This window comes from Kitasatospora sp. NPDC043950, assembly GCF_056435345.1.
Map to the genome: position 1 here is coordinate 125,972 of NZ_JBWKER010000005.1, position 57,671 is coordinate 183,642.

Annotated in this window: 26 protein-coding genes, 1 tRNA gene and 1 pseudogene (1 of these 28 cut by a window edge); 8 read left to right on the forward strand and 20 right to left on the reverse strand. The window is 75.7% G+C overall.

Features of this window, described 5'->3' with window-relative positions; genetic code table 11:
* Window positions 1-70: 70 nt before the first annotated feature.
* Together AC07BF_RS05305 and AC07BF_RS05310 are read right to left on the reverse strand one after the other, a co-directional pair.
* A pseudogene (locus AC07BF_RS05305) lies at window positions 71-1,819 on the reverse strand (hypothetical protein); the annotation flags it as partial.
* 3 nt (window positions 1,820-1,822) lie between these two features.
* A tRNA-Gln gene (locus AC07BF_RS05310) sits at window positions 1,823-1,894 on the reverse strand.
* 110 nt (window positions 1,895-2,004) lie between these two features.
* Here AC07BF_RS05310 and AC07BF_RS05315 point away from each other — a divergent pair.
* The 3 genes from AC07BF_RS05315 to AC07BF_RS05325 are packed head-to-tail and all read left to right on the forward strand — an operon-like array spanning window position 2,005 to window position 4,724.
* Window positions 2,005-2,364, forward strand: coding sequence for a hypothetical protein (locus tag AC07BF_RS05315; RefSeq protein WP_478332977.1), 360 nt, complete (start codon window positions 2,005-2,007; stop codon window positions 2,362-2,364).
* A 48-nt stretch (window positions 2,365-2,412) separates the two neighbouring features.
* Window positions 2,413-3,267 carry a glycerophosphodiester phosphodiesterase family protein gene (locus AC07BF_RS05320; RefSeq protein ID WP_478332978.1) on the forward strand — a complete coding sequence of 285 codons (855 nt, stop codon included), beginning with the start codon at window positions 2,413-2,415 and terminating at the stop codon, window positions 3,265-3,267.
* A complete protein-coding gene (locus AC07BF_RS05325; RefSeq protein WP_478332979.1) occupies window positions 3,264-4,724 on the forward strand; it encodes an MFS transporter in 1,461 nt (486 codons plus the stop codon). The genes AC07BF_RS05320 and AC07BF_RS05325 overlap by 4 nt, the downstream gene beginning before the upstream one ends.
* 41 nt (window positions 4,725-4,765) lie before the next feature.
* Here the strand turns inward: AC07BF_RS05325 and AC07BF_RS05330 are convergent, their stop codons facing one another.
* Window positions 4,766-5,407, reverse strand: coding sequence for a TetR/AcrR family transcriptional regulator (locus AC07BF_RS05330; protein ID WP_478332980.1), 642 nt, complete (start codon window positions 5,405-5,407; stop codon window positions 4,766-4,768).
* A gap of 82 nt (window positions 5,408-5,489) precedes the next feature.
* On the opposite strand from AC07BF_RS05330, the gene AC07BF_RS05335 reads away from it, so the two are divergent.
* Window positions 5,490-6,389, forward strand: a complete 900-nt coding sequence (locus AC07BF_RS05335; RefSeq protein WP_363584434.1) for an alpha/beta fold hydrolase — start codon at window positions 5,490-5,492, stop codon at window positions 6,387-6,389.
* Window positions 6,390-6,596: 207 nt separating this feature from the next.
* Here AC07BF_RS05335 and AC07BF_RS05340 read toward each other — a convergent pair whose 3' ends face one another.
* Window positions 6,597-8,555: an RICIN domain-containing protein gene (locus AC07BF_RS05340; protein ID WP_400843793.1), complete on the reverse strand. Its 1,959-nt coding sequence runs from the start codon at window positions 8,553-8,555 to the stop codon at window positions 6,597-6,599.
* Between the two features lie 351 nt (window positions 8,556-8,906).
* On the opposite strand from AC07BF_RS05340, the gene AC07BF_RS05345 reads away from it, so the two are divergent.
* The 3 genes from AC07BF_RS05345 (at window position 8,907) to AC07BF_RS05355 (ending at window position 11,136) form a co-directional block, all read left to right on the forward strand.
* Window positions 8,907-9,335, forward strand: coding sequence for a hypothetical protein (locus AC07BF_RS05345; protein WP_363627745.1), 429 nt, complete (start codon window positions 8,907-8,909; stop codon window positions 9,333-9,335).
* A 74-nt stretch (window positions 9,336-9,409) separates the two neighbouring features.
* Window positions 9,410-10,330, forward strand: coding sequence for a hypothetical protein (locus AC07BF_RS05350; RefSeq protein WP_478332981.1), 921 nt, complete (start codon window positions 9,410-9,412; stop codon window positions 10,328-10,330).
* Window positions 10,331-10,497: 167 nt separating this feature from the next.
* Window positions 10,498-11,136 (forward strand): flavin reductase family protein, encoded by a 639-nt coding sequence (locus AC07BF_RS05355; RefSeq protein WP_478332982.1) that lies wholly within the window; start codon window positions 10,498-10,500, stop codon window positions 11,134-11,136.
* A 508-nt stretch (window positions 11,137-11,644) separates the two neighbouring features.
* Here the strand turns inward: AC07BF_RS05355 and AC07BF_RS05360 are convergent.
* The 15 genes from AC07BF_RS05360 to asnB form a co-directional block, all read right to left on the reverse strand.
* The gene (locus AC07BF_RS05360) at window positions 11,645-12,376 is read right to left on the reverse strand and encodes an SMI1/KNR4 family protein (RefSeq protein WP_478332983.1); all 732 of its coding nucleotides are present in this window, start codon (window positions 12,374-12,376) and stop codon (window positions 11,645-11,647) included.
* 279 nt (window positions 12,377-12,655) lie between these two features.
* Window positions 12,656-13,042, reverse strand: a complete 387-nt coding sequence (locus AC07BF_RS05365) for a hypothetical protein (protein WP_331744782.1) — start codon at window positions 13,040-13,042, stop codon at window positions 12,656-12,658.
* A 5-nt stretch (window positions 13,043-13,047) separates the two neighbouring features.
* The gene (locus tag AC07BF_RS05370) at window positions 13,048-15,585 is read right to left on the reverse strand and encodes a penicillin acylase family protein (protein WP_371523122.1); all 2,538 of its coding nucleotides are present in this window, start codon (window positions 15,583-15,585) and stop codon (window positions 13,048-13,050) included.
* Between the two features lie 108 nt (window positions 15,586-15,693).
* The gene (locus tag AC07BF_RS05375; protein ID WP_363627750.1) at window positions 15,694-17,010 is read right to left on the reverse strand and encodes an ATP-grasp domain-containing protein; all 1,317 of its coding nucleotides are present in this window, start codon (window positions 17,008-17,010) and stop codon (window positions 15,694-15,696) included.
* 1 nt (window position 17,011) lies between these two features.
* Complete coding sequence (locus AC07BF_RS05380; protein ID WP_363627751.1) at window positions 17,012-18,214, reverse strand: argininosuccinate synthase-related protein; 1,203 nt, start codon at window positions 18,212-18,214, stop codon at window positions 17,012-17,014.
* Window positions 18,211-20,031, reverse strand: a complete 1,821-nt coding sequence (locus AC07BF_RS05385; protein ID WP_478332984.1) for a non-ribosomal peptide synthetase — start codon at window positions 20,029-20,031, stop codon at window positions 18,211-18,213. Before AC07BF_RS05385 ends, AC07BF_RS05380 begins: the two co-directional genes overlap by 4 nt.
* Window positions 20,032-20,105: 74 nt before the next feature.
* Window positions 20,106-23,294, reverse strand: coding sequence for a non-ribosomal peptide synthetase (locus AC07BF_RS05390; protein WP_478332985.1), 3,189 nt, complete (start codon window positions 23,292-23,294; stop codon window positions 20,106-20,108).
* Complete coding sequence (locus AC07BF_RS05395; RefSeq protein ID WP_478332986.1) at window positions 23,291-28,810, reverse strand: type I polyketide synthase; 5,520 nt, start codon at window positions 28,808-28,810, stop codon at window positions 23,291-23,293. The genes AC07BF_RS05390 and AC07BF_RS05395 overlap by 4 nt, the downstream gene beginning before the upstream one ends.
* Window positions 28,811-28,910: 100 nt before the next feature.
* Complete coding sequence (locus AC07BF_RS05400) at window positions 28,911-37,601, reverse strand: amino acid adenylation domain-containing protein (RefSeq protein WP_478332987.1); 8,691 nt, start codon at window positions 37,599-37,601, stop codon at window positions 28,911-28,913.
* Window positions 37,598-42,070 carry a type I polyketide synthase gene (locus AC07BF_RS05405; RefSeq protein ID WP_478332988.1) on the reverse strand — a complete coding sequence of 1,491 codons (4,473 nt, stop codon included), beginning with the start codon at window positions 42,068-42,070 and terminating at the stop codon, window positions 37,598-37,600. The genes AC07BF_RS05400 and AC07BF_RS05405 overlap by 4 nt, the downstream gene beginning before the upstream one ends.
* A gap of 104 nt (window positions 42,071-42,174) precedes the next feature.
* Window positions 42,175-42,912: an aspartyl/asparaginyl beta-hydroxylase domain-containing protein gene (locus tag AC07BF_RS05410; RefSeq protein ID WP_331744769.1), complete on the reverse strand. Its 738-nt coding sequence runs from the start codon at window positions 42,910-42,912 to the stop codon at window positions 42,175-42,177.
* A 1-nt stretch (window position 42,913) separates the two neighbouring features.
* Window positions 42,914-49,405: an amino acid adenylation domain-containing protein gene (locus AC07BF_RS05415; protein WP_478332989.1), complete on the reverse strand. Its 6,492-nt coding sequence runs from the start codon at window positions 49,403-49,405 to the stop codon at window positions 42,914-42,916.
* Complete coding sequence (locus tag AC07BF_RS05420) at window positions 49,402-51,189, reverse strand: non-ribosomal peptide synthetase (protein WP_363585487.1); 1,788 nt, start codon at window positions 51,187-51,189, stop codon at window positions 49,402-49,404. The genes AC07BF_RS05415 and AC07BF_RS05420 overlap by 4 nt, the downstream gene beginning before the upstream one ends.
* A complete protein-coding gene (locus AC07BF_RS05425; RefSeq protein WP_478332990.1) occupies window positions 51,186-51,929 on the reverse strand; it encodes an aspartate/glutamate racemase family protein in 744 nt (247 codons plus the stop codon). Before AC07BF_RS05425 ends, AC07BF_RS05420 begins: the two co-directional genes overlap by 4 nt.
* A complete protein-coding gene (gene asnB / locus AC07BF_RS05430; RefSeq protein ID WP_363627761.1) occupies window positions 51,926-53,809 on the reverse strand; it encodes an asparagine synthase (glutamine-hydrolyzing) in 1,884 nt (627 codons plus the stop codon). Before asnB ends, AC07BF_RS05425 begins: the two co-directional genes overlap by 4 nt.
* Window positions 53,810-54,120: 311 nt before the next feature.
* Between asnB and AC07BF_RS05435 the strand changes: the two genes are divergently transcribed.
* Window positions 54,121-54,954, forward strand: a complete 834-nt coding sequence (locus AC07BF_RS05435; protein ID WP_363585489.1) for a thioesterase II family protein — start codon at window positions 54,121-54,123, stop codon at window positions 54,952-54,954.
* A gap of 74 nt (window positions 54,955-55,028) precedes the next feature.
* Here AC07BF_RS05435 and AC07BF_RS05440 read toward each other — a convergent pair whose 3' ends face one another.
* Window positions 55,029-57,671, reverse strand: partial view of an amino acid adenylation domain-containing protein gene (locus AC07BF_RS05440; RefSeq protein WP_478332991.1) — the final stretch only. It continues 4,626 nt past the right edge of the window; 2,643 of the gene's 7,269 nt are visible here — the last part of the coding sequence; its start codon lies beyond the right edge, outside the window — the gene reads right to left on this strand; its stop codon occupies window positions 55,029-55,031.

Genomic DNA, 57,671 nt, shown 5'->3' on the forward strand with positions numbered 1-57,671 from the left:
CCGCCCGCGCCCACCTCACGGCCCCCGCCCACCCCTACCCCCCCCCCCCCCCCCCCCCCCCCCCCCTCCCCCCCCCCCCCCCCCCCCCCCCGAGGTACTTCGGGGTGAAGGTGCCCGTGAAGATGTCCGCCGCCAGTTCCTCCACGAACGGCGCGTCGAGCTCGGCCTGCCGGGCGAGCACGCCGAGTTCGCGCACCAGCGCGTTCGGCAGGAGCGTGCCGGGGAACGCCTGTACGGCCAGTTCGCCGAGCCGGCGCAGCGCGGTACGCGCGGGTGCGCGGCCGTCCTCGCCGACGCGGTGTGCGGCCACGGCCCGTACCCAGGGCAGTTCGTCGACCCGCACCTGCCCGGTGAGGTCGCTCAGGAGCAGCGAGCGACGGTTGCGGAACGCCCGGTAGTTCGCCGTCATCAGGGTGCGCAGCGCCTCGTCCGGGTAGGACTGGGCGCCGGCCACGGCGACGAGCTGCGGGACCAGTTCGGCCAGGACCTCGGCCGAGGGCACCATGCCGCGCTCCACGAGCGTGTCGATCGGGGCGCTGAGCGCGGCTTCCACCACCTGTCGGATCGCTGCGGGCACCGGGGTGCCTGCGGGGAGACGGGTGGTGTGGCCGGCGGGGGTCGCGCGCGCCTCGTGCGCCTCGTGCGCCTCGTGCGCCGAGACGTCGGCGACCAGCGGGGACACGTCGGCCACGCCCGTCTCCTGGGGCAGCCCGGAGAGGCGGCGCAGCACCAGCTGGGCGAGGTCGTGGTGCGAAGGCTGGGCCGCCTGCACGGCCTGGCGGGTGCGCAGTTCGGAGTGCCGGTCGGAGCCCGGCCGGCCGCGTCGGCGCACCATGGATGCCACCGCGTGCCGCAGCAGTCCGAGGCGGCGCGCGTCCAGCGGCCGGCCGGCGGCGGTCTCCGCCAGGGCGCCGCGCAGGATGCCGAGGTTCTCCTTCGGGTCGCGGTGCTTGGTGCAGCGGGTGTGGGCCGCGGCGAGTTCCTCGTAGCGGCGGAGCAGCACCGCGCCGCGCTCCGTCCAGGCGCTGTCGGGCGTACGCTCCAGGACCCGGCCGGCCTCGGCGGTCTCCAGCCAGTGGGCCAGCAGTTGGTCGCCGAAGGGCTGCCAGACGGTGAGCGCCTCGCGCTGCGCTTCCACGGCGGCGTTCGGCCGCCGGCCCGTGAGGGTCGTGACGGCGTCGCCGACCGTGCGCCGGTGCACCGCCTCGGCGTCCGGCGCGGGCAGCGCGGACGGCCGGGGGGTGAAGCGCAGCCGGTCGGCGAACGGCTCCAGGACGTCGACGAGTTCCAGCGCGCCGGCCGCGTCCCCGGCCCGTACGAGCCACGCCACCGTCAGCAGCGCCGCCTCCTCCGGCACGGCGGCCTCGTAGCCGCCGCTGTCGAGCAGGTCGTACAGCCGGGACAGGCCGGGCTCGGTGAGGCAGTACGCGAAGAGCGCCCCGCGCTCGGCCGCCACCCCGGCCAGGGCCGCAGCCTCGCGCTCGTACGGCTGGAGCGGGCCCTCGGCGCTCGCGGCGGACGTGGCGAAGCCACCCCGTACGACCTCGGGCGTCACCCAGGCGGGCAGTCCGGCCACCGGGGTGCGCGAGCCGATGGCCAGCCGGCCGTCGGCGATCCCGGCGAGCACGGCGCGCCAGCGGGCGACCCGGGCCTCGGCGCTGCGCCGGGTCTCGGCGTCGGCGTGGGAGTCGGTGCCGGAGTTGTCGTCGGCGTGGGCCGTCGAGGTCAGGAATGCGCGGGCCAGGGCCAGCTGGCGCTGCGGGTAGTGCGCGGATATCCCGGCCCCGGTGGGGTGCTGCTGGTCAGCGTCGTCGTCCATAGGCCGACGTGGCAGGTCCCGCCCCTGCGCCCTCCGGGTCCAGAGCCCGGCGCTCTGCTGCTGAGCTACACGTCGATGGGCGTGAGCCTATGCGTCAGGTCGGCGGCCGTGCAACGCACTTTCGCTGTCTCCGCCGGGCTCGCGGCGTAGCCTGGCCCTTCGGGTGTCCGATGGGGGGAGCCGTCGTGTCGATCGAGTTCGTTCGCCGCCTGGACGGTCTGGTGTACCACTTCCGCGCGGACGGCGTGTTCAACGGCAGGCCGTCGTACAGGCGGGTGGACCTGGACGTGTGGTGCCGGTGGCTGCCGGAGCGGGGCTGGTGCACCGTCGGCGCCGACGGGGTCGCCAACTCCGGGCCGCTGGCGGGGCGGACGGACGACCAGGAGCTGATCCCTCCGCTCGGCCCTTGGCGCAGCTGGAAGGCCGGCAGGTCGTACCTCTACGATCTGCGCCGCGTCGACGATCCGGGCGGTAGCGGTACTGCTGGTGCTGATGGCACTGATGGGACTACTGGCGTTACCGGCGGTACCGGCGTTACTGCTTGACAGGATGCGTAATACTGTAACGCGCATCCCAGCAGCTCGGAGCACCACATGCACCCCTTCCTCGACCACCCCGGGCCGCTCGCCTTCGCACACCGGGGCGGTGACCTCGGCCACCCCGAGAACTCGCTCGCCGCCTTCGCGGCCGCCGTCGCCCTCGGGTACCGCTACCTCGAAACGGACGTGCACGCCACCCGCGACGGCGTACTGGTGGCCTTTCACGACACCCGCCTCGACCGGGTCACCGACCGCACCGGTGCGGTGGCCGACCTGCCCTGGGACACCGTCAGGCAGGCCCGGATCGGCGGCACCGAACCCGTGCCGCTGCTGGAGGACCTGCTCGACGCGTTCCCCGGGGCCCGCTTCAACGTCGACGTCAAGGCGGCGGCCGCCGTCGGGCCGCTGGTCGAGACGATCCGTCGGACCGGCGCCTGGGACCGGGTCTGCGTCGGCGGCTTCTCCGACAGCCGCCTCGCCGCCGTCCGCGCCGCCGCGGGCCCCCGGCTGGCCACCTCGCTCGGCCCGCGCGAGGTGGCCCGGCTGCGGCTGCGTTCGCTGGCCGGGCCGCTGCTGCGGGGGCGTGGGGCGCGCTCCTGGGCGCAGTTCGGGTCGCGGTTCGGGTCGCGGTTCGCCGGGGCGCCGTTCGCCGGGGTGTGCGCGCAGGTGCCCGAGCGGCACCGGGGCGTCCGGGTCGTCGACCGGGCCTTCGTGCGCGCCGCCCACCGCCTCGGCCTCCAGGTTCACGTCTGGACTGTGGACGATCCCACACGGATCAGGGCTCTCCTCGGCCTCGGTGTGGATGGCATCATGGCCGATCGCATAGACGTCCTGCGGGACGTCCTCGGCGAGCGCGGCTGCTGGAGCGACGGCAGCACCGGCTCCAGCACGGTGATGGGATCCCCATGACGAGCACCACGGACAACCTGCCGGACCGTCTCCCGGACGATCTGCCGGACGGCCCGCCGGAGCGCGAGGCGGCCGCCGCCGATGACAGCGCCCTGCGCCGGATACGGTTCGGCTGGTACATCAACGACTGGGCCAACGCAGCCTTCTCGGCCACCGTCCTGACGGTGTTCCTCGGGCCGTACCTGACGACCGTCGCCAAGAACGCCGCCGACGCGGCCGGCGACGTGCACCCGCTCGGACTGTCGGTGCGCGCCGGGTCGTTCTTCCCGTACACGGTCTCCTTCTCCGTGCTGCTCTCGGTCGCGGCGATGCTGCTGACCGGCACGGTCGCGGACCGCACCGGGCGGCACAAGGAGCTGATGTGCGGCTTCGCCTACGTCGGCGCGGTCGCCACGATGGGGATGTTCCTCCTCGACGGCGACCGCTACCTCCTCGGCGGCGCACTGCTGGTGGTCGCCAACATCGCGTACGCGGTGTCGGTCGCCCTCTCCTACGCCTACCTTCCCGGCCTGGCCACCCCCGACGAGCGCGACGCGGTCTCCTCCAAGGGCTGGGCCTACGGCTACGCGGGCGGCGGACTGCTGCTGATCGCCAACCTGGCGCTGTTCCAGGGCCACGACGCGCTCGGCCTGTCCTCCGGCACCGCCGTGCGGATCTGCCTGGCCTCGGCCGGCCTGTGGTGGGCGCTGTTCACGCTCGTCCCGATGCTGCGGCTGCCCTCCCGGGCGGGCGCGGCCCCCGACCGCACCCCGGTCGTGTCCGGCCGTACCCCGGCTGCGCCGGACCGGCCCGCCGCCACGCCGGACCGGCCCGCCGCCGGCAGCCTGCGCGAACTCGCCCGCACCCTGCGCGGGATGCGTCAGTACCCGCTCACGCTGCTCTACCTGGGCGCCTTCCTCTGCTACAACGACGGCATCCAGACCGTCGTCTCCCAGGCCTCGCTCTACGGCAGCGAGGAACTCGGCATGGACCAGACCTCGTTGGTCGCGGCCGTGCTCCTGGTCCAGATCGTGGCGATCGGCGGCGCGCTGCTCCTCGGCCGGATCGCCCGCCGCTACGGCGCCAAGCGGACCGTCCTCGGATCCCTGGTCGGCTGGGTGGCCACCCTCGCCCTCGGGTACCTGATGCCCGCCCACCAGCCCGTCTGGTTCTTCGCCCTGGCCTGCATGATCGGACTGGTGCTCGGCGGCAGCCAGGCGCTCTCGCGCTCGCTGTTCTCCCACCTCATCCCGGCGGGCCGGGAAGCCGAGTACTTCAGCGTCTACAAGGTCAGTGACCGCGGCACCAGTTGGATGGGCCCGCTGGTCTTCGGCCTCGCCTACCAGATCACCGGCAGCTACCGCTCGGCGATCATCTCCCTGCTGGTCTTCTTCCTCATCGGCTTCGTCCTCCTGCTGAAGGTCCCCGTCCGCCGCGCCATCGAGGCCGTCGGCAATCCCGTTCCCGAACGGCTCTGACGTCCCCGGCCGGGGGCGCTCAATCGGTCGCCGTCGAGGGTTTACGGGCCGGGGAAGAGCCGGCCGAGGTGGTAGTGCAGGACCGCCACCGCGTCGTCCGCCGTCCGCTGGCCGAGGAGGACGCTCAGGCCCAGGCCGGCGGAGACCGCCAGGAGGACGACGGCCTCCTGGCGGGCGTCCGTGCGCGGATCGGTGTCCCCGGCCTGCCGGGCGGCGGTCAGCTGGCCGACCAGGAAGTCCTCCATCTCGTTGGGCGCCGCGAGGAACGACTGCCCGGCGAGCGCGGGGTCGGTGATGGAGAGCACCGCGTACTCGGTGTAGACGAGGTGGAAGGTCCGGCTCTCCTCGTCCGTCGGCACGGACTCCAGCAGCACCGCCTCGACGATGTCGCGCGGTGACGCCGAGGGCCCGGCCGCCCCGGCGCGGTCGCGGACCCGTTCCTCGACCCGTCCCTGGACCCGCTCTTGGATCCGCTCGCCCATCCGTGCGGCCAGGCGGGTGAGCGCCGCGAGCAGCAGCTGCTCCTTGGTGTCGAAGTAGTACTGCACGAGCCGCACCGAGACACCCGCCTCGATCGCGACGGACCGCATGGTGACGGTGTGCAGCCCGGTGTCCGCCGCCGTGCGCAGCAGGGCGTCGATGATGTGGGCCCGTCGCTCCTCGTGATCCACCAGCTTCGGCATCGGGTTCCCTCCAGACGTTTTTATGGTACAAACATACCATCAAGTGCTGCTGTTTCGTGCATTCCGAGCACCGGGAGGGACCATGACCAGGACCAGCGTCGGACACTTCGTCAGCGAGAAAGCCCGAACGAAGTTCCTTGAGGCCTACGACCGCGCGATGGAGCTGTGGCCGGCCCCCCGCCGGGAACTCGATGTCGAAACCAGCTACGGCACCGTCCACGTCCACCACTACGGACCCGAAACCGGCGAACCGATCGTGCTGCTGCACGGCCACGCCGGACACCCGTCCAACTGGTACCCGCAGATCGCCGCCCTGGGCGAACACCACCCGGTCTACGCGATCGACACGCTCGACGACCCCGGCCGCAGCGTCCAACGCGCCGTCGCGGCCGGCTCCGAGGAGAACGCGGCCTGGCTCGGCGAGGTCTTCGCCGGCCTCGGACTCGACCGCATCCACCTGGTCGGCCTCTCCTACGGCGGCTGGCTGACCCTCAACCAGGCCATCCACGCACCCGAACGCCTCGCCTCGATCGCGCCGATGGACCCCGGCGGCATCGAGAAGGTCCCCGCCCGGTTCTACGCCCACATGATCGGCGGCCTGTTCGGCATGCTCGCCCCGCGGCCGCTGCGCCCCGCGCTCGGGCGCCTGCTCGCCAACCCCGCACTCAGCTCGCCGCCCGAGATGATCGCCCCCCTGATGCTCGGCATGCGCAGCTACAAGCCGAACACCCGCCCCGCCGCCAGGCCGTTCACCGACGAGGAACTGAGTTCCATCCGCCTGCCCACCCTCGTCCTGCTGGGCAGGCGCAGCGCTCTGCTCCGCCCGCGTCACGTCCTCCAGCGGGTCACCGCGCTGATCCCGGGAGTCCGGGCCGAGATCGTGCAACGAGCCGGTCACGGCCTCAACCTGGAACGCCCCGAGCTGGTCAACGAACACCTGCTGCAGTTCATCACCTCCTCCCGGCAGGGGACCCGGAGCTGACGGGCGGCCTCCACCGCCGGGTTGGCGGCTGACGCCGAATCCGCAGAAGCCGCAGAATCCGCAGAAGGGCTGCCCTCGGAGGGGCGGCCCTTCTGCTTGCCGCACGGGCCTGAACAGGGTGCTCGCCGACCTGCCACCGTGGCCAGGGGGAGACGGGTCGCCCGGGCGGTCTGCCACCCGGCCGTGCGGGCCGGGGGGACCGCTCCGCTACCGGCGTGGGCCGTAGCTCCAGTAGTGGTCCGGGTAGTTTCCGCAGGGGTACTGCATCAGTGGGGCGCGCGGGGCGGTGCTGCCGTAGGAGACGGCGAGACACTGGTGGCTGTTGCCGTTGACGAAGCGGATGCCTTTCGGCCACTTCTCGATTCTCCAGGACTGCCCGGGGTCGTTCTTGCACGCGGACTGGATCACCCGGGCGTCGGCCTCGGTGCTGGAGTCCTGGACCGTGAGGCACAGGGCACTGTTGTAGCTGACGAGCCGGTAGTAGGTGTTGCCTTCGGCGTCCGTGAAGGTCTTCTGGCTCTCCCAGAAGTGGTCGGGGTAGTCCCCGCAGGGGAACTGCTGGGCTTCCTGGCCTTCCTCCCGGGTGCCGCCGGATGTGGCCACGCACTGCAGGCTGTTGCCGTTCTTGATGGAGACGGACCCCGTCGGCGGGACCATGGGGGTTCCGCCGAGCCGGTCGGGCGTCCAGGGTTCCGCCGTCGGCGGCGATATGGAGCTGGGCGACGGCGAGGACTTCATGGGCGCGCGGTTCCCGTCCGAAGGGGAGGGGACGACGGATTCCGGTGGGGTGCTGGACCCTGCGGTGGGGGTCGGCGTACCGGCCGGTGCCGGTACCAGCGGCGCGCTCCCCGGTCCGGCGGTCCGAGGATCGGCCGGTGAGGCGGGCGGCGGGACGGTCGGTGGGACGGCCGGTGAGGCGGTCGGTGAGATGGACGGCGAGGCGGTCGGCGGCGTGCTGGGTGCCGACGGCGAGGGGCTGTCCCCCGCCGGCGCCGAGGGGCCTGCGCCCGCGCCGGCCGCCCGGGTGAGCGCGTCGACGGGGGCGGGCGCCGTGCCGAGCCGTATGCCCACCAGCACCCCGGCCAACACCAGCGCCCCGGCCAGGAGCACCGCGGTCGCCCCCATGGCCGCACCGGTCCGGGCCGTGCGATGCCGCCGCGCATCGGCGGGCCCTCCTCGCAGCGGCCCTCCTCGCAGCGGCCCCACGAGCGGCGGCCCGATGACCGTGGGGCTGATGACCGTGGGGCTGATGACCGCGGGGCCGTTGGGCGGGGGGCCGAGCGCGAGCGGGCTGGTCGGCGGGTTGTCCGGGGCCCGGACCAGTTCGCCGCGGACAATCCCGGACCCGGCCGCGGTGGGCCGGACCATCCGGCTCACCTCCCGGCACTGGTCGGCCAGTGCTTCCCGCACCTCCACGAGGTCGGCCTCCAAGCGCCGCAGCACCGGCAGGTGCGCCTGGACCCCGCCGTCCACCACCAGCTCCGCACCCGGCTGCTGACCACCGTCTTCCTGGGCCCGCGCCCGCTCCTGGTCGACCAGGAGCCCGACGGTGTCCTCCTCCCAGCCCGCCGTCCGCTGCACCTGGCACGCGTCCTCCCTGATGCGCCGCACCTCGGCCAGGCAACGCGTCGCCTCCCGCAGCCGGGACCGCCGCGACTGCGCCGCGTACCCGCCGTCCGAGACCCGTCCACCGGGACCCGCCCCGTCCTCGGTGCCGGCGCTCAGCTCGCCCCGCAGTTCGGCCACGATCGCCACCAGCACGCGGATCAGGTCCTCGGCCTGGGCCACGCCCGCCTCGGCCTGGCGCTGCGCCTGCCGGGCCCGTTCCAGGGCCTGCCGCGCGGCCGACCGCCCTTCCGCGTGCGAGGGGGCTGTCCCGGCCGCCGCCCGGCCGGCCTGCTCGTGCAGGGCGCGGGCGCGGACGAGCAACACCGTTCGGGCCTGCGGGTCCACCGCGCAGTCGTGGACCAGCCGTTCGAGCAGGTGCCACGGAATGTCCTTCTCCGCGGAGCGGTACTCGCTCCAACTGGTCTTGCTGGCCGGGTACCGCTGAGCGAGCTCGCGGACCGTGGCCCCGCCCGTCACCTCCCGTACGAACCGGGCCAGGGCGTTCGCCTGTTCCGTCTCTCCCTTGAGCTGTCCTTGCGGTCGTCCAGCACTACCCACCGTGCCTCCTGTCCTGTCCGACCCTTTGTGCGGTCCTGTCCGGCGGCCGAAGCGGGATTGTCCGCCGCTCACCTGGGCCGTGTCGGTTTTTTGTTGATGGACAATCAAATTAGCCCGCACGGTGGAGTCTCCATCGGATCTTCGGACACTTCAAGGTCCCGTGACGCGGCCCCCCCACGGCGGCGTTCCGGACCGGGAACCCGAAGACGGAGCCGGGGGCCGACGGCACCACCGCCACGAACGGGGGACGTGGCGGCACCGATGGACCGGCCCCCCGTACCCGTCGCACCGAAACGCACCCGAACCGGGATCCGCCCCGCCTCGGGGCGTTCGGACTCCAGGAGGAAGACCATGAAGACTCGACGCATCCTCACCACCCTGCTGCTCGCGGGGACGGTGGCCACCGCGACGCTGGCCGTGTCGCCCGCCGCGCAGGCCGCGCCGAACAACCCGAACTGCCTCGGCGCCAGGGCCTTCTGTCTCTGGTACAACGCCAACCAGAGCGGCTCGGTGGCCGGTTGGGACCTGAGTACCGGGTTCAAGGGCTTCGACAACCTCGCGAACGCCGGCGCGTTCCTGACGCCCGGCCCCGGACAGGGCACCGCGGTGAAGAACAACGCGGCCTCCGCGACCTACCAGTACCCGGGCCGCTGCGTCGGCAACGTCCAGGTGTTCTACAACCAGAACTGGTCCGGGCCCTCGGACCTCATCGTGGCCTGCGGCAACGGCAACCTGGTGAGGACGAAGAACGAGGACGCCTCGTTCCTCGTCAACGGCTGACCGCAGCAGCACCCCGCCGGGCCGTCCGACTGGTCGGACGGCCCGGCGGCGCAGAGATTCGAGGCCACGTCACCATGAACGCACCACGGCTCGCCGCCCCGCTCGCGGCCCCGCTCGTAGCTGTCGTCACCTGCTGCCTGTTGCTCGCCTCCTGCTCCACTTCCACGAGCGGAGGGGGCGCCACCGGCACGCCGCCCTCCGCCGCCGCCGTCACGTCGGAGGCCGTACCCGGGGTCACACCTGAGGTCACACCTGAGGTCACACCTGGGGCCGCCACCGACGGCCCCGCCGTCATCTCCCTGCCGCTGGACCCGTACTTCCTCCCGCCCGCCGACGAGGCCCGGTTGCACACCGCCCTGGACCGATTGGTCGCCGACTGCCTGCGAAGCGCCGGCCTCCAACCGCCCGCCCCGGCCGGCGTCCAGGCACCCCTGCTGGGACGGTACGAACGGCGCTACGGTCTGACCAGCGCCACCGGCGCCCGCACCGTCGGCTACCACCTGCCCGACCACCCGGCCCCGACGCAGGCACCGCTCTCCCCGGCACAGATGAAGGCGCTCACCGGCCCGCAGGGCTGCCAGGAGTCCGCCGCGCGGCGGATCACCGGCACTACCGGCTACCCGGGAGACGCCTACGTGGTCCGGTCGGTCAACCAGGAGTCCTTCGAGCAGTCGGCGAAGACGCCGGAGGTCGTGGCCGTCGTCACCGCGTGGTCCCGGTGCATGAAGCGGGCGGGGTACGACTACGCGACACCGCTGCAGACCGGCACCTGGCCGTCCGAACGAGCCACCGGCGAGGAACGGACGACCGCCCTCGCGGACGTCGCCTGCAAACAGGAGACCGGGCTCGTCCGGATCTGGAACGAGGCCGAGACCGCCGTCCAGCGCACCCTGATCCAGCAGAACGCCACCGCGTTCGACGGCGTTCTGGCCGAACGGCGGCGCATGCTCAGCGAAGCGGACGCCGTCCTCGGCCGCCCCGAACCCGGACCGTAGCGTCGTCGTCGCCGTTGCCGTTGTCGCTGCCGTCTTCGACCGCACTCGGCCGAAACGCGGTGTCACATTTCCGCCAGCGCAGGTGTCTCGCCCACGAGAGAGTCGGCGACGGTTCGTGTTCCTGATCGCGGACCTGTTCGTCCGGCACTTCGCGAAAGGCACAGCGCATGCACGTCGTCCCCGGGCTCAAGGTCCTGTACTTCGGAACTCCGGTGGTGCTGATCAGCTCACTCAACGAGGACGGCACGGCGAACCTCGCGCCGATGTCCTCGGTGTGGTGGCTGGGCCAATCCTGCATGCTCGGTCTCGGCAACAACGGCCAGACCACCGCGAACCTGCTGCGGGAAGGCGAGTGCGTGCTCAACCTGCCCTCGTCGGCGATGGTCGATGCCGTCGACCGGATCGCGCTCACCACCGGGAAGCCGGTCGTGGCGGACTACAAGGTGAAGCAGGGCTACCGGTACGAGCCGGACAAGTTCTCGGTCGCGCAGTTGACCGAGCAGGCGTCGGACCTGGTCCGGCCCCCCAGGGTCGCGGAATGCCCGGTCCAGCTGGAGTGCAAGGTCGTCTCGGCCCACCCCTTCGGCGGTCCCGAGCCGCACGCCACCGCCTTCGAGGTCGAGGTCCTTCGCGCCCATGTCGAGGAGAGCCTCGTCATCCCCGGGACGCACTACGTGGATCCGCTCGACTGGGATCCGCTGATCATGAAGTTCTGCGAGTTCTTCGGCGGGGGAGCCAACGTTCACCCGTCGAGGCTCGCCGAGGGCTGGAACATGCCGCACCAGCTCCGGTCGACGACCGTCTGAGCGGGCATCTGGAGATTGCGTCGGCGTCCGGATCGTGCTGCGTTTCGTTCGTCCTCCTACCAGAGGGTGGCCGGTCCCGCGAGGACCCAACCGGCGTTGGTGGGCTTCACCCAGAAGCTCAATGACACCTCGATGACCCGCGCGCGGTAGGTGATCTCGACGTAGAAGCCGGTGCCCTCGTGGCCCCTCGGGGATCCGGCCGGCTCGGAGCAGACTGAAGTAGCGACAGACGACCGCTTCGAGATCGGCTTTGGCAGGGCGCTCCGTCCAGATCTTCACCGTGGGATTTTAAGGGAGCGCCTTACGGATCCCGCTCTCAGCACGGGAAGTCGGCCGGTCCGACTTCCCGTGCTGCGAAAGCCCCAAGCGCCGCTGCCAAGCCCTGTCCCGGAGTTCATCACTCCAGTCTGCTCACATCACTGCCGCCTGGTGACCGTTCCCTGCCGATCACACTGCCGTGGCCCCTGCCAGGGCCCTGGCGATGACCGGCGCCTTCGTAGCCAGTGGGCTACCGACCGCGGCGGTTGTCCTCCCAGTCGTCGAACCAGCGGAGCCAGATGGGCGTGCCGACACCGCGGTGCCACTGGTCGCGAGCGGCTTTCTCCAGCTCCGGGGTCGTCAGACCCTCCTCGTGCTCCAGCCAGTCGATGTACCACTCGCCGAAGCCGGCCGGTCGCCCCGCATCCGTCAGCAGCGGGTTGAGGCGATCGCAGGTCGGCCGCCCGTCGAACCACATACTGCCGCGATCCGGACCGCTGACGATGAGCAGGGTGCTGAAGTTGTGGCCATGGCCCGCCAGAAACACACCGCCCGTGACCCGGTCCCGCTCCGCCGCCTCCACGGCCTCGTTCCGAGCGTCCCGGGCGGCTTCGAAGTCGGCAGGGTCGGCGTAGTCCTCTTCCCGTACGAACTTCTCCCACACCTCGTCACTCGCCGCCAGCGCGGTGTCGTGATCGGGGAACGGCACGTGCAGCCGCTCCAGTTGGGTGTCCGTGTCCTCTGCCCAGTGCCATCCGTCGGGTCCCCGCCGCAACTCCCTGGGCCACCGTCCACCCGCACTCACCCGCAGCAGGAACTCCCGGTAGTCCGCCGGAAACGTGATCCCGAACTGCCGCTCCGCCTCCACCACCTGGACTTCGGTCAGCGGCGCAGCCAGCTCAGCCCCCGGCCCGCTCCACCCCTGCTCCTCGCGCACCGCGCATACCCGCCCCCGGACGTCGTCCCAGTCAATGCTCTGCATGATCGGCCAGGATATGACCTTGGTGTTTCAAGGCCCTGGCGGCCGGGGGTGCTGCTGAGGATCTGATTCAGGCGGTGATTCGAGGCACTGCTGAACACCTGGGACGGGGGGTTCGACCTCAGCTCCGTCTGGGCGGATGTGGGCCCGGAGTCCCGTGGATACGTCGGCCGAGGCCGTCGACTTGGTCGGCAAACCGAAACCGAGACCACGGAACGACGATGGCCCGGGCCGCTGAGCGGGCCGGGCCATCGTTTGCGGTGGGTGGGTGGGTGGATGGGGTCAGGGGGTGGGGCGGAGGGTGGCGGTGGTGGTGCGGGCCAGCCAGACGCCCAGGAGGGCTTGGAGGAGGCTGATCAGGAGGGTTGCGGTGATCATCAGGGAGGCGAGGGCCGGGAGGCCGGCGAGGGCGGCGAGGGTGCGGGCGGTGCCGGCCACGGCTTCGCCGGTGGCGGCGCGCCACAGGAGGGGGGCGGCCCAGCCGGCGAGGGCGGCTGTGGTGGCGGTGAGGACGGCGGTGCGGGCTCGTTGGCCGCGCAGGGCCGTGGTGGTGCCGAGGGCGAGGCCGCAGAGGAAGGGGAGGTACCAGAGGGAGTAGAGGGAGCCGAGGGCTATGACCACGGTGGCGAGGAGAGTGGGGAGGAGGGTGCGGAGGTGGGGGGTCGTCATGGTGGTCAGGCTCCCGGTCGCAGGGTCCACACCTTGGTGGAGGCGGGTTGGTCGGCGGCCATCAGGAGCGGCGGGTTTCGGCCCTCCCACCAGTACGGGATGAAGTTCCGGTACCAGGGTGAGGCCGGGTTCTCGCTCTGGCCGCCGGGGTAGACGGCCTGCGCGGTGGCAGTGTTCGGGCCCTTCCAGTCGACGACCATGCGCCAGCTCGGGCCGAAGGTGGAGTTCATGCCGCCGTCGGCCGCGTTGACGGTCCAGCGGTCGCCCTCGGCGGGCTCGGGGCCGTAGCCGAGGGCTTCGGCGCCGGTGAGGGAGGGGATCTGCCGGGTGTGGACGCGGTCCCAGGTCCAGGTGGCGGGGTCGTTGCCGAGGTCCTGGGACAGTTCGGAGACGGCCTGGGCGAACGCGGTGCGCATGGCGTCAGTGGCGGTGCGGGTCGGGCCGCCGGGGGAGGTGAAGGCCGGGTTGGTCGGGTCGTGCAGGGTCCAGGCTTCGAGGTTCTCGTCGAGGCTGGGCAGGGCGCTGGAGACCTTGAGGTACAGGCGGTCGCGTTCGACCGGCACCTTGGCGTGGTCCCACCAGGGCTGGAAGGTGGTCTCCAGGTAGTCGTTCCAGAAGGTCCACCAGATCGGGCCGCCGGCGACGCCGGGCTTCATGGTGTGGTCCCAGCGGTTCAGGACGTCGAGGGCGGCCTGTTGGCGGGGGTCGAGCTTCTGGTCGGCCAGGGCGGTCTTCAGGTGCGGCAGGATGACGGTGGCGAGGTAGTCCGTGACGTCGTTCTGCAGGGTGGTGAAGTCCGCGCTGGTCATCGCCTGGTGGCTCTCCAGGTACTGGTAGATCCGGTTGGCCCGGTAGCCGTTGTCGAAGGCGTTGAGCGTGGTGCCGATGTAGTACGGGTAGTCGGCGGAGACGGGGCGCTGGTTGGCGGTCGCGACCACGTGGTTCGGCGGGTTGTAGACCTGCGGGGTGGCGTCGAAGGGGATGGCGCCGACCACGTCGTACTCGCCGGTGCCGGGCAGCGGGAACCAGGGGTTGCCGCCCTTGGTCAGGGGGAAGTACCCGGCGGCGACCACGCCGATGTTGCCGCCGCCGTCGGCGTAGGCGAAGTTGAGCGTGGGGGCGTGCCAGTCGGCGAGCGCGGTGCGGAACTCCTGGTAGTCGCGGGCCTTGTTGACGGAGAGCAGGACGGCCAGGTCGGGGGAGGGGATGTTGCCCATCCAGCTGACCGAGGTGGTCTGCCCGGCCCGGGTCAGGACCGGCCCGTGCACGGTGAGGTCCACGGCGAGGTGTTCGGTGTCGCCGCCCCGGACCGGGATGGTGTACTCCACCCGCTGCATCGGGTGCCACGCGTTGTTCCAGAAGTACTGGCCGGGGTGGTCGGGGCTGGTCTGCTCGCTGTAGAAGACCGTCGACTGGTTCTGCCCGTCGGTCAGGGACCAGGAGATGTTGGCGTTGCGGCCGATCAGCACGCCGGGCATGCCGGCCATGCTGGCGCCGGTGACGTCGGTCTCCGGCGAGGACAGCGCGATCTGGTACCAGTACGAGGGCAGGGTCATCGGCAGGTGCGGGTCGCCGGCGAGCATCGCGTTGCCGCCCGCCACGGCCGGGCCGTTCGCCGCCCAGGCGTTGCTGTCCGGGAAGGTGTGGACCTGGGTGGCCGGGAGCGCGCGGATGGTGTCCAGCAGGGTGTGGGCCGCGGTCGCCTCCCCGGCGGGGTCGGGCTTCCCGGTGGGGGCGACGGGCGCGGGGCGCGGCTCCGACCGGTTGGCGGCGGCTTGGCCGTCGGGCCCGGCGGTGTTGACGTTCGGGGGCAGCGGCGCGATGCCGAGGTCGCGGTACGGTCCGACGTCGTACGGCCGTTGGTCGTTGGGCGCGTGGACCGGGAACCAGTCCATGGTGCGCTCCTCGCCGAGGGACTCCCGGAAGATCGCGTAGTCCAGCGGGGTGCTGGTGAAGTCCATGCTCTGGGTGAGGAGTTCCTGGATGACCAGGCTGTCGACCGGCGTCCAGTCGGCCGGGTAGACGCCGGTGAGGGAGAAGATGGCCGGCCACTGCCCGTTGTGGCGCAGCTCGGAGATCCAGGCGTTGACTCCCCGGGTGTAGCTGGTGAGGGCGCGGCCCGCCGGGCTGTCGGGCGCGGTGGCGGCCCAGGTGGCCTCGGCGGTGCGCAGGAGTCCCATCTGGAGTTCGAAGCGGTCGGACTCGACGCTCCCGGGCCCGTTGAGTTCCGCCAGGCGTCCGCGTCCGGCGCGCCGCTCCAGGTCGAGCTGGGCGAGCCGGAAGCGGGCGTGCAGGTAGCCCTGGGCCTGGAACAGGTCGGTGTCGGAGGCGGCCTTGACGGTGGGGACGCCGTTGTCGTCGAAGGCGACCGTCACCGGCGCGTTCAGGCCCGCCAGGGTGAGGGTCTCGGTGTGCGGGAGTTCGGCGCCGGCGGCGGAGTCCCACGCACCGGCCCCGGGGACGAGGGCGGTTCCGAGGGCCGGGACGGGCCCGATGCCCAGCGCGAGCAGCGCGAGGACCAGGCCGGAGACTACGGCTGCCACCGCCGCGTGGGTGGCTGTGCGTATGCGCCGCGGCAAGTTGACTCCAGGGGTGCGAGGTTGGGCGGGGTGAAGGGGGCTGGGGTCGAGGCAGGGGGGCTCAGGGAGCCGTCAGGACCAGAAGTCGGCCATCGTGCGGTGGATGCCCTCGACGGTGGCCCGGAGCTCGGGGTGCCCGGGGACCGAGCCGTAGACCGTGCCGATCAGCCACTCGGTGCCGGCCCGCCAGTCGGCCCGCCAGGACGGGTCGATCGTGGCGTCCACCAGGTCCACCCCGGGGAGGTGGTGGAGGCCGTCGAGCACCTCGCCGGGGCCGGGGGCGAGGCCGTCGGCGGGCGGGGAGATGAAGTACTGGAACGCCACCTTCGGGCAGCCCGCGCCCAGGGCGAGCACCGGCTCGGGCGGGTCGAACGCGCCGAGTGCCAGCCGGAGGGCGAGGGCGAGCAGGTCCGTCCCGGCGGAGCGCTTGAGGACGTCCGAGACGTGCCCGCCCAGGCGGCCGTTGACCTCGATCAGCCGCGGCCCGTCGGGGGTGAACTTGATCTCGGTGTGGGTGACGCCCTCGCGGATGCCGAGCGCCCGCAGCGCGCGCTGCTCCAGGGCCACGACCTCGTCGGCCAGGCCGGCGGGGAGCAGGGCCGGGGTGAAGTAGCCGGTCTCCCGGAACGGGGGGGCCAGTGGCAGCTTGCCGGTGACCGCGACGGTGCGGATCTCGCCGTCGCGGATCGCGGACTCGACCGAGACGTAGTCGCCCCAGAACTCCCCCACCACGGTGGGGTCGCTCACCAGGTACTCCTCCAGCACGAACACCGCCGGGCTCGCCACGCCCTCGGTGAACTCGGCGTACCGGTCGGCCAGTTCGGCGGCGGTGCGGACCAGGCAGGTGTCCACGCTGCCGGCGCCCGAGCGGGGCTTGAGGACGGCGGGCAGCCCGGTCGCGGCGAGGGCCGGGCCGAGGTCGGCGGCGGAGTGGACCGTCCGGCAGGCGGTGGCCTGTACGCCCGCCGCCGCCAGGGCCTCGCGCTGGTGGAATTTGTCGACCAGGACCTCGACGGTGGCGCGGTCGTGGAACGGCACGCCGCACCGCGCGGCCACGGCGGACGCCGTCCGGAGCAGGTGGTCACTGAAGGTGATCACTCCGGAGGCGCCGAACTCGGCGGCCCGGTCGCACAGTTGCTCCTCGGTCAGGCCGGACGTGTCCACCACGGTGACCGACTTCGGCAGCTGGGCCAGGTCGGCGGCCACCTTCGGGTCGCCGAGGTCGCCGAAGAAGACCGCCGTGCACAGCCGCCGCCCGGCGGTCAGGACCCCGCGCGCGGTCGCCGAGCCCCGGCCGTAGACGACCAGCAGCACCGGGGGCGTCGGGGACGAAGGGGGCGAAGGGGACTCCGGGGGCGCCGGGTGGTCCGTCGGGTTCGAGCCGCCCATGTCAGCGCTCCCGCGGCTGGTTCGGGCTGAACGCCGCGCGCTCGGCGGCGACGGACCGGTGCTCCCAGGCCTCCCGGTCGCGCAGGTAGAGCGGCCGGTCGGCGACGACGGCCCGGGTCTCGGCCGAGCCCGCCGAGAGCCGCCACCGCACCGAGCCGGTGACGTGCGCCGAGCAGACCTCGATGAACGCCTGGCTGGCGCGGCGCAGTTCGCCGAACCAGCGGCCCTCCAGCGCCTCGCGGACCCACAGCTGCTCCTGGTTCAGCTTCTCCCGCAGCAGCTCGGCGGAGAGGGTGGCCGTCTCCAGGTGGCGGCGCGAGCGCAGCAGCAGCCAGGCGGCGGGCATCTCGCGGATCTCCAGCACCTTCGGCCCGTGGCCCAGGTGTTCGAGCCCGCTGTACCGGCCGAGGCCGTGCGCGCCGACCAGGTGGTTGAGGGTGTCGATCAGCTCGGTCAGCGGCAGCCGGCGGCCGTCCACCGCGACCGGACGGCCCGCCTCGAAGGCGACCTCGACGGCCTCCGGGGCCTCGGCGGGGCGCAGCGCGCTCCACTGGTAGAGCCGCTCGGGCACGGCGTGGTCCTCGGGGTCGTCGAGGATCCCGGACTCGAACTCCCGGCACCACAGGTTGGAGTCGCCGCTGACCAGCCGCTCGCTCAGCTGCTCCAGGCCGGCTTCCTTGAGCTCGCGCATCTTCTGGTCCCGGTCCACCGGGTCCAGGTCGTACGGGCTGCCGTAGCGTCCGGCGAAGCCGAGCAGTTCGAGGGCGCCGTTGAGCCGGCGCAGGGTGTTCTGGGAGCGGTTGGCGGTGTGCAGCACGGTGGTGGCGCCGAGTTCGCGGGCGGTGTCGACGGCGACCTTGGCGATCAGCGGGCGGCTGAGCGAGGAGCTGACCGGGTGGGTGTCGAGGTAGACGGCGTGCGCGGCGATGGCCGGGCGGACGTAGTCCTCGGCGAACTCCTGCCGGCCGTCGACCAGGTGCAGCCGGATGCCGAGCCGGTCGGCGATCCGCTGCTTGTGCTCGCTGCTCTCGTCCTCGCCGAGGTCGACGCTGACCGCGTGGACGTTGCGGGCGCCGGCCCGGGCCAGGCGGTGCAGCAGGTAGCTGCTGTCCAGCCCGCCGCTGAACAGGGTGACGACGGGGGCCGACGGATCGCGGGCGATCGCGTCGAGCTCGCCGAAGGAACGGACGACCTGGGCAGTCACCGCGATCCCTCCGGTCCCTGCTCGGCCAGGGCGGCGGTGAAGGCCGTCACCGTGGGCTCGTCGTACATCAGGTGCATCGGGACCTCGACGCCGAGCAGCGCCTCCAGCTTGCGGGTGGCGCGGACCACCTTGAAGGAGTCCCCGCCGATCTCGAAGAAGTCGTCGTCCGGGCCGATGGCGGGCAGTCCGAGGACCTCGCACCAGACCGTGGTGACGGTGGCGGCCACGCCGTCGCCGGGCGGTGCTTGCGGTTCGTCGGTGACGGCGGGCAGGACGGCCCCGGCCCGCTCGGTCAGCAGGGCGCGGTCCAGCTTGCCGTTGGCGGTCAGCGGCATCGAGTCGACGGTGGCCAGCGACGCCGGGACCATGTACGAGGGCAGGGCGCCGCGCAGCGTCTCGCGCACGGCGGCGGTGACGCTCGCGGGCTCGGCGCCGGGTGCGAGCACCAGGAAGCCGACCAGCCGGGCGTCGCTGCCGCGGCCGTGGGCCACCACGGCCGCCTGCCGGACCTCGGGCACCCGCAGGGCGGCGGACTCGATCTCGCCCAGTTCGATCCGGTAGCCGCGGATCTTCACCTGGAGGTCGACCCGGCCCAGGAACTCCAGGCCGCCCACCGGGTGGGTGCGGACCAGGTCGCCCGAGCGGTAGAGCGGGCCGGGGCCGTCGCCGAGGTGGTCCGGGACGAAGCGCTCCGCGGTGAGCTCGGGCCGGTTGAGGTAGCCGAGGGCGAGGCCCTCGCCGCCGATGTAGAGCTCGCCGGGCTCGCCGTCCGGTACGGGCTTGCCGTCCTCGTCGAGGATCCACAGGGTGGTGTCCTCGATGGCCGGGCCGATGTAGACGGTGTCCAGGCCGGGGTCGCGCGGGGGCACCCAGGCGGTGCAGTAGATGGTGCACTCGCTCGGCCCGTAGAGGTTGGTGAGCGGCGCGGTGGACTGGGCGTGGAAGCGGCGGACCAGCTCGGGCGCGAGCGGCTCGCCGCCGGTGAGGACGCGCCGCAGGCCGTCGAAGCGCTCCTCGGGCCCGCGGGCCAGCAGGAACAGCTCCAGCAGCGAGACCACGCAGTAGAAGATGGTGATGTCGGCGGCGCGGATGGTCTCGGCGAGGTAGTCGGCGTCGCGCTGGCGGCCGGGGGCGGCGATGACGATGGTGGTGCCGGTGATCAGCGGCCAGTACACCTCGATCAGGAACATGTCGAAGCTGCACGCGGTGTGGTGCAGCATCCGGTCGTCCGGGCCGAGTCCGTGGCTGCGCTGGAGCGCCCGCAGGCGGGTGGTCACCGCGCGGTGCGGGATCAGCGAGGCCTTCGGCCGGCCGGTGGAGCCGGAGGTGTAGATGACGACCGCGGGCTGCTCGGCGAGGTCGGCCGCCGGCTCGAACGGGCCGGCCGGGCGGGCCGCCGCGCACTCGTCGACGGTGACGACCTCGGTGCCCGGCAACTCGGGGAAGCGGGAGCGCAGTTCGGGGGTGGTGATCAGCAGCCGGGGCGTGCAGTCGGCCAGCATGTCGAGGGTGCGGGCGACCGGGTCGTTGACGTCGAAGGCGACCTGGGCGGCGCCGGCCAGGATCACCCCGGCCACGGCGACCACGAAGTCGGCCGAGCGCTCCAGGTAGACCGCGACCCGCTCGCCCGGGCGCACCCCCCGCTCGCGCAGCAGCGAGGCGACCCGCACGGTGCGGTCCCTGAGCTCGCCCGCGAGCAGGACCCGGTCGCCGTCGACCACGGCGGGCTGCGCCGGGTCGGCCTCCCAGCGGGAGAGCAGCAGGGTGTCGAGCCGTCGTTCGCCGTCGTCGAGAATCGTGGCCGTAGAGCTAGCCATGGAGGTTGTGTCCAATCGGTGTGGTCGGTGCAGGGGCGTCCCGGCGGCCGGGGCCGGCCGGGACGCCGGTTGGTTCACTGGTCGGCGTCGGAGCCCGGGGCGTCGGCGTCGGCCGGTGCGTCGGCGTCGGCGTCGGCCAGGGCGGGGCCGATGGCCGCGGTGAGGTCGCGGACCGTGGAGGAGTCGAAGAGCAGCTCGATGTCGAGCGAGCAGCCGAGTTCCGCCTCCAGCCGGGAGACCAGTCGCAGGGCGCGCAGCGAGTCGCCGCCCAGCTCGAAGAAGTCGTCGTCCAAACCGACCTCCGGCAGTGCCAGGACCTCGCGGAACAGCCGGGCCACCAGCGCCTCGTGGTCCGCCGTGCCGCCGGGCCCGCCGCTCGGCGCGGCCTCGTCGGCGAACCCGGCCGGGGTGGGCAGGGCGAGCAGGTCGGTCTTGCCGGCCGGGGTGAGCGGCAGCTCGGCGAGGACGGTGACCGCCTCGGGGACCATGTACGAGGGCAGCGAGCGCCGCAGCCCGGCCTGGACCCCGGGGGCGTCGAGCGGGGCGCCCCGGTCCGCGGGCACCACCCAGGCGACCAGGCGGCCCTCCCGGACGGCGACCGCGGCGGCCGCCACCTCGGGCAGGGCCAGCAGGACCTGCTCGATCTCGCCGGGCTCGATCCGGTAGCCGCGCAGCTTGAGCTGGCGGTCCATCCGGCCGAGCAGTTCGATCCGCCCGTCGGGCAGGCGGCGGGCGTGGTCGCCGGTGCGGTACATCCGGCCGCCCGTGAACGGGTCGGTGACGAACCGCTCGGCCGTCAGCTCGGGCCGCTGCCAGTAGCCCTGGGCCACGCCGTCGCCGCCGATGCACAGCTCGCCGACGCAGCCGACCGGCAGCAGTTCGCCGTCCACGGTGTCCAGCACGTGCAGCACGGTGTTGGCGATCGGGCGGCCGACGGTGACCCGGGTGGTGTCGGCGGTGATCCGCTCGACGCTGGAGTACACGGTGGTCTCGGTCGGCCCGTACATGTTCCACACCGACTCGCCGCGCTCGGCCAGCGGCGCCGCCAGGTCCGCGGGGAAGGCCTCGCCGCAGCTGTAGAGCCGGGGGCGGCCGGCGCCCTGCCAGTCGGAGTCCAGCAGCGCCCGGTAGCGGGACGGGGTGGCCTGGAGCGCGGTGATGCCGTGCTCGACGCTGTAGCGGTCGAGTTCGCGGCCGCTCAGCCCGAGGGCCTGGCCGCCGACGTGCACCGTCGCGCCGACGGCGAGCGGCACCAGCAGCTCGGCCAGCGAGGTGTCGAAGCCGAGCGTGGTGAGGGCGAGGAAGCGGGTGTCGCCGTCGAGGCCGGGGTGACGGCGGGCCAGGCTGTCCACCAGGTTCGCCAGTGCCCGGTGGCCGACGGCGACGCCCTTGGGGCGGCCGGTGGAGCCGGAGGTGAACATCAGGTAGGCGAGGCCGTCCGGGGCTGCGCCCGGCAGCTCGGCGGCGGCGGGGTCGGCGGCCTCCTGGAGCATCAGGTCGAGGTCGGCCAGGTCCAGGGAGGCCAGGTCGACGGCGGTGCCGTCCCAGCCGGCCAGCGCGGGCGCGCCGGTCGCGTCGGTGAGCACCACGGCCGGGGCCGCGTCCGCCAGGACGAGGCCGATCCGCTCCACCGGGTGGGCCGGGTCGAGCGGGACGAACGCGGCCCCGGCCCGGGCGACGGCCAGCACCGCGGTCACCAGGTCGGCGCTGCGGCCCAGGCAGACGCCCACCCGGTCGCCGGGGCGCACGCCGCGCGCGGCCAGCTGCCGGGCCAGGGCGTCGGCCCGCCGGTCGAGTTCGCGGTAGCTGTACCGGGTCTGCTGGTCGACCACCGCCGGGTGGTCCGGGCGGCTGCGGACCGCGTCGTCGATCAGCCCGGACAGCAGGGCCGACGGCTCGCCGCGGTCGATCTCGCTGCCGTTCCAGGTATCGAGCTGGCGGGCGCGGGCCGCCTCGGGGACGGCGAGCAGCTCGCGGACCGGGCGGCCGGGCTGCGCGGCGATGCGGGTCAGCACCGCGACGACGTGGTCGAGCAGCGCGCCGGTCTCCTCCGGGGTGATCCGCCCGGCGTCCACCACCGCCTGGAGCTGCATCTCGGCGGCGGCCCGCACGACCAGGGTGACCGGGTAGTTGGTCCGGGTCTCGTAGCGGACGTCGCTGACCGTGACCGCGCCGTGGGAGAGCACCGCCTCGGTGCGGTCCGGGTAGTTCTCGACCACCACGACGGTGTCGAACAGCGGCACGCCGGGCGCGGTGTCGGCCCAGCGCTGGATGTCGGTCAGCGGGGTGTGCTGGTGGTCCAGCAGCGGGTGGCGGGTCGCGGCGTGGCCGGCCAGCCACTCGTCGCCGGGCAGCTCCCGGTCGATCCGCACCCGCACCGGGACGGTGTTGATGAACATCCCGAGCATCTGGTCCGCCCGGTGCAGGTCGACGGGGCGGCCCGAGACGGTCACGCCGACCACCACGTCGTCGCGGCCGCTGTGGCGCGCGACCGTCCCCGCCCAGGCGGCCTCGACCAGGCTGCTGAGCGTGGTCGCCCTGCCGGCGGCCAGCCGCCGCAGCGCGGTGACGGTCTCGGCGGGCAGCTCGGCCCGCACCGTGCGGAAGTCGCCGGACGGCTTGGCGCCCGGGCGCACGCCGGGCAGGCTCAGCGTCGCCGGCTCGCGGTAGCCCGCCAGGTAGCCGGTCCAGAACGCGCGGTCGCGCTCGGCCTCCTGACGGCCCAGCCAGGCGATGTACTCGCGGAAGGCGGGCGGCGCGGGCGGCTCGGCGGCGTCACCGGACAGTCCGGCGGTGACCTCGGCCAGCAGCAGCGCGGCGGACCAGCCGTCCAGCAGCAGGTGGTGGTACGTCCACACCACCAGGTGCTCGTCGGGCAGGCGCAGCACCAGCAGCCGCATCAGCGGCGGCCGGGCCAGGTCGAAGCGCTCGCGGGCGCGCTGCTCCAGCTCCTCGGCGACGGCGCGCTCCCGGGCCGGCTCGTCCAGCCCGGACAGGTCGCGGAACTCGATCGGCAGGTCCGCCTTGGGCAGCACCACCTGGTGCGGGGTGCGGATCCGCTCGCGGACGAAGGCCGTGCGCAGCACCGGGTGCCGGGCGATCGCCCGCTGCCAGGCTGCTCCCAGCTCCGTCAGGTCCAGTTCGCCGCGCACCCGGAAGGTGGTCAGCTCGACGTACAGGCCGTGCTCGGGGGAGGTGGTGCTGTGGAAGAGCATCCCCTCCTGGGTCGGCGAGAGCGGGTAGATGTCCTCGATGTCGTTCACTTGGTGTCCTCTCCTGACCGGAACAGGGCGAATACCCGGGCCAGGTCGTCTTCGCTGAGGTCCGCGTCCGAGAACGCCTCGCCCGCCCCCTTCGCGGGGGCCGGATCGGGCTCGGTGGGAGCGGTGGGCGGGGCGGGGGTGTCGGACGCCGGGGCGGCGGCGGGCGTGCGGTCCGCGCGCAGCCGGGCGGCGAGCTGTCCGACGGTGGGGTGGGCGAAGAGGTCGCCGGGGGAGACGGTCAGGCCCTGCCGCTGGAGTTCGGCGGTGATCTGGACGATCAGCAGGGAGTCGCCGCCGAGTTCGAAGATGCTGTCCTCGGGGCCGATCCGGGGGACGCCCAGCAACCGGGACCAGACCGCGGCGATCTGCTCCTCCAGCCCCTCGGGGCCGGTCGCCGGTGCGGACGCCAGGGCGGCCTCCGGCGCGGCCTGCGATGCGGTCGGGACGGGCGTGGCCGGCCCGGCCGCGCGGGGGCTGACCAGCACGTGCGGGAGGTGACGGTTGGCCAGGATCCGGTCGAAGGCCAGCAGGCCCTCCCGGGTCGGGATGCCGCCCTGCTCGGGCCCGGCGTCCGCGGCGTGCCCCGCGTCCGGGCCGGGGGCGGCCGGGGCCGGGCGCAGCACGAAGCCCTCGACGAGCACGGCCGGAGCGCCGTCCGGCCCGGCGACGACCACGTCGACGACCAGCGTGTCGCCCGCCCCGGCGTCACCGGAGCGGCGGTCGACCCGCACCACGGCCTCGGGGCCGAGCGGGCCGAGCACCACCAGGCGGCGGTAGGCGACCGGCAGATGGCTGCCGGTGCGGGCGGTGACGGCGCCGGTGGCGGTGTCCAGCAGCGCGGGGTGCAGCGGGTGCGCGGCCAGGTCGCCGTGGAACGCCTCGGGCAGGCGCAGCCGCAGCATCGCCTCGCCGCGCCCGTCCTCACGGACCTCGGTGACGCTCTCCCAGCGCGGCCCGGTGCGCAGCCCGCTGGCGCCGCCGGGCCGCTCCCCGGCGGCGGCGGACACCGCGACCTGCGGCACCGGGGCGCAGCGGGCCGCGAGGCCGTCGAGGTCCAGGCGCTCGGGGGAGTCGCCCCCGTACGGCGCGATCCGGCCCTGGGCGTGCGGCCTGGACGGCACGGCAGTGGAGCGCACCTCCCACAGGTGCCCGCCGTCGGGCGCCGGACGCAGCCGCAGGGTGACCTCGGGCGGGGCGTCGGCGGGCATCCGCAGCGGGTGGGTGAAGACCGCGTCCAGTTCGACCGGCCCGTCCCCGACCGCCAACCGGTGCCCGGCGACGGCGAGTTCGAGCAGCGCGGTGCCGGGCAGGACCGGGACGTCGCCGATCCGGTGCTCCTCGGCCGGCCAGGCGCTCTGCCCGGTGCGGCGCAGCCGCAGCTCCACCGTCCCGTCCGGCTCCGCCCGGCGGGCGTCGAACAGGGCGTGGTCGAGCACCTCGCCGCCGTCGAGCCAGTCGCGCCGGCCGGACCGCAGCGCCATGCCGGTCTGCGACCAGCGGTCCCAGCCGATCGACACGGCGGCCCGGGAGCCGGCGGCGAAGCTGTCCAGGAAGGCGTTGGCGCCGGTGTAGTCGGCCTGGCCGACCGCGCCGGTGACCGCCAGCACCGAGGAGCAGAGCACCAGCACCGGCCGGTCCACGGCCGTCAGCCGCTCCAGCAGGACGGTGCCGAGCACCTTGGGGGCGAGCACCCGCGCCATCTCCCCGGCGCTGCGCAGGGCGGTGACGCCACCGCCGGGCACCCCGGCGGCGTGGACCACCCCGGCGATCGGGCCGTACGCGGCCCGGACCCGGTCGAGCGCGGCGCCGAGCGCGGCCTCGTCGGTGACGTCCGCCTGGACGAGGCAGAGCCGGGCGCCGTGCGCGGTCAGCCCGGCGAGGGCCTCGGCCAGCTCCGGCGGGCAGCTCGCGGCGGGCGCCGCGTCCTCGGGGCGCAGGCTCCGCCAGCCGGCGCCGTCGGGGACGGCACGGCGGGTGAGCAGGACGAGCGTCCGGTCGGCGTCCTCGGCGAGGTGGCCGGCCACGGCCAGACCGATCCCGCCCAGGCCGCCGGTGACCAGCCACACGCCGGACGGCGCGGCGGGCTGCGGCCCGGCCGGGTCGGTGAGGACGGGCCGCTCCGGGGCCGGCACCAGGTGCGCCCGGCCGCGGACGGCGGTCAGCGGCGCCGCAGCGTGCCCGGCGCGCAGCTGCGCCACCACGGTCTGCGCCGCCAGGGCCAGTTCCTCGGGTTCCCGGGTCGGGCAGTCCAGGTCGAGGGCCTGGACGGTGACGCCGGGCAGCTCCTGCGGCAGCACCCGCACCGCGCCCAGCCCGGCGGCGGCCTGCGGGGTGCGGGCGGGCTGCCCGTGCACCCCGTGGGCGGCGTCGGTGACCAGCAGCATCCGCAGCGGCCGGCCGGGGAACGCCTCGCCCAGGGCCCGGGCCAGCTGGACCGGGACGGTGAGGGCGCGCAGCGCGCCGTCGGCCGCCTCGCCCGGGGTGGCCGAGCGCAGCGGCGGGGTGTCCAGGGCCCAGCAGGAGAGGACGGCGTCCGGCGCGGTGCCGCGCGCGGCCAGGGCGGCGGCCAGCGCGGGGAAGGCGGCGGGGTCGTCGGCGTCGAGCGTGAACGGGGTGCCGTGCGTGAGCGCGGTGGACGCCCCGGCGCGGACCAGGCTGACCTGGGCACCGGCGGCGGCGAGCTCTCCGGCGACGGCCTCGGCGAGGCCGGACTCGTCGGCGAGCAGGAGCACCGACGGCGGGAGCGGCCCGGTGCCGGACGGCGGCAGGGCCTGCGTCCAGGACACGACGTGCAGCCAGTCGTCCACGCCGCTCGCACCGTCGGAAACCTGCGCGGGCCCGGCGGGGCCCTGGACGGTGACGGCGGCGGGCTCGGCGGCGGTGGGCTCGAACCAGTGCCGGGTGGGCTCGAACGGGTAGCCCGGCAGAGAGACGTGCCGGCGCCCGGCGCGCTCGCCGAGGGCGGACCAGTCGACCTCGGTGCCCCGCTCCCACAGCCGGGCCAGCGCGGTGAGCCGGGCCGGCGGCTGGTCCGGGGCGGGCGCGGCGCCGCCGAGGGTGGGCAGCGCGGGGCGTCCGGCGCCCAGGGTCCGTACGGCGAAGCCGCTCAGCCCCCGGCCGGGGCCGAGCTCCAGCAGCGGGCCGTCGCCCGGCAGCGCGGCGAGCGCGTCGGCGAAGCGGACGGTGTGCCGCAGCTGGCGCGCCCAGTACTCCGGTGACGCGGCCTCCTCGGCGGTGAGCTCACGCCCGGTCAGGCCGGAGACGAGCGGCACGGCGGGCGCCTGGACCGGGACGGTGGCGACCAGCCGGGCGAACTCCTCCAGCAGCGGTTCGGCGTCCCGGGAGTGGAAGGCGTGCCGCACGGCCAGTTGCCGGGCGGCCACACCGCGCGCGGCCAGCCGCTCGGCGAGCCGCGCGACCGCCTCGGGGGCGCCGGCCACCACGCAGCGGTCGGGCGCGTTGACGGCGGCCAGCTCCGGCCCGGCCGGGTCGTCCAGCAGGGCGCGCAGCTCCGGCTCGGGCAGCGGGACGCTGAGCATCGCGCCGGGCGCCATGGTGCCCATCAGCCGGCCGCGTTCGGCCACCAGCCGGGCGGCGCCGGGCAGGTCGAAGACCCCGGCGGCGCAGGCGGCCGCGAACTCGCCGACGCTGTGCCCGGCGAGTGCGACCGGCCGGACGCCGAGCCCCGTCCACCACGCGGTGAGCGCGTACTCCACCGCGAACAGGGCCGGCTGGGCGGTCTCGGTCCGGTCGAACAGGTCCGGGTGGGCCGGGTCGAGCAGCAGCTCGCGCAGCGGCGCCGTGGTCCACGGCCGCAGGGCGTCCAGGCAGCGGTCGAGCGCGGCGCGGAAGAGCGGCTCGGCGCGGTACGGCTCGGCCGCCATGCCGGGGTGGCCGGCCCCCTGCCCGGGGTAGAGGAAGGCCACCTTCCGACCGGTTCCGACGGCCTGGACGGCCTGGGCGGCGGGGGACGCCTCGCCCGAACGCCCGGTCAGGACGGCGCGCCGCCACGGGTGGTGGCGCCGCCTGGTCTGGAGGGTGAACGCGGCGTCGCCCGCGCCGGGCGCACCGGGGGCGGCCAGCGCCGTGCCGATCCGCTCGGCGGCCCGGTCGAGCGCCCGCTCGCTCCTGGCGGACAGCGGCAGCAGCTCCCACTGCGCGGGCTCGGCGGCGGGCGCCGCGGGCAGCGGCGGCGCGTCCTGGAGGATCAGGTGGGCGTTGGTGCCGCCGATGCCGAAGGAGCTGACGCCCGCGATCCGGGCGCCGTCGCGGCCGGACCACGGCTCGGCCTCGGTCAGCACCCGGAACAGGCCCGGGGCCAGTTCGGGGCTGGGGCTCTCGAAGTGCACGGTCGGCAGCAGCGTGCGGTGCTGGAGTGCGAGCACCGTCTTGATCAGCCCGGCCATCCCGGCGCAGGTGTCCAGGTGGCCGACGTTCGACTTGACCGCGCCGAGCACCCGGCGGGAGTCCGGGGCGTCCGCGAACACCCGCCCCAGCGCGGCGAGTTCGATCCGGTCGCCGAGCGCGGTGCCGGTGCCGTGCGCCTCGATGCAGGAGACCTCGCCGGGCGTGACCCCGGCCACGGACTGGGCCGCCGAGACGACCCGGACCTGTCCGTCCAGGCTCGGCGCGGTGAAGCCGACCTTGCGGTTCCCGTCGTTGTTGACCGCCGAGCCGAGCAGCAGGGCCCGTACGGTGTCGCCGTCGGCGACCGCGTCGGCCAGCCGCTTCAGCACCACCACGCCGACGCCGCTGCCGAAGACCGTGCCGGTCGCGTCGGCGTCGAAGGGGCGGCAGTGCCCGTCGGCGGAGAGGATGCCGCCCTCGGCGTGCAGGTAGCCGAGCCCCTGGCCGATCCCGGCGGAGACGGCGCCGGCCAGCGCCACGTCGCACTCGCCGCTGAGCAGCGCCTCGGCGGCCAGGTGGACCGCGAGCAGGGCGGAGGAGCAGGCGCTCTGCACGCTCAGGCTCGGGCCGGTCAGGCCCAGCCGGTAGGAGGTCTGGGTGGCGAGGTAGTCCTTGTCCCCGGCGGCCAGCCACTGGACGTCGGCCCGGTCGGCCAGGTGGGCCGCGTTGGGCAGCAGGTGGTGCGTCAGGTAGGAGTTGAAGCCGGCCGAGGCGTAGACGCCCACGCCGCCCTCGACGCCGTCGGTCAGCTGCCCGGCGTCCTCCAGCGCGGTGACCGCGCACTGCAGGAACAGCCGGTGCTGGGGGTCCATCAGCTCGGCGTCGCGGGGCGGGATGCCGAAGTACTCGGCGTCGAACTCCGCGAGGCCCTCCAGCACGCCGCCCGCCCCGACGAACCGGGGGTCGGCCAGCCGTTCGGCGGGGACGCCCAGGGCCGCCAGCTCCTCGGGGCTCCGGAAGGTGACGCTCTCGCGGCCCGCGACCAGGTTGGCCCAGAAGGCCCCGGCGTCGGGAGCTCCGGGGAACCGGCAGGCGAGGCCGGTCACGGCGATCGCGTCCGGCAGGTCCGGCGGTGCGGCGGCCGGGCCCCCGGGGGCGTGGGTGGTCATCGGGCTTTCTCCTCATGGGTGGTGATGCGACGCGGCTCGCGGGGGTCCGGCGGCCGACACCCGGCACGGGGTGCGGGGTGTCGGCCGCCGGCCGTCGGGGTCAGCCGGTCGGGCCGGTGCCGGAGCCGCCTCGGCGGGCGGCGCGGCGCCGTTCGTGGTGCTGCCGGCGGTCGCCGCCGGCGGGCTGCGCGGTGTCGGATGCGGCGGTGTCGGGTCCAGCGGTGTCGGGTCCGGCCGTGTCCGAGGCGGGCTCGGGTGCCGATGCAGCCGGTACCGCCTGCGGCGCCGGGGCGCCGGCCGGCCGGTCCAGCAGCTCGGCCAGGTGACGGATGGTCGGCCGGTCGAACATCTCGACCACCGAGAGCTCCTGCCCGAAGTCCTCGGCGATCCGCCGCTGGACCCGGACCAGGTGGATGGAGTTGGCGCCGGCCTCGAAGAAGTTGGTGTCGACGCCGACCTCCGCCCCGTCCATCACCTCCCGCCACAGCTCGGTGAGCCGCTCCATCGCGCCGAGCGCGCTCGGCCCGTGCGCCGCCGCTCGCGCCACCGGTGAAGCCGGGGCCGCCGCGAGGGCGGGGGCGACGGGGACGGCGGAGACGACGGCGGGGGCGGGCACCGCGGCGCCCAGCCGGGCGAGCGCCGCCCGGTCGACCTTGCCGTTGGCGGACAGCGGCAGCGCCTCGACCGCCCGCACCCGCTGCGGAACCATGTAGCCGGGCAGCCGCTCGGCGAGCGCGTCGCGCAGCGCGGCCGTCCAGTCGGTGCCGGAGCCGGGCTCCTCGGCGGACGCGTTCAGCGGTCGGCCGCCGACGAGCGTGTGCAGCACGCGCTGGCCCTCCTCCAGCCGCAGCGCCTCGCGCAGTGGATCCGGGAAGACGTCGCCGATCGGGCAGAGCGCCACCGCGCAGTCGGCGGCGCGGTGGCGCAGCAGCTGCGCCATCGCCCCGGCCTCCAACAGGCAGAAGCGGTCGGCGAGTTCGCCGTACACCGGGGCGATCGCGGCGGTCCGGGAGACCAGGAAGACGGCGAAGCCGGCCTGGTCGAGCAGCGGCCCGTTGGCCTCGCTGTAGAGCGCCCGGTCCAGCGCCCGGGCCGAGCCCGGTGCTCCGTCGAGGGCGACCAGCGCCGGCCCGGCCGGGTCGACGTAGTAGGTGCCGGCCGGCAGGCCCGCCACCCTGCCGGGGGCGACGGCCAGGTAGGTCTGCACCGGGTACAGGCCGCCGGCCGAGCCGTAGGCGTACCGGGGCACGCCGTCCTCGTCCTGGCGGGCGAGCACGGTCAGCAGCGCGTGCAGGTCGGCCAGCCGCACGGGGGCGTCGGCGAACCCGGTGGCGGCGCCGCGCAGGGCGGCGGCCCGGCGCAGGTCCAGGGTGTCGGTCGGCAGGGCGAAGGGCAGGACCTCACGGCCCGCCAGGTCGGCGCGGCGGCCGGGCTGGCGCAGGCGCGCCTCCAGCCGGCGGACCCGTTCGGCGTCCAGGGCCGGGGCCGCCGCGGGAGCGGGGGCGGCGGGCTGCGGCCGGGCGGCCTCGCGGACCACGAAGGCCGCGAGCCGGGCGCCGAGCCCGTTGCCCTCGACCAGCGCCGCCGCCTCCCGGACGCCGTCCATCCGGACCAGCGCCGATTCGATCTCGCCCAGCTCGATGCGCATGCCGCGCACCTTGACCTGGCAGTCCTCCCGGCCGAGGAACTCCAGCTCGCCGTCGGGCAGCAGCCTGGCCAGGTCGCCGGTGCGGTACAGGCGCTCCCCGGTGACCGGGTGGGTCGGGAACGCCCGGGCGGTGAGCTCGGGGGCGTTGCGGTACCCGACGGCCAGGCCCACGCCGGTGATGAACAGGGCGCCGGCGACGCCGACCGGGCGCGGCCGGAAGGCCTCGTCCAGGACGACCATGCCCTGGTTCCGCATCGGCCGCCCGTACGGGATGCTCGGGCGGCCCGGCTCGACCGCGCCGATCGGGTGCAGCACGGACCAGATCGACGCCTCGGTGGCGCCGCCCAGGCTGATCACCTCGGCCTTGGGCGACAGCGCGCGGACGTGGTCGGGCATGCCGACGGGGATCCAGTCGCCGCTGAGCATGACCAGGCGCAGCGACTCCAGGTCGGCGGCCGGGTTGCCGCCGGCGTACGCGAGCAGCATCTCCATCAGCGCGGGGACGGAGTTCCAGACGGTGACGCCGTGCTCGGCGACCAGCCGGGACCAGCGCGCGGGGTCGCGCTCCTCCCCGGGCCCGACCAGCACCAGCGCGGCGCCGGCGGCGAGGGTGCCGAACAGGTCGTAGACCGAGAGGTCGAAGCCGAGCGAGGAGAGGCCGAGGACGCGGTCGGCGGGGCCGACCCGGAACCGGTCGTTGACGTCCACCACGGTGTTGAGCGCGCCGCGGTGGTCGATCATCACGCCCTTGGGGTCACCGGTGGAGCCCGAGGTGTAGATGACGTACGCGAGGTCCGCCGGGGTGGTGGGCGCCGGGGCCGGCTCGGCGTCGGCCGGGGCGGCCAGCGCCTGTTCGAAGCCCAGCAGGGTGACCCCGGCCGGCACCGCGCCGGCCGCGTCCCAGGACTCCCGGGCGAGCAGCGCGGTGGCGCCGGCGTGTTCGAGCGAGCGGGCGACGCGGGCGGCCGGCAGTCCGGCGTCCAGCGGCAGGTAGGCGCCGCCGGCCCGGATCACGCCGATCGCGGCCGCGACCTGCTCCCAGCCCCGGTCGGCGCGCACGCCGACCAGGTCGCCGGGGCCGACGCCGGCCCCGCGCAGCGCGTGGGCCACGGCGGCGGAGGCGCGCTCCAGCTCGCCGTAGGTCACGGTGCCGGTGGCGGAGACCACGGCGGTCCGCTCGGGGGCGGTGCGCGCCTGGGCGAGGAACGGCTCGTGCAGCAGACCGTCGGGCCGCGGGCCGTCCGTGGCGTTGAGCGCGCGGTAGGCCTCGGCGTGGGCGGCGGGCAGGGCGGCCAGGTACGGGTCCGTCCAGGCGTCGGGCCGCTCGGCGAGGGCGGTGAGCAGGCCGGTGTAGGCCTCGAACATCGCGTCGAGCAGGTCCTCGGGGAAGAGCTCCTCGACGGCGTCCCAGGTCAGCCGCAGCCGGCCCTCGTCCTCGGAGATCTGGTGGTCCAGCCAGACCTGGGGGGTCTGGGTGATGGTGTGGGCGACCCGGGCGCCGAGCTCCCGCAGCACCTGGCTGCCGCCGACCTCGCCGGCGCCGAGCTCGCTGGTGAAGACGACCGGCATGGCGGCGTCGGCCACCCCGCGTCGGCGGGCCAGGTCGCCGCCGACCCGCACGCCGCTGACCAGCTGGTGGTCCAGGTCCTCCCAGAGCCGGTCCTGGAGCCGGCGGGCCCGCTCGGCGAAGGAGCCGGCGGTCGCGCCGTCCACCTCGAAGAGGCTGAGCGCGGTGAAGTCGCCGACCATGGCGGCCAGGTCGGGGTGGTCGCCGACGCGGTTGAACAGGGTCAGGTTGAGGGTGAAGCGGTCGGCCGCCGCCCAGGTGCCGAGCACGGTGGCGTAGGCGGCCAGGGCGAGCGCCGAGGGTGTGACCCGGCCGGCGGCGGCCCGGCTCTTCAGCCGCTCCCACAGCTCGGCGGGCAGGTGCGCCTCGCGGCGGTGGAACCTGGTCTGCGTCAGCTCCTCGGGACGCCGCGCCAGCGGCAGCGCGGGGGCGGGCGGCAGGGTCTCCAGGCGGCCGTGCCAGTAGTCGAGGTCGCGTTGCAGCGCGGGGCCCTCGCGGCGGGTCCGCTCGGCCAGCACGTAGTCGCGGAACGAGAGCTCCATCGGGCGCGGGTCGAGCGAGCCCTGGTAGATCGCCAGCAGCTCGCGCAGCAGGATCTGCACGCTGCCGCCGTCGGCGATCAGGGTGTCGATGCTCAGGTGCAGCCGGGCGTCGGTGCCCTCGGTCCGGCTGGCGTGCAGCTCGAACAGCGGCCAGGTGTCGGCGGGCAGCACCTGGTGCGACATCCGGGCGCGGGTCCCGGCGAGGGCGGCGGCCCGCTCGGGCTCCGGCAGCCCGCGCAGGTCCTCGACGGCCAGCTGGTACGCGGGCACCTCGGGCAGGATGCGCTGGGTGCCGTCCTCGGCGAAGACCAGGCGCAGCGCGTCGTGCCGCCGCACCAGGGCCTGCCAGGCGTCCTGGAGGCGCAGCGGGTCGACGTCGGCGACGTCCACTTCGAGGTAGAGGTGGCAGGCGACGTCGCCGCCGACGGCGCCGCTGCGGCCGATCCAGTACGCGCGCTGCACGTCCGTCAGCGGGAAGGGCTCGTGGCGGCGGGCCGGGTCGGGCAGCAGCTCGACCGGTTGGGCGGGCGCCGCGGTGGCCCCGCCGGCGCCCAGCGCGTCCACGGCCCGGGCGAGGGCGGCGACGGTCGGCGAGTCGAACAGGGTGCGCAGCGGCAGCTGGACGTCCAGGTCGCGGCGGATCCCGGCGACCATGCGGGCGGCCAGCAGGGAGTGGCCGCCGAGCTCGAAGAAGTCCTCCTCGGTGCCGACCTCGTCGAGCGTCAGGGCCTCGCGCCAGATCGCGGCGATCCGCTCCTCGGTCGGCGTGGCGGGCGCGGTGCGGTCGCGGCCGGCGGCGGGGACGGTCTCGGGGGCGGGCAGCGCCGCGCGGTCGACCTTGCCGTTGCCGGTGAGCGGCAGCGCGTCGAGCGGGATGAACCGGGACGGGATCAGGAAGCCCGGCAGCTGCCCGGCCAGGGCGGCCCGCAGCTCGGCCGGGGCGGGCGGCGCGGCCGGGTCCTCGGGCACCAGGTAGGCGGCCAGCGCGGCCCGGGCGGTGCCCAGGCCGTAGGCGGTGACCACGCACTGGCGGATGCCGGGCAGCGCGGTGAGCGCGGCCTCGACCTCGCCGGTCTCGATCCGGAAGCCGCGGATCTTGACCTGGTGGTCGTTGCGCGAGAGGTACTGGAGGCGGCCGTCGGGCAGGGTGCGGACGAGGTCGCCGGTGCGGTACAGCCGGGCGGCGGGGTCGGCCGAGCCCGGGCCGGCTGACTCGGAGCCGGCCGACTCGGGGCTTGCCGAGGCGGGGTCGGTCGCCTCGGGGTCGGCGACGAAGCGTTCGTCGGTGAGCCGGGGCAGCCCGAGGTAGCCAGCCGTCACCCCGGCGCCGCCGATCAGGAGTTCGCCCGGCACGCCGACGGGCACCCGCCGCCCGTACGGGTCGAGGACGCGCACGGTGGTGCCGGCGATCGGGCCGCCGATGGTGACCAGACCCTCGGCCGGGTCGACCTCGGCGGTGGTGGACCAGACGGTCGTCTCGGTCGGCCCGTACATGTTGCGGATCGGGCCGCCGAGGTGCTCGGCCAGCCGGCGCACCAGCTCGGCGTCGAGGGCCTCGCCGCCGAGCAGCAGCTGCCGCAGGCCGCGCAGGGCCTGCGGGTCGGCCTCGTCGAGCAGGGTGCGGGCCCGCGAGGGGGTGCACTGCAGGTGGGTGACGCCGTGGGCGCGCACCAGCGCCGTCAGCTCGGTGTCGGCCGCGACCGCGAGGGCGGCCGGGGCGGGGGCCGGTGCGGCGGCCGCGGTGCGGCGCAGCTCGGCCAGCCGGGGCAGGGCGGCCAGCGCGACGTCGGTGTCGACGCCGAAGTCGACCAGGCAGCCGATCTCGTCCACGCCGGCCGCGGCCAGCCGGTGCACCAGCGGCAGGCACTCCTCGGCGGTGCCGATCAGCGAGCCGTGGCCCAGGTAGCGGGCGCAGGCGTGGTCGAGCAGGGCCTCCTGGTCCTCCGCGGTGAAGTCGCTGCTGCGCACGTCCATGCCGAGGCCGCGGGCCAGGTTCTCGATCAGGCCGACCGAGCTGCGCAGGTAGTCGCGGAACGGCTGCCAGGCGTGCGCCCGGACGTCGGCGGCGTCCGCGCCGACGTAGCTGTGCAGCATCAGGGTCACGTGCGGCTCGCCCGGGTGGCCGGCCTCGTGCCAGGCCTCCCGGTAGAGGGCGATCTTCTCGCCGAGTTCCTCGACGCTCTGGCCCAGCAGGTGGGTCAGCAGCCGGGCGCCGACCCGGCCGGCCGTCCGGCAGGTCTCGGGGTTGCCCGAGGAGGTGAGCCAGTACGGCAGCTCGGCCTGGACGGGGCGGGGCAGCACCTGGACGTCGACGGTGCGGCCGCCGGGCCCCTCGAAGGGGAGCCGCTCGCCGCGCCACAGCCGGCGCACCTGCTCGATCCCGCTGACGGTGAGCGCCTGGCGGTCCTGGTAGGCGTCCTTGGCGAGGACGAAGTCGTCCGCGTGCCAGCCCGAGGCGAAGGAGAGCCCGACCCGCCCGCCGGACAGGTTGTCGACGACCGACCACTCCTCGGCGACCCGGACGGGGTGGTGCAGCGGCAGCACCACGCTGCCGGCCCGGATCCCGATCCGCTCGGTGGCCTGGGCGATCGCGGCGGCCAGCACCGAGGGGGCCGGGAACGGCCCGCCGAAGGCGTGGAAGTGCCGCTCGGGCAGCCAGACGGCGGAGAAGCCGTTGGTGTCGGCGAAGCGGGCGCCGTCCAGCAGCAGCCGGTACTGGTCGGGGCCGGGCTCGGCGCCGGCGGTGTCGCTGGCGAAGTAGAAGAGGCTGAACTCGGGGACGGCCGGGGCGTCCTGCGAGGCCGGTGCGGCCGGTGCGGCCGGGGCGGGGGCTGCCGTGCCGGGGTCGGGGTTGACCACGACGCGGTGGCCCCGGCTGAGCGTCCAGAGCAGTTCCAGGACGGAGATGTCGAAGGAGACGCTGGTGACGGCCAGCCAGGTGGCGGGCTCCCCGTCGTCCGCCAGCACGCGGTCCATCGCCGCCAGGAAGGCGGTGAGGTTGCGGCGCAGCACGACGACGCCCTTGGGGCGGCCGGTCGAGCCGGAGGTGTGGATGACGTACGCGGGGGCGTCCGGATCCACGGGTGCGGCTGTGGGCGCGGGTCCGGCGGACTCGGCCGGGGCGTCGAGGTCGAGCAGCGGGGCGCCGGCGGGCGCGGCGTCCCGGGTCGCGGCGTGCACCACGACCACGGCGGGCTCGGCGTCCTCGACCACGTGGCGCAGCCGGGCCGCCGGGTAGTCCGGGTCGAGCGGCAGGTAGGCGGCGCCGGCCCGGAGCACGGCGAGCATGGCGGCGGGCAGGTCGGTGCCGCGGCGCAGGCACAGGCCGACCCGGTCGCCGGGCCGCACCCCGGCGGCCTGGAGGCGGGCGAGCAACTCGTCGACCCGGGCGTCCAGTCGGGCGAAGGTGAGGGCCAGCTCCGGGCGGCCGCCGGGCAGCACGGCCTCGGCGTCCGGGCGGGTGCGCACGGCCTCGGCGAAGGCCGTCACGACGTCCGGCGCGTCCGCGGGCAGCGCCGGGCCGTCGCCGGCCGAGGCCAGCAGGGCCTGCTCGACGGGGGTGAGCGCGAGCAGTTCGGAGAGCCGCAGTCCGGGGTCGGCGGCGCCGCGGGCCAGCACCCGCTGAAGCGCCTCGGTCAGCGTGCGCACGGTGTCGTCGTCGAACAGGTCGCCGCTGAACTCGCAGACGCCTGCCGTGAGTTCGCCGTCACGGGCGAGTTCCAGGCTCAGGTCGGTGCGACACAGGCCGTTGTCCAGCTCGACCAGCTCGACCGTGACGCCGGGCAGGGCGATGTCGGGGGCGGGGACGTTGCGGTAGCCGAACTGCACCTGGTAGAGCGGGGCGTGGCTGAGGTCGCGGTCCGGGCGCAGCTCGCGGACCAGGCGCTCGAAGGGCACCTGGGCGTGGGCCAGCGCGCCGAGCGAGGTCTCCCGCACCCGGCCGAGCAGTTCGCCAAAGGTCGGGTCGCCGGAGAGGTCCGAGCGCAGCACCAGGCTGTTGACGAACATGCCGACGAGCCCGGCGAGTTCGGGCCGGTCGCGGCCCGCGGTGGGCACGCCGACCACGACGTCCTGCTGGCCGGAGTGGCGCATCAGGACGGCTTGCCAGGCGGCCAGCGTGACCATGAACGGGGTGGCCCGGGCCGCCCGGGCCGCGCCCTCCACGGCCTCGGTGGTGGCGGCGTCCAGGGTGAAGTGCACCCGGCCGCCCCGGTGGCCGGGCACGGCCGGCCGGGGCCGGTCGGTGGTCAGCTCCAGGACGTGCGGGGCGCCCTCCAGCCGCTCGCGCCAGTAGCCGAGCGGCTCGGCCAGCGCGGTGTCGGTGAGTTCGCGGCGCTGCCACTGCGCCCAGTCGGCGTACTGCACGGCGAGCGGCTCGGGGGCCGGGCCGCCCTCGCGGAAGGCCCGGTAGCGGGCGCAGAGCTCCTCCACGAGCACCGCGCGGGACCAGGCGTCGCCGACCAGGTGGTGGTTGACCACGACCAGCAGGGCGCGCTCGGGCGCGGAGCGGATCAGCAGGGCGCGCAGCAGCGGGCCGTGCTCCAGGTCGAACGGCAGGGCCGCCTCCCGCTCGGCCAGCGCGCGCTCCTCGGCCTCGCTCCAGCCGGCCTCGCCGCCGGCCGGCTCGACCACCCGCAGCACCGGGGCGGTGCGCTCCAGCACCCGCTGCACCGGGCCGTCCTGGCCGGCGGCGATGACGGTGCGCAGCGCCTCGTGCCGCTCCACCAGGCCGTCCAGCGCGGCCTCCAGCGCGGCGACGTCCAGCGGGCCGCTCAGGCGCAGGCCCACGTACTCGTTGAACACCCCGAGCCCGGGGGTGAGCTGCTCCAGGAACCAGAGCCGCTCCTGGCCGAAGGACAGCGGCGCCGGCAGCGCCGGGTCGCGCGGCGGCACGGCGGGGGCGGTGGCGGCGGGGCCGGCCGTGGCGGCCGGGGTGGTGCCTGCGCGGCCCCGGGCGCGCGCCTCGAAGGCGGCGCGCTGCTCGGGGGTGAGCCGGGCGAGGCGGTCCTCGCGGCGGCCTGCGGGGTTGGTCACTGGTTCTCCAGGTCGGCGAGGATGCGGTCTTCGATCTCGGTGGCGAGGTCGGCGACGCGGCCGCCCTCGAAGAAGACCCGGGCGGGGACGTCGACCTCGAACTCGGCCCGCAGCCGGGCCGCGATCTGGGCGGCCAGCAGCGAGTGCCCGCCGAGCTCCAGGAAGTCGTCGTCCACCCCGACCCGGTCGAGGCCGAGCAGTTCGGCGTAGATCTCGGCCAGGCGCTCCTCGGTCGGGGTGGCCGGGGCGGTGTACGGCGTGGCGAGCTCGGGGCGGGGCAGGGCCGCGGTCCGGGGGGCCTCGGCGGCCGGGGCGGCGGAGGTGCGCAGCGTGCCGTCCGCGATCGCGGCGCCGGCCCGGGCCACCACGGCCCGTCCGGGCGGGCCCTCCAGCAGGGCGGCGAAGGCGCGGGCGCCCTGCTCGGGGGTGAGCGCGCCGGCCAGCATGTCGGCCTGGAAGGCCCGCAGGGCCTCGGGGACCTCGGCCCGGCTGGCCATGCCGACGCCGGCCCACATGTCCCAGTCGACGGCCACCGCGTGGCGCTCGCCGCGCGCGGCCTCGGCCTCCGCGACGGCGGCGAGGTAGGCGTTGGCGGCCGCGTAGTCGGCCTGGCCGTAGGTCGGGATCAGGGTGGCGAGCGAGGAGCAGAGCACCAGCACCTCGGCCTCCCCGGGCCGCAGCGCGGCGAGCAGGTGGCGCAGGCCGGCGGTCTTCGGGGCGAGGACTGTGCGCATGCTGTCGTCGGAGCGCAGCTCGATGGAGCCGCCGCCGGGCACGCCGGCCGCGTGGACGACGCCGTCGATCCGGCCGAAGGCCGAACGGGCCTGTTCCAGCGCCCGGTCCAGCGATTCGGCGTCGGTGACGTCGGCCTGGACGGCCAGCACCTCGGCGCCGCTCTCGCGCACTGTGGCGAGCGCGGCCTCGTCGGCGGCGCCGCGGCCGAGCAGGACGAGCCGGGCGGCGCCGGCCCGGGCCAGGGCCCGGGCGAGGGTCAGGCCGATCCCGCCGAGGCCGCCGGTGAGCAGCCAGGTGCTGCCGGCCCGCACCCGGGCCGGGGCGGTCGGGACGGGGCGCTCGGCGGGCTCGACCGTGCGGGTGAGCAGGGCGCCCTCGCGCAGGGCGAGCAGCCGGGCAGGGCCGGTGAGCACGGCGCGCACCACCGCGTCGGCGGCGGCCTCGTCGAGCGCGGCGCCGACGGCGAGGTCGACCTGGGTGCAGCGCAGGTTGCGGTACTCCTCGCCGAGCACCTGGACCGGGCCGCTGAGCAGGGCCGCGGCGGGCCGGGGCTGCTCGCCGGGGGCGGCCGGGAAGGCCCCGGCGGTCACGACGCCGAGCCGGACCTCGTTCAGCACGCTCTCGGCGGACATCGCCCGGGCGAGGTGGACCAGGCCGAAGTAGCCGGCGGTCTCGTCCGGCGTCTCGTCCAGGCCCCAGGCGTACAGGACGGCGGTGGGCGTGCGGACCAGGCCGCGCAGGTCGGCCAGCAGCTTCGCGTACTGGGCCGGGTCGGCGGGGTCGAGCTCGTAGACGCCGCGGCGCACCCGGCGGTAGGCCGGGCCGGGCCGGACGGTGGTGACGATCTGGCCGCGCGCGGTCAGCAGCTCGACCAGGGGCTGGGCGGCGGCGGCCCGGTCCAGCAGGACCAGCCAGGTCTGGCGGCGGCCGGCCAGCGGGTCGTCCCCGGCGCTCTCGCCGAGCGGGCGCCAGTCGACGGTCGCGTGGACGGCGTCGAGGTCCGCGGCGGGCAGCGCGGTGGCGGGCGCCCGGCCGGGGACGGCGGGCTCGATCCAGTGCGGGAGCCGCTCGAACGGGTAGCCGGGCAGGTCGGCGGGGCGGGCGTCGGCGTCGACGGGCTCCCAGTCGACGGCGGCGCCGTGCGCCCACAGGCTGCCGAGCGCGAGGACGGCGCTGCCGGGCTCGTCCTCGGCGCCGCGCCGCCCGCGGGTGGGCAGCGGCGGCAGGGCGAGCCGCGGCCCGGCGGTGCCCTCGGCGGCCGCGCGGGCCAGGTCGGTCAGCACGCTGCCGGGGCCGGTCTCCACCAGCACCATCCGCTCGTCGAGCGCCGCCAGGCGGGTGAGCCCGTCGTGGAAGCGCACCGGGGCGAGCATCTGGCGCACCCAGTAACCGGGGTCGGTGGCCTGCTCCGGGGTGATCCAGTCACCGGTGAGGTTGGACAGGAACGGCACGGTGGGCTCGTGCAGCGTGACCTTGGCGAGCTCGGCCGCGAACTGCTCGGCGGCGGGCGCGCACAGGGCGCTGTGGAACGCCCGCTCCACCGGCAGGCGCAGGGCGCGCAGGCCCCGCTCGCCCAGCTCGGCGGCGGCCCGCTCGACGGCCTCGGCGCTGCCGGACAGCACCGAGGCGCCCGGTCCGTTGACGGCGGCGAGGTCCAGGCCGTGCGCGGCGGCGAGGTCGGCCGCGGCCGCCTCGTCCAGCGGGACGGCCAGCATCGCGCCGGGCGCGCTCTGCTCCATCAGCCGGCCGCGGGCGGCGACCAGGGCGAGCGCCTCGGGCAGGTCGAGGACGCCGGAGAGCAGCGCCGCGGTGTACTCGCCGAGGCTGTGGCCCAGCAGCGCCGCCGGGCGCACGCCCCAGTGCCGCCACAGCGCGGCCGTGGCGTGGCCGACCGCCAGCACGGCGGGCTGGGTGACGGAGCTGCGGCGCAGCAGGTCGGCGTCGCCGCCGCGCAGCAGCTCGACCAGGTCGAGGCCCAGGTGCGGGCGCAGCAGGTCGGCGGCCTCGTCCAGGGCGGCCCGGAAGACCGGGTGCGCCCGGTGCAGGCCCAGGGCCATGCCCGGGTACTGCGCGCCCTGGCCGGGCAGCAGGAAGGCGACGGGGGCGGCGCCCTGCCCGGCGCGGGCCCGGACCGACTCCCGGCGGCCGGCGCCGCGCAGCGCGGCCACGGCGGCGGCGGTGTCGTCCGCGACCACGACGCGGCGCTGGACCAGCTGGCGGCGGCCGGTGCGCAGGGTGCGGGCGACGTCGGCCAGCGGGCGGTCCGGGTGGGCGGCGAGGTCGTCGGCGAGCCGTTCGGCGGCGGCGTCCAGCGCGGCGGCGGTGCGGGCCGACAGCGGCAGGGCGACGGGGACGGCGTCCGGTGCGGCGGCCTCGCGCGGGGCCGGCTCGGGGGCCTGCTCCAGGATCACGTGCGCGTTGGTGCCGCCGATGCCGAAGGCGCTGACGGCGGCCCGGCGCGGGCCGTCGGCGACCGGCCAGTCGGTGAGGCCGGCCGGGACGAAGAACGGGCTGTCGGCGAGGCCGAGTTCGGGGTTGACGGCTTCGGCGTGCAGGCTCGCCGGGATGCGGCCGCCGCGCACCGTCAGGATGGCCTTGATCAGGCCGGTGACGCCGGCGGCGGTGTCCAGGTGGCCGAGGTTGGACTTGACCGAGCCCAGGCCGCACCAGCCGGTGGCGGACCTGTCGTCGGCGTCCTGCTCGGCGCGGAAGGCGGCGGTGAGCGCCTCGACCTCGATCGGGTCGCCGATCGGGGTGCCGGTGCCGTGCGCCTCGACGTAGCCGATGCTGTCCGGGGCGACGCCCGCGACGGACAGCGCCTCGCGGATCACGGCGGTCTGGCCGGCGACCCCCGGGGCGGTGTAACCCGCCTTGTTCGCGCCGTCGTTGTTGACGGCCGAGCCGAGGATGACGGCGTGCACCCGGTCGCCGTCGGCGAGCGCGTCGGCGAGGCGCTTGAGCACCACGACGCCCGCGCCGTTGCCGAAGACCGTGCCGGCCGCCTCGGCGCCGAAGGGCCGGCAGTGCCCGTCCGGGGACTCGATGCCGCCGGGCACCGGCAGGTAGCCGGAGCGGTGCGGCACGGTGACGGTGACGCCGCCGGCGAGCGCGAGGTCGCACTCCTCGGACAGCAGGCTCTGCACCGCGAGGTGCACCGCGACCAGCGAGGTCGAGCAGGCGGTCTGCACGCTGACCGCCGGGCCGCGCAGGTTGAGCTTGTACGCGGCGCGGGGGGCCAGCTGGTCGGGCTGGTTGCCCTGGAAGAGCATCGGCACGCCGAGGGAGTCCCGCAGGTCGGTGCGCGGCAGCAGGTTGTGGATCAGGTAGGTGCTCAGCAGCGACCCGGCGTAGACCGCGATCGGCCCGCGCGCCCGGTCGGGGTCGCAGCCGGCGTCCTCCAGCGCCTCCCAGGCGCATTCGAGGAAGATCCGCTGCTGCGGGTCGATGACCGAGGCCTCCAGCGCGTTGTAGCCGAACAGCTGGGAGTCGAAGCCGGCGACATCCGCCAGCACGCCCTTGGCGGCCACGTACCCGGGCTTGCCGGCCTCGCCGTCCGGCACCCCGGCGGCCCGCAGCTCCTCGGGGCCGAACCGGCTGATCGCCTCGGTGCCGGAGGCCAGCAGCTCCCACAGCGCGTCGACGGAATCGGCTCCGGGGAAGCGGCCCGAGAGGCCGACGACGGCGACCCGGCCGTCGGTCTCGGCCTCGTCGGGGATGACCGGCTGTGCGTTCAAGGTGTTCTCCGTGGGTGAGGTGGGCTCCGCGCGCGGCGGGGCGGGCAGGACCGGGTACGCGGCCGGGGCTCAGACCGCCATGGGGTTCAGGGCCGCCGTGCGGCTCAGACCGCCATGAGGTAGCGCTGGAAACGGGGCATCAGGAACTCCAGGGCCCGGACCTCGACGGGCGTCAGCTCCGGGTGCCAGACGTCCCAGAGCAGGACGGCGCGCTGCTGGGTGCCCTTGTTCCAGGCCTCGTGGATGAAGCTGTCGTCGAAGAGGATCACCTTGCCCTCCTCCCAGCCCCGCTCGTCGTCGCCGACCTTGATGGCGCAGCCGGGCGGCACGATCAGCGGCAGGTGCGCGGTCAGCAGCAGGTTCACGCCGCCGGTGTGCGGGGTGATGTGCACGCCGGGGTTGAGGATGGTGAACATGCCGTCGCGCGGCCCGTGCGGGCTCGCCGAGACGGCGGCGTGGGTCTCGGGGCAGCGCTCCAGGACCTCGTCGCGCCAGCTGCCGTTGCGGTACAGCTGGTAGGTGTCCCAGCCCTGCCAGCCGAGCTCCTTGGTGTACAGGTCCTCGTACGGGGCGAAGCGGGCCTGCTCGGCGCGCAGCTCCAGGAACTCGGCCTTGATCCGGTCGTACGCCTCCTCCATCCGGGCCACCCAGGGCAGTTCGGCGGTGTCGTGCCAGGGCAGGGCGCTGATCCCGGGGAAGAACAGCCGGGTCGGCTCCTGGTCGTCGTGCAGGTACTCCGGGGCCTGTTCGCCGGTGAGGATGCGCAGGCACTCCTCGACCCGCTCCAGCCCCTCGGTGCCGAGGATGCCGTGCAGCTCCGTCATCACGCCCTGAACGTCCATGTCAGTCCCTCCCTGTCGGTGCGGTCCGGGTCGTCGGCCCGGCCGGTGTGTGCTGGTCGGCGGCCGGGCCCTCGGCCCGGTCCCGGGCCTCGCGGCGGGCCCTGGCGCGGGCCCGGACGGCGCTCTGGCGGCGTTCGCCGCGCGGCTCGGCGGTCTCGGCGGCGGCTCGGCCGTCCGGGGCGGCGCCCTCGGTGAGGCCGGCCGCGAACTCGGCGATGGTGGGCCGCCCGAAGACGTCCACCAGCCGGACCGGCCGCTCCAGGCGGCGGGCCAGCTCCAGCTGGAGCCGGGCGGCCAGCAGCGAGTCGCCGCCGGCCTCGAAGAAGTTGGTGTGCCGGCCGACCGGGCCGCCGCCCAGCAACTGGCGCCAGGCGTCGGCGACGAGCTGCTCGACCCCGGCCAGCGGGGCGGCGTCGGCGGGCCGGGCGGCGGCCCCGGGCAGCGGCAGCCGGGCCCGGTCCCGCTTGTTGGTGCGCGTCCTGGGCAGCGCGTCCAGCAGCAGCACGGTGTCCGGCACGACCGCGGCCGGGAGCCGCTCGGCCAGGTGCGCCCGCAGCTCGGCGCCGGTGACCCCGGGCGCCGCGACGGCGTAGCCGACCAGTCGGCGGGCCCCGCCCTGGCCGTGCGCGGCGGCGGCCGCTTCGCGGACCCCGGGGTGCAGCTCCAGCAGCGCCTCGATCTCCTCCAGCTCGATCCGGTTGCCGCGGATCTTCAGCTGGCTGCCGATCCGGCCGACGAACGCCAGCTCGCCGTCCGGGAGGCGGCGGCCCAGGTCCCCGGTGCGGTACAGCCGGCCCCCGGCCTGCCAGGGGTCGGCGACGTACGCCCGGGCGCTCTCCTCGGGCCTGCGGTGGTACGAGCCGGCCAGGAAGTCGCTGCGCAGGTGGATCTCGCCGACCACGCCGACCGGGCAGAGCCGGCCCCGGCGGTCCAGGACCACCGCCTCGCGGCCCGGGATCGGGCTGCCGATCGGTACCCCGGCCGGGAACTCCTCGCCCGGCGCCAGCTCGCGGTGCGTCGCCAGCACGCACTCGGTGGGCCCGTAGAGGTTGTGCAGCCGCGGCCGGTCGGGACGGTGCGCCCAGGCGGCGGCCAGGGCCACCGGGAGCACCTCGCCGGCCATCAGCACGTGGGCGAGGTCCGGCAGGTGCGATCCGGTGGCGTCCAGCGCCTCGGTGACCAGTTGGAAGAAGGCCGGGACGGTCTGGATCTGGGTGATCCGCTCGGCCCGCAGCCACCCGGCCACCGCGAGCGGGTCGCGGCGCAGCCCCTGCGGCGGCAGGCAGAGCACCGCGCCCGAGCAGAGCGCGGCGAACACCTCGGTGTACGCGGCGTCGTAGGTGAACGGGGCCCACTGGGCGATCCGGCTGTCCGACCGGATGCCGAAGTGCTCGCGCTGCCAGTGGGCGAACTGGGCGAGCGCCGCGTGCGGCAGGGCGATGCCCTTGGGCGTGCCGGTGGAGCCGGAGGTGTAGACCAGGCAGAGCGGGTCGCCGGGGCCGGCGGGTGAGGCGGCCGGGGCGGGGCCCGCGGGCTCGTCGGCGGCCGGCACCCGCGGGTCGACGGCCTCGACCGGGATACCGGCGAAGTGCCCGACGCCTTCCCGCAGTTCGGGGTGCAGGGCGAGCGTGCTCTCGGCGGCCAGCAGGCACACCGGTTCGGCGTCGGCCAGCAGCGCGGTCAGGCGGGCGTCCGGGTCGGCCGGGTCGAGCACCGCGAAGGCGGCCCCGGTCTTGGCGACGCCGAGGATCGCGGCGCTCTGCACCGGGCCGGCGGGCAGCAGCACCGAGACGAACCGGCCGGGGGCGGCGCCGCGCTCCAGCAGCCGGGACGCGATCCGGTCGCTCCAGACGTCGAGCTGCCGGTAGCCGACCGTCACGCCCTCGGCCCGGATCGCGGGGGCGTCCGGACGGGCGGTGGCCCGGGCCCGGAACAGCTCGGACACCGAGACGGCGTGCCCGGCGCGCGCCTCGCCCGCGGGGCGGGCCGGGCGCGGGGCGGGCAGAGCGGGGTCGGTGAGCTCGACGGCGTCGAGGGGGGCCTGCGGCGAGGCCAGGGCGGCCCGCAGCAGGACGTGGAAGTGCCGGGCGAAGCGGTCCGTGAACTGCGGGCCGAAGCGGTCCGTGGCGTACTCCAGGGCGCCGGCGATCCGGTCGGCGCGCTCGTCCAGGGCCAGGGTCAGGTCGTACTTGGCCGCCCCGGTGGGGACCTGGCGCAGCACGCCGGCGGCCGCGCCCAGCCGGACGTCGGCCGGCGGCGCGTCCTGGAACACCAGCGAGGCCTGGACCAGGGTCGGGCGGCCCGGGTCGCGGGGCAGGCCGAGGCCGGCCACCAGCCGGTCGAAGGCGACCAGCGGACGGCCGAGGTCGCCCGCCAGCGCCCGCCCGGTGCGGGCGGCGAGTTCGGCGAAGGACGGCGCCCCGGCCAGGTCCACGCGCACCGGCAGGGTGTTGGCCAACGAGCCGACCAGCGACTCCAGTTCGGGCCGGTCGCGGTTGGCGACGGGCACGCCCACCAGCACGTCGTCGCTGCCCGCGTAGCGGCCCAGCAGTGCCGCGTACACGGCGAGCAGCAGGGTGAAGGGCGTGGTGCGCAGCCGGGCGGCGCCCTCGCGCAGCGCGGCCGTCAGCTCCGGGGCGAGCGCCACCGGCAGGGTCTCGCCGGCTCCCGTCGGCCGCGCCCGGGTCGGTGCGTCGGCGGGCAGGTCGAGCACGCCGGGGTGCCCGTCGAGCCGCTTCAGCCAGTACTCCAGGTGTTCCTGGCGCAGCCTCAGGCCCGCCTCGTCGGCGCAGTCGGCCGCGTAGCCGGCGAAGTTCAGGTCGAGCGCGGGCGGCGGCTCGGCCAGCCCGAGGCGGGCGGCGTACAGCGCGGCCAGCTCGCGCACGGCCACGCCGATCGACCAGCCGTCGACCGCGAGGTGGTGCGCGGTGCACAGCAGCACCGAGCGCTCGGGGCCGGTGCGCACCAGGGTGAGCCGCAGCGGCGGCTCACCGGCCAGGTCGAAGGGGCGCACCGCCTCCGCCCGGGCCAGCTCGGGCACCTCCTCGGGCGCCGCGTCCAGGACGGCCAGGGCCGGTGCGGCGGGCGGCGCGAGGACCAGCACCGGGCCGTCCTCGCGCAGCTCGCAGCGGGCGGCCAGCACCGGGTGCCGGGCGGTCAGGTCGCCGAGTGCCCCGGTCAGGGCCGCCTCGTCCACCGGGCCGGTCAGGTCGAGCGCGGCCGGCAGGTGGTAGGCGGGCGAGTCGGGGGCCAGGCGGTGCAGCAGCCACAACTGGCGCTGCTGGTCGGTCATCGGGACGGCGTCCGGGGCCGGCCCGGCCGTCCGGACGGCGGGCGCCGGGGCAGCGGGCCGCACCCGCGCCAGGGCGGCGGGGGTGGGGTCGGTGTAGAACTCGGCGAGCGAGGGCGCGGCGCCGAAGCGGGCCCGGACCCGGCCGAGCAGCCGGGTCGCGGCGATGGAGTTGCCGCCGGCGGCGAAGAAGTCGTCGGTGGTGCCGACCCGCTCGGGCGGCAGGCCCAGGACCTCCGCCCAGAGCGCGACGGCGGCCCGCTCGGCCTCGGTGACCGGTGCGCTGCGCCGGGCGGCGGTGAGCTCCCCGGCGCGCAGCAGCAGCGCCGGCCGGTCCACCTTGCCGCTGGTGTTGAGCGGCAGCGCGGGCAGCGGGGCGATCACCCCGGGGACGGCGGCGGCGGGCAGCCGCTCGCGCAGGTGCCGGCGCAGGCGGTCGGGCAGCCCGTCGTCCCCGGTGCGGGCGGTGACGAAGGCGACCAGCCGGGGCCCGGCGGGCTGCCCCCGGTCCACGACCACCGCCGCCTGGCGGACCTCGGGGTGGGCGGCGAGCAGGGACTCCACCTCGCCGACCTCGATGCGGTGACCGAGGATCTTCACCTGCTGGTCGGCCCGGCCGAGCACGACGATCCGGCCGTCCGGCAGGTGGCGGGCCAGGTCGCCGGTGCGGTAGACGGTGCCGCCGGCCGGGTCGACCGGGTCGGCGACGAAGGCGGCGGCGGTCAGCTCCGGGCGGTTGCGGTACCCGGCGCTGACGCCGGCCCCGCCGATCACCAGCTCGCCGACGGCCCCGCGCGGCACCGGCCGCAGCCGCCGGTCCAGGACGTAGCAGACGGTGCCGGCCACCGGGCGCCCCACCGTGACGCCCTCGCCGGGCAGCACCCGCCCGACGGTGGACCAGATGGTCGTCTCGGTCGGCCCGTACAGGTTCCACAGCCCGGCGCAGCGAGCCAGCAGCCGATCCGCGAGGTCGGCGTCCAGCGCCTCGCCGCCGCACAGCGCCCGCAGTCCGGGCCGGCCCGCCCAGCCGCCGTCCAGCAGCCCGCGCCAGAGCGAGGGGGTGGCCTGCATGACGGTGGCGCCGCTGCGCTCCAGCAGCGCGCCCAGCGCCTCGGCGTCGCGGACGCTCTCGCGCGGGGCGACCACGACCCGGCCGCCGGCCAGCAGCGGGGCGAACAGCTCCAGGACGGAGATGTCGAAGGTGATCGAGGTGACGGCGAGCAGGGTGTCGTCGGCCCGCAGGCCCGGCTCGGCGCGGACCACGCTGTGCAGCAGGTTGGCGACGCAGCCGTGCGGCACCGCCACGCCCTTGGGCAGCCCGGTGGAGCCCGAGGTGTACATCAGGTACGCGAGGTCCTCGGGGCCGGCGCCGGGCAGCGGCTGCCCGGTCCCGGCGTCCGGGCCCTCGTCGAGCAGCGCGGCCGGGTCGGCGGCGGGCAGCCCCTCGGCGGGGTCGCCGATCAGCAGGCGGGCGCCGCTGTCGGCGAGCACGTGCTCGGCCCGCGCGGCGGGCATGGCCTCGTCCAGCGGGACCAGCACGGCCCCGGCCCGCCAGATGCCGACGATCAGCGGCACCAGCTGCGCGCCGCGCTCGACGCGCAGGGCCACCCGGTCGCCGGGCGCCACGCCGTACCGGGCCACCAGCCGGCGGGCGACCAGGTCGGCGGCCGCGTCGGCCGCGGCCCGGTTGAACGCGCGGCCGGGTGACTCGACGGCCGGTGCGGCGCCGTCCTGCTGGGCGAGTTCGCGCAGCGCCTCGGGCACGGTGGCCCAGGCGCGCTCGGCGTCGGGCGCCCGGTTGAAGTCCACCAGGACGCGCCGGCGCCGGCCTTCGGAGAGCACCGGAAGCTCGGCCAGCGGCCGGTCCGGGTCGGCCGCGGCGGCCTCCAGCAGGCACAGCAGCGAGTCCGCGAAGTCGGCCGCCGTCGCGGGGGCGAGCAGCGCCGTGCGGTACTCCAGCGTCGCGTCCAGCGCGCCGGAGGGGCGCGGGCGCAGGAAGAAGGTCAGGTCGTACTTGGCCGTGCCGCTGTGTGAGGGCGCCGGGGAGGTGGTGACGCCGGGCAGCTCCAGGGTGGTGGTGGGGCCGCTGTGGAAGGAGTACATCAGCTGGAACAGCGGCGTGCGCCCGCCCGCGGCCCGGCCCAGCCGCTCCAGGACCAGGTCGAAGGGGGTGTCGCGGTGGCGCAGGTCGGCCTTCAGGTGCCGGCGGGTGCGGGCCAGGGCCTGCCGGAAGCTCGGCTCGCCGCCGAGGTCGCTGCGGTGGGCGACGAGGTTGAGCAGCGGTCCGACGACGCCGGCCAGCGCGGTGCGGCCGCGGGTCGCCACCGGCATGCCGACCACCAGGTCGTCCTGGCCCGTCCAGCGGGCGGCGGTGGCGCAGAAGGCGGTGAGCAGCACGGTGGACAGGCTGGCCAGTTCGCCCCGGCCGAAGGCGCTGAGCCGGGCGGCCAGGTCGGCGGGGACGGTGAAGTGGTGCAGCGCGCCGGCCGCCGGGTCGCCGCCGGGGCCGACGTCGGACGGCAGGTCGGCGGTGGGCAGTTCGCCGCCCAGCCGGGTCTGCCAGTGATCGATTCCGCCGGCGTGGCTGGTGTCGCTGTCGTCGCCGCGCTGCCAGGCGGCGAAGTCGCCGAAGTCGGGTCCGGCGGCCGGTTCCTGGGCCGGGTCCGGGTCCGGGGCCTCGCCGCCGAGTTCGGCGGCGTAGCAGGCGGCCAGCGACTCCAGGAAGACGCCGAAGCCCCAGGCGTCGACCACGATGTGGTGGGCGGTGAACAGCAGCAGCGAGCGGTCCCCGCCCAGCAGGAACAGCTGGGTGCGCATCAGCGGGGGCCGGGCCAGGTCGAAGGGCACGGCCACGGCGCGGGCGGTGAGCTCGGCGAGCCGGTCCGCGCGCTCGCCCTCGGGGACGCCGGTCAGGTCGACGGTCTCGACGGCGGGGCGGACCCGGTCGGCGAACAGCTGCCACGGCTCGCCCGCCCCGTCGGCGGTGACGGCGCAGCGCACCACCTCGTGCCGCCGGGCGACGGCGGCCAGCGCCCGTTCCAGGGCGGCCACGTCCAGCGGGCCGCTGACGTGGAAGGCGGCGCTCTCGTTGTGCAGGGCGGTGCCGGGCAGCACCTGCTCGGCCCGCCAGATGGACCGCTGGGCGTAGGACAGCGGCGCGCGGGCGCGGTCGCCGCGCAGCGGCAGGGAGGTGTCGCGGCTCATCGGCGGCCGCCCTCCGGCGAGGCGTCCGCGCGGCCGGCGGCGACGGCCGCGGCCAGCCCGGCGACGGTCGGGTCGCCGACGTACACCCGCAGCGGCACCTCGACGCCGAAGCGGGTGCGCAGCCCGTCCAGCAGGCGGGCGATGCCCAGCGAGTCCCCGCCGAGCAGGGCGAAGTCGTCGTGCCGGCCGACGGCGGGCACGTGCAGCAGCTCGCGCCACAGCTCGGCGATGCCGGCCTCCAGGCCGTCCAGCGGCTGTTCGCCGGTGCGCCCGGCCAGGGCGGCGGCCGGGCTGGGCAGCGCCCGCCGGTCGGCCTTGCCGCTGAGGGTGCGCGGGATCGCGGCGAGCCGCAGGTACAGGGCGGGGCGGGCGGGGGCGGGCAGGCCCTCGGCGGCGTGCGCGCGCAGTTCCTCGTCGGTGGCGCCGTCGGCGACCAGGTAGGCGCAGAGCACCGGTTCGCCGTCGGCCTCCTCGACCAGGGCGGCGCAGACGTCCGCCACCGCGGGGTGGCGGCGCAGCAGGTCCTCGATCTCGCCGAGTTCGACCCGGGCGCCGTTCACCTTGACCTGCTGGTCGCGGCGGCCCAGGACCTCCAGGGTGCCGTCGGCGCCGAGGCGGCCGAGGTCGCCGGTGCGGTACCGGTCCGGTGCGACGAAGCCGCCGGCCGCGTCGCCCAGGTAGCCGCGCAGCGGGAACGGGGTGTGGATCTCGATCTCGCCGATCGCGTCCACCACCGGGCGTCCGCCGAACAGCACCGCGATCTCGACCCCGGGCATCGGCCGGCCGGCCGGGACGGTCTCGGCCTCGGCGTCCTCGGCGGTGAGCCGGCGGAAGACCTTGGTCATGGTGGTCTCGGACGGCCCGTAGAGGTTGACCAGTTCCTTGCCGTCCCCGAACAGGCCCCGCCACCAGGCGATGTCGGCGGGGCGGACCGGCTCCCCGGCCATCAGCACGCTGCGCAGCCGCGGCAGGGAGTCGGCGGCCAGCCCGGCGGCGCGCAGGGTGCGGAACACGGTGGGCACGCAGTGCAGCAGGTCGACCTGCTGCTCGGTCAGCCAGCGGGCCAGGGCCGCGCCGACGGGGATGGCGCCGGGCGCCGGGAGCACGGCGGTGCCGCCGGCGCACAGCGGGACGAGGGCGTCGCGCAGGAAGGCGTCGAAGCCGGGGGAGGTGAGCATGGAGATCCGGGTGCCCGGGTCGATGCCGAACTCGGCGATCTCCCAGTCCAGGAAGTGCGCGACCGCCTCGAAGCTGCCCCGGATGCCCTTGGGGCGGCCGGTGGTGCCCGAGGTGAAGTAGACGTAGCCGGCGTCGGGGCCGCTGATGCCGGTCCAGTCGTCGGCCGCCCAGGGCAGCGGGGTGATCGACTCGGCGGCGAGCAGCGGCAGTTCGCCCTGTCCGGCGACGGCCAGGTGCTGCCCGGCGACGGTCGGGCCCGGCCCGGCGGCGGCCAGCGCGGAGCGGCCGGCGGCGTCGGCGAGCACGGTGCCCGGCCGGAGGTCCTCCAGCAGGGCCGTCCAGCGGGCGGCGGGCTGGCGGGTGTCCACCGGGGCGAACGGGCGGCCGGTGGCGGCGCAGGCGAGGATCGCCGCGACCACCGGGACGGGGTCCGCGCAGGCAACCAGGACCGGGCCGGTGCCGGTGGCGAGGCGGTCGCGCAGGCCGGCGGCCAGCCCGGCCAGCTCCTGGTGGCTCCAGACCCGCTCGGCGGTGGCGAGGGCGGGGGCGGCGGCTCGGCGCTCGACCTGGTCGGCCCAGCGGTCGAGGATGCTCGTGTGGCTCACAACTCTCCGTTCATGATCCGGTGGGCCACGACCGTCAGCGGGTCGAGGGAGGGCAGGGCCTCGCTCAGACCGGCGTCCTCGATCGCCCTGGTGACCAGGTGCAGCTCGGTGCAGGCGGCGACGAAGGCCCGCACGCCGTAGCGGGGCAGGGTCTCGCGCAGGAAGTCGATGGTGCGGGCCGGGTCCTCGCCGCGCTTGAGGCGGTGGATCTCCCGGTGCAGCGCCTCCTGGTCCGGTGGGCGCAGCGCCACCAGCTGGCCAGCGGCCCGGGCCCCGGCGGCGCCCGAGGTGAGGATGCCGGCCCGGGCGGTGCCGGAGGAGCAGAGCAGCAGGTGCGGTTCGCCGGCCGCGGCCAGTTCCCCGTGCACCACGTCGACCAGCGAGACGCAGCGCGCCGCGAGGTCGGCCGGCAGGTCGCCGAGCACGTGGTGGGCGGTGATGCAGGCGATCACCACGCGTTCCGCGCCGGCGGCCAGCAGGCCGCGCAGCGAGGACTCCACGGCGCGGCGCAGCTCGTCGAGTTCGCCGCTGCCGATGGCCTCGGTGCGGTCCACCACGGCCGGGTCGGACCAGAGCAGCACCCGCGGGGTGTCCTGCTCGGGGTGGAGCCGGCAGGCCCGGTAGACGGTGCGCAGCAGTTCGACGGAGGCCAGCGGGCCCATGCCGCCGACCACCCCGACCAGCGGGTGGCGCGGGCGGGTGCCGGGGCCGGCGATCGGCCCGGCGGCTGTGGCGGTCATCCCAGGCACGGCAGATCGAACTCCTCGACGAAGAGGGCGAAGGTCGCGACGAGCATCAGGTAGTCGGTGTCCAGGTGGGCGTGCACCTGCTGGCCGTCGCCGCGCTGACGCTGCGTCAGGGCGGCGATGGTGTCCGGGTCGAAGTAGCCCTGGCGGCGGACGGTCGCGGGGGAGACCAGCTCCTCGAACCAGTCGGCGCCGGTGCTCAGCAGGTGGCTGCTGGTCTGGCCGCGGAAGCCGTACTTCTGCCGGCTGAGCACCTCGCCGGGCACCAGCCCCTCGGCCGCCCGGCGCAGCACGGCCTTCTCCCGGCCGTGGGCGAGCATCAACTCCGGTGGCAGCGTGGTGGCGTGGTCGACCACCGCGTTCGCCAGGAAGGGGAAGCGCAGCTCGACGCCGTTGGCCAGGGCCATCCGGTCGCCGTGGTCGCCGAGCAGGTGGTCGGCGAGCCGCAGGTGGTAGTCGAGGTAGGAGCGCTGGTGCAGCGGGTGGCGCCCGGCCAGCCGCCCGGGGTCGACCAGGCGCTGGTTGGTGACGGAGAACTCGTCCAGCCCGTAAGCCAGGTCCTCGGCGTACAGCTCGCGGCGGAACTCCTGGGCGGGCAGCTGGTCCTGCTCGTAGCCGAGGTCGACGCCCCACATCCGTTCGCGGATCTCGCGCTCCAGCCGGGCGTCCAGGCCGGTGAGCCGGCTGCCGCCGAGCCCGGTGGCGTCGAAGCGGTAGCCGGGGTAGCCGCCGAACAGCTCGTCGGCGCCCTCGCCGCTGAGCGCGCCGACCGTCCCGGCGGCGCGGACGGCCTCGGACAGCGCCAGCGAGCAGACGTTGTACGACTCGCGCACGGGTGCCTCGGCGTGGCGCACCATCGCGGTGATCCGCTCGGCCACCTCGTGCTCGCCGACCGGGACTTCGTGGTGCTCGGTGCCCAGCTTGGCGGCGACCAGCCGCTGGTGCGGGCCCTCGTCGAAGTCGCGGCCGGGGAAGGTGACGGAGAAGCTGGGCCAGGCGTGGCCGGGCCGGGCCCGGGCCATCAGGGCGCCGATCAGGCTGGAGTCGAGGCCGCCGCTGAGGTACATGCCGATCGGCACGTCCGCGAGCAGCCGGCTGCGCACGGCCCCGTCGAGCAGTTCGGCGGTGCGGTGGGCGTACCGCTCCAGCTCCCGGTCCAGGGCCTCGGGGGCCACCGGGTCGAGGTCGGCGGCGAGCGGGAAGTCGAGGTCCCAGTACCGTTCGGTGCGCACGCCGGAGCGGTCGGCGATCAGCCGCTCGCCGGGGCGCAGGGCGCTGATGCCCTCGAACATGGTGCGCGGGCTGACCAGTCCGGGCAGCGTCAGTACCTGGTCGAGGCCGCGCAGGTCGACCCGGGCGCTGACGGCCGGGTGGCGCAGGATCGCCTTGATCTCGGAGGCGAAGATCAGCTGGCCGTCGGCGACGGTGTAGAAGAGCGGGACGATGCCGGCCCGGTCGCGGGCGAGCAGCAGCCGCTGTGCGGTCCCGTCGTGCAGCGCGAAGCCGAACTGGCCGTCCAGGTGGGCCGTCAGGTCCTCGCCGTACTCGCGGTACAGGTGGAGCAGCACCTCGGTGTCGTTCTCGGTGCGGAACCGGTGGCCGCGGCGGCTCAGCGCGGTGCGCAGCTCGCGGTGGTTGTAGATCTCGCCGTTGCAGACCGAGACCAGGGTGCCGTCCTCGGTGCGGTGCGGCTGGTTGCCGCCGGCGAGGTCGTTCAGGGCCAGCCGGCGAAAGCCCAGGCACAGGCCGTCCGTGGCGTAGTGGCCGTCGTCGTCGGGGCCGCGGTGCACCAGGCACGCCGTCATCTCCCGGACCACGGCGGCATCGGCCGGGCGACCGCCGCCCAGGACGAATACGCCGGTTATTCCGCACATTCTGTCCGCCCTCTCCCGTCGTGCGTTCGGAACTCGTCGTCGGAACTCGCCGATCGAAATACTCTGGAAATATCCGAAAGAAACCCGGACGAGGAGCACCGTAACAGAGCTCGGTGTTCCGGGAAAGACTCAAGATCCTTATGCGCCAACCAACTATTTCAGGGCACAACTGAGCTGCGGCATCGCCCGGTTGGACCTTCTCGGGGCATGCCGGAATACGGGCTGGACCAACCCGTGAATTACCGCATAAAGTCGTGCGGGAGGCCTGTTCAGGCTTCGCGTAATTGACTGGGGAAGAAAAAGGAGCAGCGATGACCGGTTCGTCCGCCGTACAGCACGACGAGGTGGCCCGATGGACGCCGTGGCACCGGGACGCCGCGCCGAACGGGCGGTCCGGGCCCGTGCGCGTCTACTGCCTGCCGCACGCCGGCGGCTCCGCGAGCGCCTACCTGCCGTGGGCCCGGTCCGGCGAGCAGCCGGGCCTGACGATCGTTCCGGTGGAACTGGCGGGCCGGGGCACCCGCCTCGCCGAGCCGCCGTCGGCCGTCATGGACGAGGTCGTCGACGGCCTGCTCGCCCTGCTGGCGAGCCGCCCGGCGGACGAACCGTTCATCCTCTTCGGCCACAGCATGGGCGCCCGGATCGCCTACGAGACGACCCGCCGGCTCGCCGCCGAGGCGCTGCCGCTGCCGCTGTCCCTCGTGGTCTCCGGCGGCCGGGCCCCCGGCACGCCGGACGTCACCCGGCTGCACGGACTCACCGACGACGAACTCCTGGAGCGCATCGTCGGCCTCGGCGGGACCCCGGCCGAGGTGCTGGAGTTCGCCGACCTGATGCAGATGATCCTGCCGGTGCTCCGGGCCGACGTCACCCTGCTGGGCGAGTACAACGACCGGATCCGGCCGACCGTGCTGCCCTGCCCGGTGCTGGCGCTCGGCGGCGCCGACGACCTGATGGCCGGACCGGAGTGGATCACCGGCTGGCGGTCCACCACGGCGGCCGGCTTCCGCCACCGCATCCTGCCGGGCGACCACTTCTTCCTGCACCAGCAGCGGGCCGAGGTGCTCGCGGAGCTCGCGGCGCAGGCCCGGGCGTGCCTGGACACCGCGGACGGCCCCCAGGAGGGCCGGGCGCCGGGCGCCTGACCCCGGCCGCCCGGTTCCGTATGACGGGGCCGGGCGGCGGGTGGCGGTCCGTCCGGAACGCTCCGGACGGACCGTCATCGCCGGCCCTCGTCGGCCCGTCGCAGGACGGCGGCGACGACCCGGGCGATCTCGTCGATCGGGCCGGCGTCGGCGAGGTCCAGGTGCCGGGCGGCGAGCGGGTGGTCGGCCACCGGCCCGGTGGTGTGGGCCGACCAGACGGCCACCGTCTGCTGCGGCCGGTGGTCGCCGGTCGCGGTGAACGTGGTCAGCGGCGCGTCGAGCACCCCCGGGGTCCACACCGCCATCAGCCCGGCGTGGTAGCGGCAGGAGTCGAGGAACACCGCCAGCTCGTCCTCGTCGCGCGGCGCGGCCTCGCGCAGCGCCACGGCCAGCCGGTCGAGGAGTTCCGAGGGCTTGGGCCGCCACTGCTGCGCCAGGACGGCCGCGACCTCGGCGGCGGGCGCGCCCGTCGCCGTCAGCAGCTCGGCCAGCACGGCGGTGTCGGTGACCTCCCCGGCGTCCGGCGGCGCCGGATGGCTGTCCAGCAGCGCGACCAGGTCGACCTGCTCGCCCTGCTCGCGCAGCAGCACGCCGATCTGGTGCGCGACCAGCCCGCCGAAGGACCAGCCGAGCACCCGGTAGGGGCCGTGCGGCTGGACGGCGCGCATCCGCGCCAGGTACTCCCGCGCCAGGCCGTCCACGTCGGCCGGCCGCTCCCCGCCGCCGACCGGGCCGATGCCCTGGAAGGCGTAGACCGGCTGGTCCGGGTCGAGCCCGCGCAGCAGGCCGATGAAGCCGAGGCCGTCGCCCGTCACCGGATGGACGCAGAACAGCGGTGCCCGGCCGCCCGCGGCCCGCAGCGCCAGCAGCGGTTCGAAGGGGGCGTCGGCGCGCCCGGGCCGCTGCCCGGTCAGCCGCTGCGCCAGCGCGGCCGGGGTCGGCGCCTCGAACAGCGTCTTCACGGGCAGGTCGACGCCGAACTCCGCGTGGATGCGCTCGACCAGCCGGATCAGCAGCAGCGAGTGGCCGCCGAGCAGGAAGAAGTCGTCCTCCGGGCCGACCGCGGGCACGCCCAGCAGCTCGGCGAAGACCGCGACCAGCGTGCGTTCGGCCGGCGTGCGCGGCTCCCGGGCCCGGCTCTCGACGTGGGTCTGCGGCTCGGGCAGCGCCCGGCGGTCCAGCTTGCCGTTGGCCGTCACCGGGAGCGCGCCGAGCAGCGCGTAGGCGGTGGGCACCATGTGGTCGGGCAGGTGGCCGCGCAGGTGGGCGCGCAGCGCGGCGGCCGTGGGCGGCTGCGCGGCGCCGTCCGGCACCACGTACGCGACCAGCCGTACGGCGCCGGCCCGGTCCTCGCGCACGGCGACGGCGCAGGCCGTGACCGCCGGGTGCTCGCCGAGCCGGGTCTCGATCTCGCCGAGCTCGATCCGGTGGCCGCGCAGCTTCACCTGGCTGTCCACCCGGCCCAGGTACTCCACCACGCCGTCGGGGCGGTGGCGGGCCAGGTCGCCCGTGCGGTACATCCGGGTGCCCGGCGCGCCGTGCGGGTCCGCGACGAAGCGCTCGGCGGTGAGCGCCGAGCGGCCGAGGTAGCCGTACGCGAGCTGCTCGCCGGTCAGGTAGAACTCGCCCGGCACGCCCGGCGGGACGGGGTTGAGGGCGGTGTCCAGGACGTAGCCGCCGGAGTTCCAGACCGGCCGCCCGATCGGCACCGGGTGCGCCTGCTCGTCCGCCGGGCCGCACTCCCAGGCCGTCACCTCCACGGTGGCCTCGGTGGGCCCGTAGAGGTTGTCCAGCCGGACGCCCGGGAGCACCTGCCGGAACCGGCGCACGGTGGCCGCGGGCAGCGCCTCGCCGCTGGCCACGACCAGGCGCAGCCCGGTGCACTCGGCGGCCCGCGGGTGCTGGAGGAAGACGTCCAGCATGGACGGCACGAACTGGGCGACGCTCACGCCCTCGCGCTGGATCAGCTCTGCCAGGTAGGCCGGGTCGCGGTGCCCGTCGGGCTTCGCCAGCACCAGGGTGGCGCCGGTGATCAGCGGCCAGAAGAACTCCCACAGCGAGATGTCGAAGCTGGCCGAGGTCTTCTGCAGCACGCCGTCCCGGGCGCCGAGCCGGTACTCCTCCTGGCCCCAGCGCAGCCGGTTGGCGATGGCGTGGTGCGGGACGAGCACGCCCTTCGGCCGCCCGGTCGAGCCCGAGGTGTAGATCACGTAGGCCGGGTCCCGGGGGCCGGGGGCGGTCGGCGTGACGCCCTCGGGCGCCGGCAGGTCCTCCGGTGACAGGCACGGCACGCCCTCGGCGGGGCGCAGCGCGGAGGCCTGCTCCGGGGCGGCGATCACCGCGGCCGGGCGGGCGTCCGCCAGCATGTACGCGAGCCGGTCGGCCGGGTAGTCCGGGTCCAGCGGGAGGTAGGCGCCGCCGGCGCGGTGGACGGCGCACAGCGCCACCACGAGCTCCACCGAGCGGGGCACGGCCACCGCGACCCGGCTGCCCGGGCGGACGCCGACCGCGGCGAGCCGGCGGGCCAGCGCGTCGATCCGGCGGTCCAGCTCGGCCGGGCCGAGTTCCCGGCCTTCGAACACCAGGGCGGGGGTGTCGGACGGCGCGGCGAGCCCTGCCGACACCAGGGCGGCCAGCGTGGTCGGCGCCAGCTCCCGCCGCTCGCCGGCGGAGCGCTCCAGCAGCCGAGGCCGCTCGCCCTCGGCGGACAGTTCGAG

What these genes read in the sequence shown, in the direction of transcription:
- AC07BF_RS05325 (WP_478332979.1), top strand. Translation starts at nt 3,264, where the DNA reads ATGACGAGCACCACGGACAACCTGCCGGACCGTCTCCCGGACGATCTG.
- AC07BF_RS05345 (WP_363627745.1), top strand. Translation starts at nt 8,907, where the DNA reads ATGAAGACTCGACGCATCCTCACCACCCTGCTGCTCGCGGGGACGGTG.
- AC07BF_RS05335 (WP_363584434.1), top strand. Translation starts at nt 5,490, where the DNA reads ATGACCAGGACCAGCGTCGGACACTTCGTCAGCGAGAAAGCCCGAACG.
- AC07BF_RS05360 (WP_478332983.1), bottom strand. Translation starts at nt 12,376, where the DNA reads ATGCAGAGCATTGACTGGGACGACGTCCGGGGGCGGGTATGCGCGGTG.
- asnB (WP_363627761.1), bottom strand. Translation starts at nt 53,809, where the DNA reads ATGTGCGGAATAACCGGCGTATTCGTCCTGGGCGGCGGTCGCCCGGCC.
- AC07BF_RS05385 (WP_478332984.1), bottom strand. Translation starts at nt 20,031, where the DNA reads ATGGCTAGCTCTACGGCCACGATTCTCGACGACGGCGAACGACGGCTC.
- AC07BF_RS05355 (WP_478332982.1), top strand. Translation starts at nt 10,498, where the DNA reads ATGCACGTCGTCCCCGGGCTCAAGGTCCTGTACTTCGGAACTCCGGTG.
- AC07BF_RS05330 (WP_478332980.1), bottom strand. Translation starts at nt 5,407, where the DNA reads ATGCCGAAGCTGGTGGATCACGAGGAGCGACGGGCCCACATCATCGAC.
- AC07BF_RS05395 (WP_478332986.1), bottom strand. Translation starts at nt 28,810, where the DNA reads ATGACCACCCACGCCCCCGGGGGCCCGGCCGCCGCACCGCCGGACCTG.
- AC07BF_RS05410 (WP_331744769.1), bottom strand. Translation starts at nt 42,912, where the DNA reads ATGGACGTTCAGGGCGTGATGACGGAGCTGCACGGCATCCTCGGCACC.
- AC07BF_RS05425 (WP_478332990.1), bottom strand. Translation starts at nt 51,929, where the DNA reads ATGACCGCCACAGCCGCCGGGCCGATCGCCGGCCCCGGCACCCGCCCG.
- AC07BF_RS05415 (WP_478332989.1), bottom strand. Translation starts at nt 49,405, where the DNA reads ATGAGCCGCGACACCTCCCTGCCGCTGCGCGGCGACCGCGCCCGCGCG.
- AC07BF_RS05365 (WP_331744782.1), bottom strand. Translation starts at nt 13,042, where the DNA reads ATGACGACCCCCCACCTCCGCACCCTCCTCCCCACTCTCCTCGCCACC.
- AC07BF_RS05350 (WP_478332981.1), top strand. Translation starts at nt 9,410, where the DNA reads ATGAACGCACCACGGCTCGCCGCCCCGCTCGCGGCCCCGCTCGTAGCT.
- AC07BF_RS05435 (WP_363585489.1), top strand. Translation starts at nt 54,121, where the DNA reads ATGACCGGTTCGTCCGCCGTACAGCACGACGAGGTGGCCCGATGGACG.
- AC07BF_RS05375 (WP_363627750.1), bottom strand. Translation starts at nt 17,010, where the DNA reads ATGGGCGGCTCGAACCCGACGGACCACCCGGCGCCCCCGGAGTCCCCT.
- AC07BF_RS05320 (WP_478332978.1), top strand. Translation starts at nt 2,413, where the DNA reads ATGCACCCCTTCCTCGACCACCCCGGGCCGCTCGCCTTCGCACACCGG.